This window comes from Pantoea endophytica, assembly GCF_002858935.1.
Classification (GTDB): Bacteria; Pseudomonadota; Gammaproteobacteria; order Enterobacterales; family Enterobacteriaceae; genus Pantoea; species Pantoea leporis.
Map to the genome: position 1 here is coordinate 1 of NZ_PJRT01000032.1, position 49,975 is coordinate 49,975.

Below are 49,975 nucleotides of genomic sequence, written 5' to 3' on the forward strand. Positions count from 1 at the left end.
AGACGGGTGCTACGAGGTATGGTGGTACAGCACAAAAGTGGGGGTGATCGACCTGAAGAAAAAGTCGATCACCATGGGTAAAGGATGTTAAAAAGTGTTCACCATGTCCCCGAACACCTGTCTACCATGTCCCCGGACTGTACAGGCGGGAGAGGGAGCTTACTGTGCAAATCTTCGCGTGATCCCCAAACTTCTACATCGCTAAGAACGGTTCCCTCGCCCGCCCGCGGGAGAGGGTTAGGGGGAGGGGACGTCTTATCGTTCAACCCGCTGGAACGCGATCACCCAAACCCACGGGTTCACCTCCCAGCTGGTGGCGCCGTACTGTTTCTGCCACGCTTTGCGGTACGCTTCTTTTGGCGATTCGGAATTCATATTCATGGTGAAAAAGTTATTCAGGAAGTGCGAATCGGTCTGCACGCCTTCCGCCATGATGTCATCTTCACTAATGTCCTGAATCTTCTCGGCTCGCACCGAGGTGATTTGCAGGTCGATGCGGCTGGCCCAGCGCGGCATATGAATCGCGGTTTGCCAGCCAAACTGCTCGGCATTCTGCATATTCTCATCCAGCTGTCCCAATTCATTGCTGTCAGCGCGATATTGGCAGTAAGCCGCATTGCGGAACGGCAGAGGATCGCGTTCGTAATCCGCCAGCATCGCCTCCGGCACGATCGGGCCGCGCCAGGTTTCACGTACCCACAAACCATCGCCCGCCTGACCAAATGGGCAGTGCGAACTGACATCGGTCATCGACATCAATTTATAGCCGTGCAGATGATTGGCGCTGACATCAAATGCGTGTACGCCTTCATGATGATCCTGACCCGGACCAAAGGCTTGAGTTTTCATAATGCGCCGGGTCTGCGTTTGCTGGCCAACCAGCAGGGCGCGTACCCGCTGTTCGGAAAAAAGAATCGGCCGTTCTTTCATTGCATACCTCTTAATGTGTCACAAACCCGGAAACTGCGAAGAATCCCCTAACATCCGTAGATGTGAGAGCTAGCATAATGGGTTTGAATCAGTTTGCTTAATAATTTGTCGACTTAGTATCAGGCTATTCTGGCAATTTTAGATGTAAAAAATGGTTCATAAGCAAAATGTGTGCTGAAAAGGACTTTGCAAGGGCTCAGAAGCCATAAATTTTCCAGATACAGTACGTTATAAAGGCCATTATGGGAACCTTTTCAGATTATGCCGTGTTGATCTGCCTCTAAGAAGCCCCATTTATTAGCATAGATAACTGGAATTTATCCCTAAAGCGAAATTTGTTGATGACGCGAATATATTAAACCTATTGAACAGAGTTATTTAACTAAAACGCACTAAGGAAATACCGAAATCGCAATGGCTGCTGTGCAAGCGGCGTTAACAGCGTTATAACAAGATCGGGATCTCATTTTTACGCCTGGCACCGCCTGGACGGATGTAAAAAAAGTGTCATGACCAGGCCGCTATGATGTCCGCAGGAACGTAGATAACAGCAATAACAGGAGAAGCACGATGTCACTTACTCACTGGCAACAACGCTACGAGAATTGGCTGCAGCTCAACTGGCTGCACGACGACAAAGCCCACGATATCGCGCACCTGCGACGCGTCTGGATGAGTGCTAAGCGCATCATGCAGCACAGTGACGCCGATCCTATGGTCGTGATGACCGCCTGCTATTTTCACGATGTGGTCAACCTGCCGAAAAACCATCCCGAACGTCATTTAGCGTCAACTTATGCCGCGGAAGAGACGCGCCGCATACTGCAGCAAGATTTCCCCGACTTCCCGTTCGAACTGCTGGATGCCGTCGCGCACGCGGTGCAGGCTCACAGCTTTAGTGCGCGTATCGCGCCGCAAACGCTGGAAGCGAAAATCGTGCAGGATGCCGATCGTCTCGAATCATTAGGTGCTATCGGCCTGGCGCGCGTTTTCTACACGGCGGGCGCATTAGGTCGTCCGCTGTTTGATAGCGAAGATCCGTTAGGAAAAGATCGGGAACTGGATGATGTGAAGTGGACCTTGGATCACTTCCAGAAAAAGCTATTGGGTTTACCGCAAACCATGCAAACCGAAGCTGGACGCCTGCTGGCGGAACATAACGCCGATTTTCTCGTCCACTACATGGGCAAACTGTGCGCCGAGCTGCAGGGCAATCTGACCTCCATCGATGAATCGGTGTTAAGAGATTTCAGCCCCATACACTCGTAATATTAAATTTTTATGACAGTCTGTTAACTTTCACCTGCTTCCGCTACGTTGTTGTAAATCAAAAGGGAGTATGAAAAATGACCGAGACCGTTAACTTAACCATCAAAATTGACCCGGCACTGAAAGAGCACATCAAACAGTTAGCCGCCGATAACCAAATCTCCATGAGTCAGGAGATCGTTAATCGCCTGCAGGCCAGTTTAGATGCGGGTGCGCAACCGGCCATTGATAGTCTGGATACTCAGGAAGCGGTGGAAGATCAGCTCTCCGCTGCGGAACTGAAGCAGATTCGTGCGCTGCTGAAGAAAAGTAAGAAGAAGAAATAAGCAGAAAACCCGTCACTGACGGGTTTTTTTATGCCTGCAGATTAAATACGGAACTGCTGCGCGCGCTGAGCCAGGCGGTCCGATAAGGCGCGCAATTGCACTGCCGATTGCACCTGATGGGCGTTAAGCGCTTCGTTCTGCTGCAGCTGTCCGCTCATCTCCACCACTTCCAGCGCAATCTTTTTTACCCGATGACTCTGCGCAGCACTGTTGTGCTGTAGCTCGTTCAACTGCGTCACCACGCCAGACACCGCGCTGCTGATCTGCGCGAACAGCACCTCCAGCGCTTTCACCTTATCGAAGCCAGCATGCACATGTTGCTGCGTATGCTGAATCAATCCGTCAATCTGGCGCGTCGAGGCACCGCTTTGCTGCGAGAGCAAACCCATCTCTTTGGCGACCACCGAGAAGCTGCGGCCGTAAGCGCCGGCATGTGCCGACTCGATCGCGGCATTTAGCGACAACAAACGCGTCTGCATCGACAAGTCATCCAGCATGCCAACAATCCCGGCGATATCATCCGACGCGGTGACAATTTGCTGCATCTGGGTTTCCATCTTATCGACTTCCAGTGCGCAGTTACGCATCAACGCATCGGCAGATTGCGCTTCCTGCGTCGCCTGCTGCGAGAACTGGGCACCAATCTCCACCTCTTCAGAAACGCGATCTAAGCGCTGCGACAGATGATGGAAGCTGGCATTTTGCTGCTGGTGTTGCTGCATCACTTTCTCATTGTACTGCTGCATATCTTCTGCGCCGGCGGCCACGCTGACCGCCACCGTGTTGATGTCGCGCACAATCTGCTGCAAGCCGCGCCGCATGGTCTCGATTGACTGGAACAGCTGGCGCGTTTCCAGCGACTGACGACGCGGAAGGTTTTGCGCATCGACCAGATCACCGGTGGCGATCTGTTCCAGCTGCGCATTCGCGCGACGCAGCGGCAACAATACGCCGCGCATCAGCAGGCTGGACGCCAGCACTAACAGCGCCATCAGTATCGCGCTGACCATCAGCGACAGATTGCGGCTCTGCTTCAAGGTGCTGAGGGTGTTTTGATTCACGCTGCTGAGCTGCTGATTGGCCTGCTCGATTTCACTGAACCAGGCATCATTAAACTGCTGCTGAAATGCCTGCATCGGCACCATAAAAAAGGCGTTGATGTCGTTGGCCGCTAATCCTTTCAGCTGCTCCTGCAATCCTGCTGCCAGCATGGCGAAGCCTTGCGCCAGCGGGCTATCCGCATGGGCGTGGTAGGCGGCGAACTGTTGTTGCGCCTGATTCAACGAGTCATCGGCTGCCGCCGCCAGACTTTTCCAGCTATCCACCGAGCCACTTTGTTGATCCTGCATCAGATAAATACCGGCGCGATGGCTGTTATCACTGGCGGTAAGCAGTTCGATGCGCGCTTTATCCAGCAGGGCCAGACGTTCGCGCAGTTGATTAGCCTGCTGCAACGAGGTTTGCGTCTGGTTAACGTGAGTATTCAGTAGCAGCACGCCGGCAAACTGCAGCAAGCAGAACAGCGCAATGAACAGCAAAAACTGGCTACGTAAACTGGTGAGCCACAGCGGAATACGCGGGGAGAACCGCGCGCGTAACCGCAACGGCAGAGTGATAACAGACAGAAGTGACATCACACGCCTCCAAAAAATAAAACAGGAGTATTGGCAGCACGCGTGACAGTTTGGTGACAGCGGGCGCGATTAGGCGGAAAACAGCATAAAGCGCGGCCCTAAATAAAATTGTGGTCCTGAATCGCTACGCCTTTTGCGCGGCGTACTGTTCAATCAGCGGCAATAACAGTTGCGCCACCGCAGCAAATACCGGCACCACCACCGAGTTGCCGAACTGCTTGTAGGCCTGCGTATCGGAAACCGGAATGCGCAGTTTGGCCTCGCCCGGCGCTTCAAAACCCATCAGGCGGGCACATTCGCGCGGGGTTAAACGACGCGGACGGCGCGCCATATTCTCTGCCTGCTGGAAATCTGCTTCGCCTTGCGCGTGATCCCAGCCGCGATCGATGAGGATTTCCGAACCATCTTTGTAGTAGCGCGCCGATAAAGTACGCACGCAAATGTTCAGATTACGCGGATCGTTAAGGCCAAAGCCGAAGCCGTTACCTTTGGCTTTGTGCTTTTTCGCGTATTGATACAGATAGTTCCACAGCGTGGGCGATAGCGTGTATTTTGCTTCCGGCTCGGGTTCCAGCAGGCTGTGTAACGACGGCACCTTTTGCGGATAGAGCGCGGGCAGGGCGCGCAACGAAAAGCCGTTGCTGAGCCCGCTATCACGGCGAATGCCCACCAGCACGATGCGCTCACGATGCTGCGGCAGGAAATGGCGCGCATCGATAATTTTCGCATCCGGCAAACCGTCGTCATTGGCATCGGCCACGTCATAACCGAGTTCATCCAGCGTGGCCATAATGATGGCGAAGGTGCGGCCTTTATCGTGGCTCTTAAGGTTTTTCACGTTCTCCAGCACGAAGAACGGCGGCTTCTTGGCGGCGAGAATGCGCGCCACATCGAAGAACAGCGTGCCTTGCGCTTCGCACTCAAAACCGTGCGCGCGACCCAACGCATTCTTTTTGCTCACGCCCGCCAGCGAGAAGGGCTGGCAAGGAAAACCGGCCAGCAGCACCTGATGATCGGGAATGGTGCGATCGATATGCTGATAAATTGCCTGCTCATCGCTGATGCCCGCGGGCTGCGTTACCAGACGAATATCACTGTTGAAGTGGTGCAACTGTGGATCGCTATACAGATTGGCTTTATAGGTGCGCACCGCTTCTTTATTCCATTCGCTGGTGAACACGCATTGACCGCTAATCTGCTCGAAGCCACGGCGAATGCCGCCGATACCGGCAAACAGATCGACAAACTGGAATTTGGCGTCGTCATAGTGCGCCGGACGCTGCGGCAGCAAGGCCTGCAGGCTGGCCACTTCGCGGCTGGAGAGCGCCGGCGCGGCACTTTTACCGGCGCGGATGCGATTCAAACGCGGCACGCTCCAGTCGCGGCCACCGGCTTCAGTTAAGGTGATAACCACATCGCGTGCGGCATAGATATCGAGCACCTGCAGTAACAGCGACGTCGCGTCATCCTGATCGGCGGTTAACGGGGAGGGCGAGACGGGGTCGATAGCGAGCATGCGTTTTTCCTTAACAGTGAAGCGGCTATGCTAACACTCATCACGCAACGAGGAAATTGGCGTGCGGTGTGCTTTCGCTTTTGGCTTAAACCGCTAAAGTTGTAGAAGCGCTAATACAAGGAGACGCCATGGCAGACGTTCACTCGCAAGCCATTCGCAGCAAAAACATGCGCGCGATTCGCAATCAGGATACCGCGATTGAACAGCGTATTGCGTTGATTCTCAAAGATCGCGGCTTCACCTATCGCGTACAGGATAAAGCGCTACCGGGCCGCCCGGATTTTGTCCTGCCCGCCGAGAAAGCGATCATCTTTGTTCATGGCTGCTTCTGGCATCGTCATCACTGCTACTTATTCAAAATGCCGGCCACGCGTACCGAATTCTGGAGTGGCAAAATTAACAGTAACGTTGAGCGCGACCGGCGTTACGTGGAACAACTGCGCGAAGGAGGTTGGAAAGTACTGATTGTTTGGGAGTGCGCGCTGCGCGGCAAACTGCAGCTGCAGGACAGCGCGCTGATTGAACGTTTAGAAGAGTGGCTGCTGGCCGCAACCGACAGCAGCGAAATCGACCATCAGGGCTTGCATCACTATCGCGTTGAATAGTGCGAGATTGTTGCTTTTAGCCGCTATAACAGTTTAGATCTCCCTTTTCTCTGGGACGCGGAATTGAGCCATGAGCAGCATCAAACTTACCGTTAAGCGCCTGTATCAACTCCGCGATGAGCGGATGGTGACAACCCAAGCCACGGCGCGCATTTATCTTGGCGACCGGCTGGTAGCCACCGAAGAGATCAGCGGCATGACGGAAAGTCCGGTGAGCAAGTATTTGCACGCCGGGGATCTGACGGGGCCGTTACGCGTCGAATGGGACTGTGCGGGCATCGCCGATATGTCAGTGACGGCGATTGAGCGTTGCCCCTGTTGTCAGGATCACGAACCGGAATAATAAGGAATACCACTTTGGCAGGAACCAGTTTACTCACCCTTCTGGATGATATTGCAACACTGCTCGACGATATCTCGGTCATGGGCAAAGTTGCGGCAAAGAAGACCGCAGGCGTATTGGGTGACGATCTGTCGCTGAATGCGCAGCAGGTTAGCGGTGTCAAAGCCAACCGTGAATTGCCCGTTGTATGGAGCGTTGCAAAAGGCTCCTTTCTTAATAAATTCATTCTGGTGCCGCTGGCGTTATTGATCTCGGCGTTTGCGCCCTGGTTGATTACGCCGCTGCTGATGATTGGCGGTGCCTATCTCTGCTACGAAGGCGTGGAGAAAGTGCTGCATAGCCTCAATCACGATAAGGCCGAGCAGAGTCCGGAGGCGCGTCAGCAGCGTCTCGACAAACTGGCGCAGCAGGATCCGCGGGCGTTTGAAAAGGACAAAGTAAAAGGCGCAGTGCGTACTGACTTTATCCTCTCGGCGGAGATTGTCGCCATCACGCTGGGCATCGTCTCAGAGGCGCCGCTGCTGAATCAGGTGCTGATTCTCGCCGGTGTCGCCATTCTGGTGACCATTGGCGTGTACGGCATCGTGGCGATGATTGTTAAAATTGACGATTTGGGCTTTTGGTTAAAAGAGAAATCTTCCACGGTCGCGCAGGCCATTGGCGGCGTATTGCTGGCCTTTGCCCCCTGGTTGATGAAAGCCTTAACGTTAGTCGGCACGCTGGCGATGTTTTTGGTTGGTGGCGGCATTGTGGTGCACGGCATCACGCCGCTGCATCACGCCATTACGGAATACAGCGCCGGATTCAACGGTTTGGTCTCGGCACTGCTGAGCAACGGCGCCAATCTGGTGATCGGCTTTATCATTGGGTCGATCGTGCTGTTGGGCGTAAATCTGATTGCTAAGCTGCGCGGCTAGCAGTTATAAAGCGCTGTAAATTTTTAATCACGGTCAGGAGAACGATGATGAACGACGATATGTTTGAATTTGATATCGATGCACAGCTGGAACAGGCTGAAGCCAAAGCGGCAGAAAAAGCCAACGAAGTGCCTGCGGATATCAGCGACGAAGCGGATTGCGAAGGCTGCAAAATCTAATTTTCCTGTCCAGGACGTGCTATCAAAGCCGACAATAAATTTTGTCGGCTTTTTTTATTTACAGAGTTTTTAACTGCTTATTCTGATTTAGTAGCAGTAATAGATTAATCGTATAGGAAAAAATCGGTCACAGCTGCTATACCTAAATTCGGTCATTTAACGATGAAAGAGGGAGGTGCGGTATGATCTTTGCAATCAGTGACGAAGTTCAGCACAAACAGGGCGGACCCACCATGGTGGTCACCGGCTATGCCAGCGGAATGGTAGAGTGTCGTTGGTATGATGGTTACAGCGTGCGACGTGAGGCGTTTCGCAGTGATGAACTCAGTCACGTATCGAGCGCGCAACAGCTGGCCAGTTAAACACATTCGGGACGATGCCCGTCGTCCCGAATGTGGTTCAACCCTGCATTACACCTTGCCGTCGTTATCCTCTTCCACCGCCTGATAAATACGCTGCAGAATATCCGGAAAAGCAGATTGCACGCGACTCCAGCTGGGAATAAAGGGTTTCTCATTTGGACGCTCAATAAAGGCTTGTCCGGCATCGAGAATCGCCTGAGTGAACATCTCTACCGCCGCTTCCTCAATGTGCTGATCAAACTTGAGGCCGTTCATGGTGGCTTCGTGGTTGTAGATCTCCATCATGTCCAGCGCATTACGGTAGTAAGTGGCTTTCAACACCCGGAACGAATCGCTGGTGAGCGGCACGCCCATGGTGGCCAGCTTACGCAGCAGCGACTGCACGATGTCATTGCTCATGCGTTTCAATCCGCCGGTACCATCATCTTCGGCCAGCGGCTGATGCTTGTGGTCGTAGTTATCGGCGATCTCAACCTGGCAGGTCTGACGCGTGGTGTAGTTACGATAAATCTCCGACAGCACGCCAATCTCTAATCCCCAATCGCCGGGAATCTTGATGCCGTTGAGCACATGCGTGCGCATGGCAAACTCGCCAGAGAGCGGATAGCGGAAGCTGGTGAGGTAATCGAGATATTCCGAGTGACCGTAGACTTTCTGCAAGGAGCGCAGCAGCGGACCGACCAGCAAACGCCCAACGCGGCCATTCAGCTTGCCGTCGGCGACGCGCGCATAAAAACCTTTGCAGAACTCATATTGAAACGACGGATTGGCCAGCGGATAGAGTAAACGCGCCAGCATGCCGCGTTCATAGGTGACGATATCGCAGTCGTGCAGCGCCACGCACTGAGTGCGGTCGGAAGCCAGCGTGTAGCCAGTACAGAACCACACATTGCGCCCTTTGCCGGGTTGGCTCGGCGATAAACCCTCTTTATCCAGTTCGGCATCCAGCGCTTTCAGGCGCGGCCCGTCATTCCATAAAATGCGATGGCGCTGCGGCAGGCGGGAGAAGAACTCACGCGCAAACAGAAACTGGTCGCGATCGGCGCGGTCGAGGCCAATCACAATCTCCTCCAGGTAAGGTACCTTCGCCAGTTCGTTAACGATATTATCCAGCGCCGGGCCTTCCAGTTCCGAGAACAGCGACGGCAATATCAGCCCCATTTTGCGTTTGCGTGAGAAGCGCACCATCTCTTTTTCCAGCGATTCGACGCTGCGGTGGGTGAGATTATGGAAATTAGTAATGACACCATTCTGGTAAAAATCACTCATCGTCTCATCCTTTTGGTTAAAGGCCGTTACTCATGCGGCGCAAGAAAATAGTCCAGACCTTCACGCCAGCCCTGCGGACCGACGTGCGCGGTGTGGTAAACGTTCTCAGTATCGGTGCGTTGCAACTCCACCGGCGTTTTACTGAAGCCTTTTATCACCACGGCATAATCAACGCGCTCCAGCATCGGCACATCGTTAGGACCATCGCCCAAGCCGATTGTGGTGCGCGCTTCTCCTTCCTGCGCGGCGAGATGCTGCTGAATGTCCGCCAGCGCGATACCTTTGCCGGTGCCGGCGGGCATCACATGCCAGAAACGCCCGCCCTGGGTTAACGCCAGATTGTGTTCTGCCAGCGCCGCGCGGAATTCCGGTAAACGCTGTTCGTCATCGCGCCACAACACCACTTCCGACGCTTCGCGCAGGCGGCTTTGGCTGGCTTCGGCAAGGGTTAAACCGGTAAAACGTGCGACTTCGGCATCACTAAATTCATGAAAGCCGTTGAAGCGAAATCGTGCCTGCAACGCCTGCAGCGTCTGGCACAGCGCATGATAGCTGGCGCTGGTTTCGATCGGCGGTGTATGTTCACCGCCCAATACCACGCGCGCACCGTTTTCAGCAATAAAAGGGGCACCGACAATGCCTAACTTCTTTTGTAGTGGAATAATCTCGGCCGCCGTTTTGCTGGAACAAATCACCAGCGGGATCTGATGTTGTTGCAGACGCGCCAGCCATTCACTGGCCGCATCCCAGTTATAGTCATGATGATCCAGCAATGAGCCATCGAGATCGGTAATGATCATCAGGGAAGAGTTAAGACTCAGCATCATCACACTCCTTACGCCAGTGGCATCTGTAAAGCGAAGAGTAATCAGTATAATAGCGGAATCGCGATCACACTTTTTCCCGCGACCCGGCCAGCGACATCCAGGATAATTCTTAAATGGCAAACGTGGCGGAAGGCGCGATGCACATTTCGTGCACAGCTGAAACCAGCAGTGACGCGGCGCGTAGGACGATTCACATGAATGCTTATACAAAATTGTTCGATTTACATGCAGGGATGAGTCTTGTCTTAATCAGACTAAGGCGTAATCTGACAGGGTGTTAAGAATTCCCTGGTGTAACGAACTTACTGATTTACTTTACCCGGCCATCCCGCCGGGTATTTTTTTGAAATCGATTTCAGCGGTTCACTTCGCTGCTGGCGAAGTCGCGAATGTCGAGTTCGAAGGCTTCCGCTAGCTCAGAGTAAGAGTCATAGGCTGCGCCATTTACCGTAACGCGATGCGCGTCTTCGGCTTCCATAAACTCTTTTACCTCGCCCGACGTTCTCTTCTGAATCGCTTCCAGCAACGCATCAACATCGACATTCACTTCGCGCTGAAATCTCTCGCTGTACTCTTTTGCAGTGGTCATGGCGGCCTCCCGGAGGCAATCGGATCTACACCAGTATAGTCGTTGGTGAAAAGAGGGCGCGGAGGGCAAATGGCAGGCAAAAAAAAGCCCGCGCTGCGCGGGCAAAAATCCTTGTTACTTTTAGGTTGACTGCGCCTTTGGGGTTGGTGCAGTACCAAGAAGTGTACGAGCAGGCTGCGTCAAAAGTCTCTCTGCGAAACGTTAAGAAAGCGAAAAAGCGCATCTTGACAGAGTTTTACCTGCCTTTAAGTGCACAGTGCGTAACAGCGACTATGCTTAGCGATTGATTGTTAAGTGATATCAGGGAGTGAATATGGACTTTTTACGTATTGTCATCGCCATTTTGGTTCCGCCACTGGGCGTATTCTTGCAAGTCGGTTTTGGTGGGGCTTTCTGGCTCAATATTCTGCTGACGTTGTGCGGCTACATTCCAGGCATCGTGCATGCGGTGTGGGTTATCGCCCGACGCTGATCGCGATCAGGCAGTGTTGATTATCTTCCGTTAAACTGTGTCGCAGGACAATTTGTGGAGAGTAATCAATGAAGGTGAACGATCGCGTTACGGTTAAAACTGACGGCGGCCCGCGCCGTGTGGGTACGGTGCTGGCAGTGGAAGCATTCAATGAAGGCATCATGTATCTGGTGGCGTTAGAAGATTACCCGCTGGGGATTTGGTTCTTTAATGAAAGCGATCATGCTGAAGGGGTTTTTGTGGAGCCGTATGAAGAGGCTTGATTGATTTTCCCTCACCTTAACCCTCTCCCGCAAGCGGGAGAGGGGAAAGATCGGCGCACCATCCACTCCTTTGCTCATGTGTGGGAGAGGGCCGGGTGAGGGACGACGCGCACTACCTCAAATCAAAACGTCTCCCAGTTATCATTCCCTGACGTCGCCAATGCAGGACGCGGTGCCAGATTTGGCGTACGCAACGCAGACTGCGCCGCTTTAGCCACGTGCGCCACCGGCGCGCCATTCAAACGGAACACCGCCACCGCCTGCGTCAATCTGCCGGCCTGATCTTCCAGCGAAGCCGCTGCTGAAGAGGCTTCCTCAACCAGCGAGGCGTTCTGCTGCGTCACGTTATCCATCTCGGTCACCGCCAGGCTCACCTGCTGGATGCCACGGCTCTGCTCATCCGACGCGGCGGCAATCTCAGCCATAATGTCCGTCACGCGCCGCACCGCTTCAACAATCTCGCCCATGGTATTACCGGCTTCGCCGACCTGGCGTGAACCGTTGGTGATCAACCCCACCGATTCAGCAATCAGCGTTTCAATCTCTTTCGCCGCCTGCGCACTGCGTTGCGCCAGGTTACGCACTTCGCTGGCCACCACGGCAAAGCCACGGCCTTGCTCACCGGCACGCGCCGCTTCCACCGCAGCATTCAGCGCCAGAATGTTGGTCTGGAAGGCGATGCTGTTGATGACGTTGGTGATCTCGGCAATCTTTTTCGAGCTGCCAGAAATATTGTTCATGGTTTGCACCACGCCGCTCACCAGATCGCCACCGCTGCGCGCTTTGCCTGAGGCATCGGCGGCCAGCTGGCTGGCGTGATGGGCGTTCTCGGCGTTCTGTTTCACCGTGGCGGTGAGCTGCTCCATGCTGGCGGCGGTTTGCTCCAGCGCGGAGGCCTGCTCTTCAGTACGTGATGAGAGATCGGTGTTACCGGCGGAAATCTCGCTGGAACCCTGATAAATCGCTACCGCGCCTTCTCGCACCGTACCAACGGTACGCACCAGCGAGGCCTGCATCAGCTGCAGGTTATGCAGCAAGCTACCAATCTCGCTGCGGCCATAGGCTTGTTCCGGCGCGGTGAGATCGCCTTGCGCGATACGCTCGATGCGATCAACGGACTGACGTAGCGGGGTGATCACCACGCGACGCAGGAACACGAAGGTCAGCAGCACCAGCAGCAAGGCGGCAGCAAACGCCACCGCCATAGCAATAAAGCCAATGCGTGATTGATGCGCGGCTTCGGCATTAATCGCTTCGGCGCGGTCGGTACGGATTTTAATCGCCTTCAGCAGCACGGCATTATAGGCATCATCCAGTTTGCGCGTGACGTCAGTTTCCTGCGCCACAATGCCTTCGAAGCTGCCCTGTTTAGCCGATTCAATCATCGGCTTGAGACCTTTATCAATATAAGCATTGAAGCTGGCGGTCAGCGGTTCATCGAGGGCAATATCCGCCGGCGTTTTCGCCTTGCGATCCATATAGAGTTTAAAACCTTCGCGCGCTTGTTTAATACGCGTCTCGGTGCGCGCTAAATCGGCACGATAACCATCCATTTCACCAATACGCGCGGCGGCACCGGATTGCAGCACATTGAGTCGCGCAGTACGCAGATGGTTAGAACTGTTAGAGATGCCCATACGAATTTGAATTTCTTCGGTGGCATCGTTTAGGGAATTATTACTCTGAATCAAAAAGTAGCTGGCGAGTCCAATGCACAGGGCAAAAAGCAGCAGAATGCCACCAAAGATCATACTGAACAAAGGCATCAGGCGCAGGTTCTGCCAGATGCTGAGCTTATATTGCTCATCAATCGATGCTGTTTTCATATCCTTGCTCTCATGTAGGTAGGTGTTATGAGAATAAGCATCGGCAGGCAGGGGGAAAGGATTAGGCAGGAAAGTGGGATCAAACTCTCAAAACGTGAAAAGGGCCAATCAGATGATTAGCCCTTTTATTCACTATAGGTAATTATCGCACGTTAACATAAATCCCTGAGGTGACATTATCAGTCAAACGGACGACATGATAAATAACCTGCTTATTATGGGTTTTAATTTTACGTTTAATATTACCTTTATGTGACGATACGGTTTTGGCTTTAATTTGCATGTTCTCAGATATCTGAATGGTGTCATGACCTGACATCCACATTTTCAGCATATTTGATTCAGTCTGGCTTAATGTCAGTGGATGCACGTCGAGCCCGGCAGAAATACGCGGCGAAGCGTTGAGTTTCTTTTGCAAATAGGTGCCTAATAACGAATCCAACGTCGAAGTTTTTATCGATTTTGATGTAATAATCAGGTTCTTACGAACGTAGAGGTATTCCTCAAAATGGATATTCGAGATCGCCATGAAAATAAAGAATAAGGTATCAGGATGCTGCATGATAATAGCACGAATACGATCGCTGGAATCAGATTCGTGAATAAAGCACTCTTCGTTGATAAACACAACGCCCGGCTTAATTTGCTCGCATCTTTGTTGCAATTGGTCGATATCCGAGACAGGAGTAATATTTTTCTTTTTAACTCCTTTCGCAGACATATAGTCAGACAAACCCAGGCGTGTGTAATTACATGAATCCATAATAATCGTTGGCATTATAGCGACCCTCACCAATTTGTTATCCGTTTAAATCAACGATGAATACGCGTTTGCGGTACGAGAGAAATTTCCAAAGACACTTTTTTATTCTGCTCAGCAGATTGGCGATAGTTGTCCATGCGCCATCATGACTCTTCCCTGAACCGTGCTGCGAAGTTTTTTTTATAGTACATCCACGTCACTCTCATCTCAGCCATAGTGGGAATGGCTAAGGATTAGCATTAAGTGTTTTATTCGCTCTGTTTTGAGAGCCCTGTCACTATCGCGCAGATCACAGACAAATCTGATAGGACAAATCTTAAAAACATTTGTGTGGCGAAAGTATGACGCTTCAGCGAGCGTTGACAATGCCGGAAAAAAGGGATTTAGACAAGAAAAATCGCTGTGAAATTTTTTTTGTTTAAAAACAGCCCTTTGAGCATTTAATCAACCGATTCAGCAGGTTTAACCCCTTAGGAATCGTCTGACTAAAATACGCGAAGCGCGGTTTAATAAGAATAATTTTCACCAAAAATGCGCACTTATCAGAATTTCCTCAGTTGATTTCTGAGAAATATGGTTCAGAAAATGCACTAACAGATTTTGAATGCTTAACTATTACTTAAGGGCGTCTACAGAATAGTTAATCAACGGGCGCGGGAAAGTTCTGACACAAACTGGGCGAGTAAATCAAAGACTTCGCTAAACAGATGTTCGCAGAAGGGAGCAAGCAGCGGCATCATCAACCCTACGCTGAGGATGCCCACCGTTAAGGTAATCGGGAAACCAACCGCGAAAATGGAGAGCTGTGGTGAAACACGGTTTAACAAACCTAGTGCCATGTTTAGCGTGAGGAGCAGAACTATTAAGGGCAGCGCTAACATCATGCCATTAAGGAAAATTAATCCCGCGGATTTCACCAACGCCATAAAAGCATTGGCGTTGAGCGGCTGATCGCTGATTGGCAACGTATGAAAACTGTCCACCAGCAGTGAAATCAGCCACAGATGTCCGTTGAAGGTAAGAAACAGCAGCATGGCCAGCATATCGAGAAAACGAGCCAGCACCGGCATGTTCAGGCGGCTGCCCGGATCGAAGAAGGTGGCGAAGGACAATCCCATCTGCAAACCAATCACTTCCCCCGCCATGCGCACCGCCGCAAAGGCGAACTGCATGGTCAGGCCGATGCTCACGCCAATCAGCAGCTGTTGCAGTAGCAACCAAAATCCCGCGGGTGTAAACAGGGTCGCCTCCACCGGCGGTAGCACCGGCAGGATGATCCAGGTGGTCAATACCGCGAGGCCAATCTTGACGCGTTTGGGAATCGATTTTTCGCTCAGCACCGGCGCGCTGGCAAACAGCGCCAGCAAACGCACCATCGGCCAGAAGAATTGTGCGACCCAATGGATCAGCTGGCTGCTGTCGAGGTTAATCATTAGCCAATAATGTACGGCAGATTGCTAAACAGCGTGCGAATGTAATCCAGCATCAGATTAAGCATCCACGGACCAGCGATTACCGCCGTAGCGGCGACGGCCAGAATCTTGGGGATAAAGGAGAGCGTTTGTTCGTTAATCTGGGTCGCGGCTTGCAGCACGCTGATGATCAACCCGCTGATCAACGCCACCAGCAACATCGGCGCGGCCATCAGCAGGGCGACACGCATTGCTTCCTGGCCCATAACCATCACTGATTCAGGTGTCATGCTGCACTCCTCGAGAAAGAAAGGTGAGGGCGAACGCCACTCAAGAGTAGAAACTTTGCGCCAGTGAACCCACCAGCAGCTGCCAGCCATCCACCAGCACGAACAGCATCAGCTTGAACGGCAGGGAAATGGTCGCCGGCGGCACCATCATCATCCCCAGCGCCATCAGTACGCTGGCGACCACCAGATCGATGATCAGGAACGGGATAAACACGGTGAAACCAATCTGGAAGGCGGTTTTCAGTTCGCTGGTGACATACGCCGGCAGCAGAATACGCATCGGAACCGCTTCCGGACCCTGAATCGGTGCGGTGTTAGCCAGACGGGCAAACAGCGCTAAATCGGCTTCGCGCGTTTGACGCAGCATAAATTCACGCAGCGGCTGAGCACCTTTATCAATCGCGTCCGCCATACTGATTTTGTCCTGGCTGAACGGCAGATAGGCGTCGGAGTAAATCTTGTCGAAGGTCGGCGCCATGATAAAGAAGGTCAGAAACAGCGCCAGGCCGAGCAGTACCTGGTTTGGCGGCGCCGACGGCGTGCCGAGGGCGTTACGCAGCAAACCAAACACAATAATGATGCGCGTGAAGCTGGTCATCATCAGCAGCACCGCCGGAATAAAGGTCAGCGAGGTGATGAACACCAGCGTCTGTACCGGCAGCGACCAGCTCTGGCCACCATTCGCCAGCGGCTGGCTGATTAAGCCTGGCAGCTGCGCATGCGCAACCGGTGCCAGCAACAGCAGCGGCAAGAGAGGAAGTAATCGACGCATCATTGTGGTTTTCCGGGACGTTTAACCAGGTTCTGGAACAGCTGACGAAAATCCTGTGGCGCAGCGCTGTGATTTGCCCGTTCTTCCGGCGGCAGCGGCGGTAACGAATGCAGATGGGTGATCTGCTGGGCGGTCACGCCCAACACCAGACGCGCATCGGCAGTATCGACAATGACCACACGCTCACGCTGGCCAACCTGCACCGTCGCGCTGACTTTCAGCGCCTGGCCGGTCACCGTTTTCGGTGCAAAGCCAAGGCGTTTGGCCAGCCAGCCGCAGCCGAGAATCAGCAGAACAATTACTGCCAGCACGCTGCTGACCTGGCCAATCACCGAACCGGTTGAGACCACCGGCTGGCTGGGTACCGGTTGTTCGGCTTGCGTGTGTTTTAACATGCTTAACGGCTCAGACGACGCATACGTTCAGACGGGGTAATGATGTCGGTGATGCGCACGCCATATTTGTCGTTCACCACCACCACTTCACCCTGCGCGATCAGATAACCGTTGATCAGAATATCCAGCGGTTCCCCGGCCAGCCCATCCAGCGCCACCACCGAACCCTGCGTCAAGCGCAGCAGCTCTTTAATGGTCATTTTGGTGCGACCCAGTTCCACGGTCAGTTTGACCGGGATATCCATGATCAGATCGATATCCTGCAGCGAGCCGCTGATGCCAGGATTTTCCAGCGATTTGAACACATTTTCAGTTGGATCTGGCGCGCTGGTGGTGGTTTGTTCGTTCATAGCTGCAGCCCACAGATCGTCCGCGGAGATGTCGTCGTCGGACGGTTTCTTGCTGTCACTCATCGGGCTGTTCCTCGTTCAGCGAATTCAAAATCGGGTTAATCAAATGTTCTACACGCAGCGCGTACTGGCCATTGATGGTGCCGTATTGGCTGGTCAGCACCGGCACGCTATCGACGTGAGCGATGATGCGGTCCGGCTTCTCAATGGGCAGGACGTCACCGGGTTTCAGCTGCAAAATACGTGACAGGCGCAGCGATGTTTCGGCGAAATGGGCAATCAGCTCCAGCTCCGAGTGCTGCACCTGTTTCACCAGATTGTCGCGCCAGTGATTATCTTCCCGGCGTGAGTTTTCCAGTGGGGGATTGACCAGCAGCTCGCGCAGCGGCTCAATCATCGAAAACGGAATACAGATATTGAATTCACCGACCAGGTTTCCAATCTCCACCTGGAACGGCGTGTTCACCACGATGTCATTCGGTGAAGTGGTGATGTTGGTGAACTTCACCTGCATCTCGGAACGCACATACTCCACTTCCAGCGGATAAATCGCTTTCCACGCGTCGCTGTAGCCATCCAGCGCCAATTTCAACATGCGGCGAATCACACGCTGTTCGGTATGGGTAAATTCACGTCCTTCAACTTTGGTCGGGAAACGACCGTCGCCGCCAAACAGGTTATCGACAGCAATAAAAACCAGGCTCGGTGAAAACACCACCAGCGCCGTGCCGCGCAGCGGCTTCAGGTGGATCAGGTTCAGGTTGGTTGGCACCGGCAGGTTGCGGGCGAACTCGTGGTACGGCTGAATCTTGATCGCACCCACACTAATATCGGGGCTACGGCGCAGCAGGTTAAACAGCGCCATACGGAAATGACGGGCAAAGCGCTCGTTGATGATCTCCAGCGCCTGCAGACGCTCACGTACGACGCGGCGCTGAGTATTGGGATCATAGGGACGGATATCGCCATCGGTCCCTTTGGAACTGTTCTCTACTTCCGCACTGTCACTGTCGCCATTAAGCAGCGCGTCAATCTCAGCCTGGGAGAGAATGCTATCGCCCATTAAATCACCTCAAAATGAAGGCGGTAAACAGCACGTCATTGACAACCTGAGCCGGTTGACCTTTTACCAGCGGCGGCGCCAGCACCTGTTTGATCTGCTCAACCAGGGCCTGTTTGCCTTGCTCTGTTGCCAGAGCCGTCGCGCTTTGACGCGAAAGCAGTAACAGCAGACGGCTGCGCACTTCCGGCAGGTAATCGTTCAATCGACGACGGGTATCCTCATCGGGCAGACGCAGGGTGAAACCCACGTACAGCACACGGTCGGGATCGTTGTCAGGATTGACCAGGTTTACTGTAAACGTATCCATTGCAAAAAATACGGGAGCAGCCGGTGGCTCGACTTTCGCCGCGTCCGGTTGGCTGCCTTCGTGTTTATTCATCATTCGCCAGACTGCATAGCCTGCCACGCTGCAAGCGGCCAGCGTTACAATCAGTAACACCGGTAGTAGTAGTGAACGTTTGCGGCCTTTAGCTTTCGCGTTATCAGACATCTTGCAGTTACTTCCTGTGAATTATGGGTAAGCCTCTCGGCTGACCTGGACAGATTATCCCGCGTCTTAAGTCAAACAATGGGAAGAAAAGACGCGGGTTTTACGCTTACCTTCAGCGTTTAGCGGCTATCAGGCAAAGATATCGACAGCGCCGTTACCGGCCGCGCGCGCTTGAAGGGCTGCCGGGACGGCAATAGGCGTTATCTCGTTGTCACTGTCCTGGGAGAGGGTAAAGCTGCCGTGCTGTCCGTCACGACGTCCTTCCTGCTGGCCCTGATAACTCTGGCCCTGTGCGAAGGCGTCGCTGCTGACGTTACTCTGTCCCAGGTTTATTCCGCTCTCCGCCAATGCGCTACGCAGCTGAGGAAGAGCCGCTTCCAGCGCGGCCCTCACTTGGCTGTGGCTGGAAACCATATTTAACTGTGCCTGATCCTTATCAAGGGTCAGGCTGATCTGGATAGCGCCCAGATCCTGCGGATGTAGACGCAACTCGGCGTTCTGCTGCCCGTTGCGGCTAAACATCACAATCTGCTGACTCAGCGCCTGCTGCCACTCGCTGCTGCCGAGCTGCGCATTCAGCATGGGCGTCGACGGCGTGGTGCTGGTCGAAGCGGTGCTGCTTACCAACGAGCTGGTGGCGCTGAGCGGTGCGCTGGTGAATGGCGTCACCGGGTCATCACTGCTCTGCGCGGCGGCGCGCGCTTCCGGCTTACTCAGCGCATTCAGCACCTGCTTAAAACTCTCATCCAGCGTCAACCCGCTGCTGTTACTGGCGGTGGTGCTGACGCTGCTGCTCTGCGTGCTGCTGGCCGTTTGCGTTAAGAGCGTTACAGCATCGCTGGATTTCTTCTGTGCGCCATCCGGCTGCGCGTGCTCTTCTTTTACTGCACCGTCCAGCGAACCCCTTAACAGTGCGGCATTAAGCGAAGCGCGAGTGTCGGTTTTCCCTTCGCCTGCGCTGCTACTTACGCTGGTTGGGCTGGTGCGGTTCTCTACCGCCACCGGCAACATGGCGAATAACGCCTGCACATTCTGTAAGTCGCTGGCAGTTAACGAACTTGCCTCACTCTTGTCTTTATCATCGGCTGATTTCAGCGTGGCTTTAGTGTTTTCCGGCAGTAAAAGTGCGTTTAACGCATCGGGTTTCTCCAGCGCCTGTAATAACGCGCTTAGCGAAGCCTTACTGACGTCTTTTTCATCAACTTCTGCTGTCAGATCAGTCGATTGCGTGTTAACAGCTTGTTGCTTTACCAGCGTCAGCAAGCGGTTGCCGAGCTCAGTAATAAATCCCTGCGGCAGCGACTCCGCGCCCTGTAAAACATCTGATGAAACTGAAGTGTCAGCGTCTCCCAAAACCGAGGTTTGCGTAGCAACTGTTGGCAGCGTAATCATTCGCCTTTCCTCAATGCGGCCCGTTGGGCAAATTCATCCATCCGTTTCTGATCGAGACGGTTTTCTTGTCGTAATGCGTTTTCCTCAGCGCGCGTAATCAGCGTTTGATAAGCATTGAGCCGCTTATGCTTTTCACGCCAGTTGCTCAGCGCGCTGTCGAGGCGTTGATTCCACAGGGAAAGCTGTTGGCGATGCTGTTCGATGGCTTTTTCCAGCGTCTGAATAAACTGGTGATAATTGGTCCAGCGCGTGCTGGCGATGCCGCCGGACATATCCTGATTGAGCTTGTTGCGATACTCATCCTGATAATCCAGCAGCATGCTGAGTTGTTCGTCGGCCTGCTGCACACCCCGGCGCATATCGCCAAGGTGAATCACCGCACTCTCCAGTTCCTGCTCCGCCATATCGCGTAGCTTGTTGATCGCACTGGCCGTTTTCATCACTTAACCTCGTTTGGCGTTAACCGAACATCGCCTGCAGATGCAAACAGGCATCGTCGTAGTCGCTGCGTTCGAAAATGCCCTGATGCAGGAAGGCTTCCATCTCCGGATAGAGCTTGATGGCGCGGTCCAGCATCGGATCGCTGCCTGCGGCATACGCACCCACACTCACCAGATCGCGGTTACGCTGGAAGCTGGAGAGCAACTGTTTAAACTGACGCACGCGCGCGTAGTGCGTCTCATCAATTAATGAGGTCATGGCGCGGCTGATTGACGCTTCGATATCAATCGCCGGATAGTGACCGGCTTCCGCCAGACGGCGCGACAGCACGATGTGGCCGTCGAGAATGGCACGCGCCGAGTCGGCAATCGGGTCTTGCTGATCGTCGCCTTCGGTCAACACGGTATAAAAGGCGGTGATTGAACCGCCGCCGTGCGTACCGTTACCGGCGCGTTCCACCAGCGCGGGCAATTTGGCGAACACCGAAGGCGGATAACCTTTGGTCGCCGGCGGCTCACCGATGGCCAGTGCGATTTCACGTTGCGCCATGGCATAGCGGGTGAGGGAATCCATAATCAGCAGCACGTGCTGGCCGCGATCGCGGAAATCCTCAGCGATACGCGTGGCGTAGGCGGCGCCCTGCATACGCAGCAGCGGCGAGACGTCCGCCGGCGCGGCGATCACCACCGAACGCGCACGGCCTTCGGCACCGAGAATATTTTCAATGAACTCTTTAACTTCACGGCCACGTTCACCAATCAACCCCACCACGATCACGTCGGCTTTGGTGTAGCGCGCCATCATGCCGAGCAGCACGCTTTTACCGACGCCGGAACCGGCGAACAGGCCCATACGTTGACCGCGACCCACGGTGAGCAGGGCATTGATGGCGCGTACGCCGGTATCCAGCACATCCTCAATCGGCGTACGTTGCAGCGGATTGAACGGCGCGGTGATCAGCGGGGCGCGATAGCCGGTTTCCGGCGCGGGCAAACCATCCAGCGGTTTGCCGCTGCCGTCCAGTACGCGACCCAATAACTCCGGGCCCAGCAGCATCTGTTTGCCGCTGTGGCCGCTGTCGCCACTGACGCGCGCATAAACGCGTGCGCCCGGCAAAATACCGTCGACTTCTTCCAGCGGCATCATCAGCAGTTTCTGGCCGTTGAAGCCGACCACTTCACTTTCAACTTCAGTGATCTTGCTGCCATCGGTACGTTCAATAATGCAGGTAGCACCGAGCGGCAGCTGCAGGCCGGTGGCTTCCAGCACTAAGCCGGTGGCGCGCGTCAGGCGACCGTAACGACGCACGGTTTGTACCTGCGAAATGCGTTCTTCGAAGGCGTCGAGCGCGCCGAGCCAGCGTGAAAGGCGTGAGGAGGTCATTACAGTGTCCCCGGAGCGGCCAGGCGGCACAGCTCCTGCCAGCGTGTTGCCACGCTCGCATCAAGGTCGCCATCTTCGGCGCTAAGCTTACAGCCGCCAGGATGCAGCGTGCTGTCGGCCAGCAAGCGCCAGCCGTGCAGATCGAGCGTTGGACCCAGCGTCTGCTCGATGCGTTGCAGATCGTCCGGATGGACGCGCAGCTGCGGTTTGCCGCTGAACATCGGTTCCTGCTGAATCAGCTGCTGGATTTGACGCAGCAGGGCGGTGCCGTCCACCTGCGTGGCCTGGCCAATCACCGTGCGCGCGGCTTCCAGCGCCAGCTGCATCAGACGTGAAGCGATCACGCTGTCGAGCGCTTCGAGCGTGTGATGGAACTCGGTCACCAGCTGCTGCATACGTGCCTGTAGCGGCGCTTGCTGCTGCTGCGCATCGGCTAAGCCTTGCTGGAAACCGGCGTCATAACCGTTCTGTTGCGCTTCGGCAAAACCTTTCTGATAGCCTTCGCTGTAGCCTTGCGTCTGCGCATCTTTGCGCATCTGCTGCTGCATGCGTTCCAGCTGTTGCTGCTGTTCCGCTTCGGCGCTCAGTTCGACATCGATCTCCGGTTCATCTAACTGAGGTTCCGGTTCGGCACCGAACGGGCTGCCTAAATCATCAGGCTGCCAGCGCTGCCACGCGCGGGCGGAAAAGGCATCAGACATAGGTTTCCTCGCCACCACCAATCACCATCTCGCCGGATTCTGCTAAGCGGCGCACCACCAGAAGAATGGCCTTCTGCTCGTTCTCCACCGCCGACATACGTACCGGACCACGGTTGGCCAGATCGTCGCGCAGGATATCGGCCGCACGGGCGGACATATTCTTGAGGAACTTCTCGCGCAGCGGCTGTTCGGCACCTTTCAATGCCACCAGCAACTGTTCGGATTCCACTTCCTGCAACAGACGCTGGATGCTGCGGTCGTCTACTTCCACCAGGTTTTCGAACAGGAACATCTCGTCGATGATCTTCTGTGCCAGCTCGCCATCGAAGTCGCGTACTGCTTCGATAACCGCTTCTTCCTGCTGGGTTTTCATCAGGTTGATAATTTCTGCTGCGGTTCTCACGCCGCCCATCTTCGCGCGCTTGAGGTTGGTGCCGTCGAGCAGGCCATTCAGTACTTCGGTCAACTCCGCCAGCGCCGCCGGCTGGACACCGCCGAAGGTGGCGATACGCAGCATCACATCGTGACGCAGACGCTCGTCGAACAGCGCCAGAATATCCGCCGCCTGGCCACGTTTGAGGTGGACAAGGATGGTGGCGATAATCTGCGGATGCTCGTCGCGAATAAGGTCGGCGGCCGCCTGTGGCTCCATGAAGTTGAGCGTTTCCATACCGCTGGTGGTCTCGTTTTTCTCGAGAATATCTTCCAGCAGGCTTGAAGCTCGCTCCTCGCCCAACGCTTTGATCAGCACCGAACGCAGATAATCGTTGGAGTTGAGGCTCAGCGCCGCAAACTGTTCGGCATCGGCTTCGAACTCGCGCAGCACTTCGGTCAGCTGTTTGTGTGAAACCTGGCGCATGTTGGCCATGGCACCACTCAGGTGCTGAACCTCACGCTGGTTAAGGTGTTTGAACACCTCCGCCGCGCGCTCTTCGCCGATGGTCATCATCAGAATGGCGCTTTTTTCTGTACCGGTCAGACTCATAGTTCTTTACTCATCCATTCGCGGATAACCAGCGCGACGACGCGCGGATCGTTTTCAGACATGTCGCGGATACGCTGGCTCATCACCTCGGCGCTCATGCGGTTAGTAGATTTACGCTCCTGATCCAGCTCGTCTTTGCTGAGCTGAACGTTAAAGGCTTCTTCTTCTTCCATGGCCGCAGAGCGTGCCGCCAGCGCTTCAGCCGCTGCCTTCTCCTGCTCTTTCTTACGCACCAGCTGTGGACGTACCAGCTTGCGATAGAGGATGAAGCCAACCAACGCCACCAGCAGCCAGCGACCGGCAGTCATCAGCTGATCGAAGAACGATTGCTGCTGCCAGAATGGCAGGTCGCCACCGCTTGGCTCGGTCATGTTGAACTGAGAGTTCACCACGTTGACGCTGTCGCCACGGGTTTGTGAATAGCCCATCGCTTCACGGGTTAAATCTTCAATCTGCTTGATCTGCTGCTCGTTAAGCGCCACCGCTTTGCCTTTACCGTCGTCGCGGTAGTTCACCACCACGGCAACCGACAGGCGCTGCACATCGCCGACGTTCAGCTTGGTATGACGAATGGTGCGGTCCAGCTCATAGTTCACCGTGTCGTTGCGCGTTGAGCTGCTCGGGCCAGAAGGCTGTGCGGTGCTGGTGGTGCTGCCGTTATTCTGCGCATTGGCGGTTTGCGCGTTGGCGTTTTGGCCGTTGGCATTATTGTTGTTATTCGTTGGCGGATTGGTCACCGGCGCGGTATTGGCTGGCGCAGGCTGATTCGACAATGCACCTGGCACGCCGCCTGGATACGGGCTGCCATTCTGTTCGGAGTTGCTGGTCTGGCGTGAACGCACCGCGCTATTGTTAGGATTGGCGTTCGGCTGGTATTTCTCGTCGGTCTGCTCGCTGCGGTCGAAGTTGATTTGCGCCGTCACCTGCGCATGCACATTGCCCTGACCGACAATCGGATTGAGGATCGCTTCGATACGCTGCTGGAAGCGCGCTTCCACTTCAGACGCATATTTCAGTTGCGCATCATTCAGGTCGCGACCTTCGCTGTCAGAGCGGGTCAACAGACGACCGGCCTGATCGACAACGGTAACGTTGCCCGGCGGTAAACCGGCCACGCTGCTGGAGACCATATGCTGAATGGCCTGAATCTGGCCTTCATCTAATGCGCGGCCTGGCTGCAGGTTCAGCGTCACCGAGGCGGAAGGGGCTTTCTGCTCACGCACGAACAAGGTCGGTTTCGGCATTGCCAGATGCACGCGTACGCTCTTCACCGGACCGAGCGTTTCGATGGTGCGCGACAGTTCACCTTCCAGCGCACGCTGATAGTTGATCTGCTCGCTGAACTGGCTGATACCGAACTTCTCTTTGTCCATCAGTTCGAAGCCAACGTTTCCGCCTTTCGGTAAGCCTTGTTGTGCCAGACGCAGACGCAGCTCATGCACTTTATCGGCGGGCACCATCAGTGCTCCACCGTTATCGGCGAACTGGTAAGGGATGTTCATTTGCGTCAGCTGCGTGACGATCGCGCCACCATCCTCATCGGAGAGGTTGTTATAAAGCACGCGGTAGTCTGGCGCTTTTGCCCACAGCACCAACGCAAACACCACCGCGATAACCGCAGCAGCAGCGATAATTAAGGGAATACGCGGATTGGCGCGCAGGCGGGCGAGAAGGTCATTGAAGCCTTTCTTAGCTGTATCCTGTGTAGCGGCTGCACTCGCATTCATGACCGATTCCTGCCTGACATTATTGATCGGGTGTGGTGTTGTGGTGACAAAACGTACTCCCTGAAGACTTCTCCCCTAAAATCGGGAGAGGAGAAAAATTAAATTCCACTTAATGGCAGGCATTATTTGTTGAAAGCCGCGACATCGATGGGTGGATAAGCCGGGTTTTTTGCGGTCATTTAGCGCCTTTGTCCTATTGACAGTGTGTTAACTTTCTCATCGTGAAAATTTAATCACTTCTTCATTAGGGGTCAGGCAATGTCAATTCAGGCGATTGAGGGTGTGCTGCAGCAGCTGCAGATGACGTCTCTGCAGGCCAGCGGTAAACAAGCGGAGTCCACTAATCAGGTCGATTTCAGTGCCACCATGAAAGCAGCACTCGACAAGATCAGCGAAACCCAGACAACGGCTCGCGCTCAGGCACAGGATTTCGAAATGGGTAAACCGGGCATCCAGTTAAATGATGTGATGGTCGATCTGCAAAAATCCTCTATTTCCATGCAGATGGGCGTGCAGGTGCGTAACAAACTGGTGTCGGCGTATACCGATATCATGAGTATGCAAGTGTAGTGGGGTAACTTACTGAAGGGGTTTGAAATTATCCTCCTGATGCTTTGCGGTAGGGCATATGTAGGGCAACGTCAGCAAATTTTGAATTAATCAGGCTGACTTGCTCATCGTTGTTTTCCTGCATCCATGTTCCGTAAACCAGGTAGACCATTTGCGAATTGGCGTGTCCCATTTGTGCGGCTACATAATTTGGGTTTGCGCCAGCAGCTAGAGACCAGCATGCGAATGTGTGCCTGGACTGGTATGCCTTACGATGTCGAACGCCTGCCTTTTTCAGCGCACCTGTCCATGTCTGACGTAGTGACGCAACAGAGTAATAATCTCCCGCTCGGCTGTTGATCGCAAAAAGGCGAGGGTTGAATACGAATGTGCATTCCTCATCTTCTGCTGAATTGTATTCCCGCGTCTCGACCTTGATGATCGATGGACGGTTCATTCTTGTAAGCTCCATCTGGTCGCGCAATATTTCAATTGCGGGATTCACCAGACAGACCTTGCGGTTTGTGCTCGACCTTGTTTTGGGTGGGGTAAATCGATCCTCATTTGTGAGGTTGCGGTTCACCATCAGGTAGCCTTCCTGCAGATCAATATCTTCCCAGGCGAGTGCGCACAATTCACCGTGACGCAGGCCAGTTAAAACGGCCAGACTCCAGAGATTAGCAATTTGACGGTTTCTGCAACACTGAATGACGCGCGGAAATTCCTCTCGGGTTAGTGGATCAGGTTTCTTCCGCTCCTTACGGAGAATGCTAATGTTTGCCATCGGGTTTTTGGTTATGTACCCATTATCCAGTGCGAATTTGAATATTGCATACAGGTCAGACATGCAGCCATTCACCGTGGCAGCCGATCTTCCTTTCTTTATTATGCTATGTTTTCTTCCTTCACATTGGTAACCGGTAAGCAGCTCGTTTCTAAGTTCCAGCAAGTGCTCGCCAGTGATGGTTTTTATCGGTCGATCCTCTCCTAACATTTCAATGGTTACTCGCATGCGCCGCTCATAAGTGCAGTAGGTGCTGTGAGCTATCTCCGTTTGTTTCAGCTTCAGCCATTTTTGGGCAACCTGCTTTATTGTGAACCTTTCATCCTCCCTTACTTCTCCTTTAAATAGCTGTGACTCGGGGAAGCTATCGCGGTAATCGAAAGTGCCTGTCTTGATCTGGTAAACGATGTTTGCCCGAAGCTCTCCTGCCAACTTTCTGTTCTTTGGGGTATCTGGCACGCTCAGCTGCTCCCTGCGCCTGGCTCCCTGCCATGTGAACCAGATGCGCAGGTTGTTGCCATTAGCCTCAACCCCGGTCGGGTATTTAGCCATCTCATTTCCTCGCTGTGAAAGGGAAGCACATTTAAGCAGATTTCTTGCGGGGGATCGCCGGCGGTTGCTTCTCAATCCATTTCTCTATGAGCTTCCAGTCGTAAAAACACATGCTGTTGTCATAGGGGATGCCGTCCGGCGCGACGTGTTTGTATTCTCGCCCCTCCATCCATGACACTTCGCGGGCAGTTTTGATGGTGTTTTTCTTCATGCCGGTTATCGCCATGAGTACAGATTCCGACACCCATTTACTTGGCGCCAGTTGAATAACGTTTTCCATGGATTCTCCAGTGTCGGTATATAGCAACAACTCCACCCAATCAGAGCAAATGTGACCATATAGCCACACTCACTCCTTAGGTGGTTTGCCGAGGATAAAAACGATGATTACTGCAGCGAGAAGGCTGAAATCGATGATGACCTCAGCCGGGGTGATGTCTTCGCAGGTGGTGGTCATGCTGCTGCGTCCGATCGTGCTCCAGGCAGGATCGCTACACCGGGCAGTAGCTCGATATCGTTACGTGGGTTTTCATTCCCCCAGTGATGCCAGCCAGCAGCGTCGCCGCGGCTAAAAAGCTCAATGCGAGGAACGTCACCATAAAGTAACTCAAGCCGGTGTCTCGCCTCCCATGGCTTCGCGCTATGCTCACTAAGCGGGCTGTAAATCACCTGCTTAACTGATGCATTAATCCTTTCAATGCCCGCACCGCGAACAGCGATCAGCATGTCTTCCGAGTTGGCTCTGGTGTAGTTTCCACCGTTCATTCTTGTTTGCGCGTTAAGCAGATTCAGCAGATCAAAAAAGTCCTCGACCTCGCCAGCCGCCAGCGCCTTGTTGATATGCTGCTCAGCCAGTTGGTTCAGCTTCACCCAAGTGAAACCTTTCATCGTCCTGACCTTGAATCCCCACGCCTCTGCTAACTGCACGGCTTCTGCGTTATGGGTCCCGGTGTACCACATCGCCAGAACTGCGTCGTCGGCCGCAATATCCCAGACCGGCAGCCGCTTGATATCCGCGATCGCCATCGTCTGGTAATGGTCGGCTGCTGCGCCGTTGCTGATGGTGTTGCTATACGCCCAGGGCGGATCGCAGTAGATGAGTCTGTATCGATTCACTGTCGCGCTTCCTTTTCAATCTGACGCACGTAATGGACCAGCCAGGCTTTTGGCCGGAACGTATTGGGCGGCAGGCAGATGATGGTTTTGGCGTGCTTATCAAGAAGTGTCGTGATGATACGGTCGTGTTCTGATTTGGGCTTGCCGTCAATGGCGGTTAGTATTTCCGTTCTGCACTTACGCGCTACGGCCCTTAACGCGTTTTCAGTCTGCGGTGTCATGCCACCTTTCTGTGCTGCTGAGCACGCTCAATGCGCTCATAATCATCTTTGCATTCAGGGCAGCAGAAGAAGCCCTTATCCACTTTCTCGCCGCAGTCGCCGTTCTGGCATAGACCTGTGAATGTCATCGTCGGCCTCTGCCGGTTAGCCAGCGCAATTTGCGTGTTGAGCATTTCTAGTTCTGAGGCTTGGTCGAGTTCGTCAGACATGATTTATCTCCAAAATTTGGGCGTAAAAAAACCTGCCGGAGCAGGTTAGATTTTTTGATTGCTTAGTCTGAATATGTATTGGCGGTAATTTCCACCGATATACTGATACTCGCCAGAGAATGTTCCCGGCAAACCTGTATCCTGAACGTCAACGACGCTATCCAGCGGGATGGCTTCTAAGTGAGCTATCTCACCACCCTCTCTCTCAATAACAATAATTGACTCACGCCATTCTGGCTTACCAACATGCCTGCCGTAAGCGTCGGGATAGCTCACACCATTAATGGATATATCAATTTTTTGAAAACTTGCCATCGTTTGCATTCCTTTTGATTGGTCAGAATATTATGACAGGATAAATCATCGACTAACCCATAAGAAACTTTACTGCTATCGGTAGGTGAGCACTCAAGTGGCGCTGTCGATGGGTTTGCGGTAGAGCGGCAGCGTGCACGCAAGGCTTTTGCTTCTTTTGGCAAGTATGTGCGGTTCAAATTGCTCAACGTCCGTGCGATTAACCCAAGCCGCCGGCTCACTAAACGCCTTCCGCAGCGCCAGTAACTCCTTAACTGCATCACGCAATATCTGCGCATCAGCATGACCTAGCGTGTATCCCGCCTTGATATCGTCTGGATTAATCATTCTTCCTCCGGAGCCACTGGTAGTGGCATCCAGTGGGTGATTTTCTCTGCGTCAATATCACCATAATTAGACCACTCAACCCACGGACGCGGCATATATCCCCTGCGGCACTCACAGGTTCCTACCTTCTTTCCGTCTGTCACAATAACTTCAACTTCACTGATATGCTCATCCGATAACTCCAATGGCATCTTATCGCTCACCTTCACCCACTCTGCACCACCTGTGGCACATATAGACTCTATTGGTGCTGTGTGTGGTACATCAATGCGCAACTCTTCAATGCAATCCTGCCAAACATCATGGGCTACTGTTACGCCTGTGCTTCTGTGGTCGTACATCTGCTCGCATAGTGCAACCAGCGCATTGGGCGGCACCTCAGGAAGCTTCAAAGCCGGGCTTGCAGGTTGGGTGAGTGCGGCAAGTGCGATGCGGTAAACATCTTCACCCCAGCCGATGCCTCCGTGTTCTTCGTAGTCTTTCAGCACGCTATTAATGTGCTCGATTAGAGTTTGACCCTCTTTGCTCATGAGTAAGCCTCCACAAGTCCAAGCACGATGAAGATGAAGGCCACGGCTATCGCGAGCATGCATCCTAAGAAACCAAGAAATTGCCACTCGTACGACTCAAGCTTTCTCATGACTTCACCTCGCATCCGGCGGCGCGGATGGCTGAAATAACTTCATCTGCTGTAAACCACGGCTTTCCATCCTCGCAATAAGTCACCGCTCCCAACTCAATCGGCTTCAGCTCTGTCACTGGCGGCACTACGTATAGATGATTAATTCCTTCCGGCAACAACCCCAAGTCCGGTCGCTCATCACCTTCAATTCGCCCTGAGTTAGTCCAATCATCTCCCTCAATTTCAACGAAGAATACCGGCTTAGCCTCAAGGCACGGCAACAGCGCCTTAGCCATAGCGAGCACCATCTCGGAATGGTCTTGCGGATTGGCGATAACGTCTTCGCAATGTGCTTTTAGTTGCTGGTTAGTCATGGTTGGCTCCTTTTATTTTTATTTCCCACAGCACTCTATCGACACCGCCATTACCCACCGGGTCTCGCATATCTTTCAGCGCGACACTTGAGGCGGACCAGCCAGGCCGCGCGGGTATATCTCTGACTTTGACAAATCCAGAGGCTCGTAAAGATGCTCCCGACTCATCCGCCTGCGTGTAAGTAATGCATCGCTCGTAGCCCATAGCTTTTGCAGCTCGCCATACTGCTCCATAGAGCATCGAATTGGCATTGCGTGAGCCATCTGTACAAGTGCGATTTACCTCCAAAGTCAGCCCATTATCAAAGTGGCGAGCGACCGGGCGACCAGCGCAGGCAACGCCAATCAACTCACCATTTTCATTTTTAAGGCCGATGCTGAACTTATGCCCACGGGGTGGTTTATTATGCCGGTGATAATCAAGCACGAACTTTTGAGCTTGTTTAAGGGTGATGGGTGATATGTACATCACACACCTCCTTCGGTGCTGCCGGCGCGTAGTTGGGCGGCGAAATCTTCAGCTCGGCTTTCGACCTGATAGTCGTACCATTCCCGAAGATGAACGCCGCATGCAATTGCACCCTCCGCCCGCACCTCGTTGAGGATGGCGTCAGTGGCTGGGGAAAAGTTGCATGCATCCCTCAAGGCTGGCATGCATTTATCCATGAGTCGTTCCATACTTCCGGTATCTGCTGCCGCCCAATGTTGAACCGCAGATTTTCCTGCATCCCTCAGGTCCACATTCTCTGCCAGCACCGCATCCAGCTTCTGCTGCAGGGCGGCGTAGTCTTCGTAAAAGACATAAACGCCCCTGTCATCGAAGAAAGGCAATCCCTTGTGGTCAATCTCTACACGCTTAACTTCACTCATCACTCTTTCCCCTCATTCGCCAACCGGGTACAGGCCAGCGTCGATTAATCTGGCGCGGCGCTGTGCCGCTACTCTTGTCTTATTGCACCAAAGCGTCCGCGAATGGTGTTCGTAAAGTCGCGCCATTCGTAATCGTCGACTTTCTTCGTCACGATGATTTGTGGCAGCGGTGGGCGCTTCGACATTTCGTAATGCTCACGCCGCTCAATCTCTTTGATGTAGAGCGATTCTTTTCGCTCAGGCGTTAACAGGCGAGGGTGGTCAGCGCCGGCAGCCTGTGCCTGCAAGGCCGCCATCACCCCATCCAGCACTTCCTGCTTACGGCGCTTTATCTCTTCGTCAGCTGCATCCAGGCGTGACAAATGCGCCGGTTGTACCGGTGAATGGTTCATGATGGAGGCCTTATTGGTGGGTTAAATCAGAAGGGAATATCCGGATCAAACTGATTGGATGCGGTAGATTGCCCACGAGCTTGCGGCTGATTCGATGGCGCTCCGTTTCCCGCTTGTTTCGGTGGCAGGTCGATGTCACGAACCAGAATTGTGGGGATAGACGCCTTGCTGCCGTCATCGCGATCCCACTCTTCAAGAACAAACTCACCGCTTACCGTAACCTTCGCGCCCTTGGTGATGCTCTGAGTTAATTTCTCGGCCATCGCGCCGAACATTTTGCACTGCAGCCAGGAGGTTTTCTCTTTGTCGCCAAAGCCAGATTTGGCCGGCAGAGAGAAGGTGGCGATGTGCTTGCCATTCGGGGTGACGCGCAAAACGGCATCCTTGCCGACGTTGCCGGATATTGTGATCACATTGATTGGCATTATGCTGCTGCTCCTTCCAATTCTGATTTCCTGATGTCATAAACTTCTTTCGCCTTTTTCTGCTCTGGCGTGCCATCAAGCATTTGCCATGCTTCACCAAACGCCTGTTTCAAATCTTCCAGCGTTGACTTCTTCATGGCGGCCTCAGTGAACGCAGCCAGCGCTGCATCCGGCGCAGGCTTGGCTTTTTGTTGTGGCGCCACATGATGGACTTCTGCATCAGGATCAACTGCGGTTTCTTCCGTAGGAATACAGAAAGCCTGAAACGCTGCGTACTTGTAGGCGATCGACATAGCCTTGTTGGTCGCCTTGTCGCCGCTATCCATGGCTTCACCGTATGTCGTCACGGTATGAATGCTGCCGTCTTCAGTGGCAACGAAATCGAACTCAGCCTTCACCACAACGTAAAACAGGACGCCGCCTTTCTGTGTGGTTCGCTCAGTTACGGTGCGCTCTGTAATTCGGGGCAAGATTACCAGCCCGTGCTTTGCCAGCATTGGCGCCAGAGCGTTGTAAACCTGATCGATGCCGCGAAACTGGAAGTTCTGCTGCACGTTCTTGCGGTCCTTGCTAATGCCTTTCTCAGCCATTTCCTTGGCTACAGCGCTAATCGCCTTATAGACGCTCATTCATGCCTCCCATCATTTCAAACTGGCGTTCCGTGCGGTGATCGGCAATCGCATCCTTTGCGGCTTGCTCGTATGTCAAATGGTCGGACAGGTCGCCAAGCGCACCCTGCATGAATTCAATAAACGCTGCATCGTCTTCGCTCATGCCGCTGCCTTAGTATGAAGGGTGACAATGTGACGGCGCGTTGTGGCTGCCATCATCTGTAAGTGCGCTGCTGACTCACGATCACCAGTGCTGCGGCTCTCTTTAGCCAGCAAAAGGTAATGGCGGTGCCATGAGATAAGCGCGATACGTGACTGAGGGAATTTCATTTGATAGCTCTCCGTAACAGATTCATCGCCACCGCCCACTTGGCAGGGCTGCTATACAGGACGGCTTCACGCGAAAGCTCCTGAGCCTTTCTGAAATGACGTGTTCTCATAGCGGGTTACCTGGTTGATTCAGTGTGTCGATAAGAGAGCGCCATCCCGAGCGGAGGCGGCGAACGAGGCGGTCAAGTTGTGATTCGTTGTGTTGGGTGAAACCCACGACGGGTCCACCCACGATGGCGTAGTTCATCATGGGTTCCTGAAAATTTAGGTTGGTTGGTGTTGGAAAAAAGAAGCCCAGCATTGCGCCGGGCGTAAGGATGTAACGTTCTATTTGTTGCTCAAGGGCTCGACTCTTAAGCGTTGGTGACTAGCACCTTCATGGCCTGTAATCACAAGCCATTGCGCTGCTAGTCTGTGGGTAATTTGGGGTATGGCATCCAATGCGTGATGCCACTATGGAGGTACCTTTTTGTGTATAACTGTTCGCCATTCACGCTCAGACCATTTGTTACATCACCAAAGTAATCTTGGACATGCACGCAATCGTAACCGCCAACCGGGAATCCATACTGGTCACCACCAGTTGCCGAATACACCAGGCACAAATCATCGATTAACTCGGGAAGTTGCTCACTACATTTAATCCACTCCATCTCTATCTCCTGTCAGTTGTTACTGGCCACATCGTTGCGACCACTCTAAATTCATCTAAAATAATCCCTCTGCATCACTTTCCAGATGAGGTGCTTTATGAAGAAAAGTGAACTACCAACCAAAATCTGCACCGTGTGTGGGCGGCCTTTCACATGGCGTAAAAAGTGGGAGAAGTGCTGGGATGAAGTGCGTAAGTGCTCGGAGCGATGCCGGAGGCAGTGAGCGTTGTCAGTTGTTACTGGCCCAATGCCTTTTTATCCAGCAAGCCGATGTCATAAAATTCCTTTGCCTCAACATGATCGACAAGGCGACCATTTACCGTGTTAGCAGCAGCACTAAACGCGCTACCCGGCTGAAACCAGCCCGTCTCTTTTTCTCTCTCGGTGAGCTCTCTGGTATCTAAACTGCTAATTTCAGATGCCTCACAAGCCGGGCAATGATACGGCCCGCACTGAACCATCCCAATACCCACATCACAGTGGTCAGCCACGCAGTGCTCATAACTGCAATAGGGGCATATTGCTTCGTCGGGGTTCCATATACTTCCGTTACTAGTGCTGAATTTGTGCTTCCCTATGCCAGTGCTCATACGCCCCCTCCAGCTATCATCGCCAACCCCATCAGCAACACAGTCACTACCCAGCAGATAATGCAATCTTGTGTGCTCATGGTTTTGGCCTTTGTGTAGGTAAAAAGAAACCCGCTCGGGGGGGGCTATTTATCTTTGTGAAGGCTCAGCGCCGACACGCGGGGCCAGTAATACTTAGGCTTTGCGCGTGAGCTGGGTTTTGGTCCAACGCACACTACATAGCTCTCTTCTTTGCGAGGCGCGCCGCCACCGCTCAGTGTCGGAAATTTTGAAGAAGATATTGGCTTTCCTGCCGGTATAACCTCCACAACATTGCCTATCTTCTTTGTGAATCCGCCATTAGCCTGGCTGGTCCATGAAACTTCATCGCCTAACTTAAATGCCATACTCACCTCTTATCAGTTCTGCTGATTCCACACCCTAGAAGTTGTCGCGGTATAATTCACGAAGTGCTTCGACCAGCTTCGATTCATCGATTGCCATCGCATCTTCATCGCCATCTTCAATCCAAACCTGTCCGTCACCGAAGTTACTGATGGTGAAGTCGCCGATTGTCACAGCGTCAGCTTTGCCGGTCTCGGATGATGGGTTGCACTCTGTTTTGCAAAATCTCATGTTTAATCCTCAGTTTTAGTTGTGCTGCGTCCACTCTGTTTAGTGAACAGGTGGCGTAAAAAAAGGCCGCCTAAGCGACCTATGCGTTTGTGATGTAATTGCGCGCGCCCGTTTTACCCGACCGCAGGACATATTCTTCGTACAGCGGGTTAGTGGTTGCGACAACCCGACTCGTCAGCGGCTTGAGTAGCTCGTACATAACGCTAGCAAAGGTCGCACGATCATTGCTTCCAAGCGTCATGTGCTGAATCGCCAGGCGGCTATGATTCGTGAAGTAAGCGACAATCTCCTCATGGATAACTGCCCTCACTTCTGATTCCGACATTGCCGCGGTTACTTTCTCTTTCACGCCGATGACGACATATGGCGCCACTTGTTTAAACTGGTTGAGAATGGCTTCCATCATTACCTCGCCGTCACGTTGTCTTTAGATTTCCGATAGCCAGCTGCGAACTGAGCCACATCCGGCAAACAAACCCCTCCACCTTTCTGCTTATCAAGCAGACTAGGGGAGGAGGTGGCGCTAACCGAGGCCAATTGCCGTGTCGCATACCAGCATTAACTGGCAGTCAGGATTGATTTCATTGAGTCTGGAAACGGTTTCTTCTGCCGCCTCTTCGTCCTCTGCTGCGATATTGAAAGCGAACAAAAGCACCTCATTCTGAAAAACCGCCACTTCAAACATTCTATTTACCTCGCCGTCAGTACTTCAGCCGTTTTGCGATGGCCTGCGTTATAAATTGCAACCTGCGGGATGCACATCCCACTCTCGATTTCGCTTCCCAGATACTTCGCCGCACCCGCCAGAATCTGCTTGTGATACTCCGTATCGGTGTCGACTGCCTTCACTACACGATCTGCCGGCTTGCGGTTCAGCGTGAGGATAGGGCGGCACGCTGGTGATGCTTTCACGCCAACCAACAGGGGGTTGGCTTGCTTCCATGCCGATTGCTTCTCAGCACGAGCTGCACGGCGTTTTTCTTGTGCATTCATGGTCATTCTCCTGTCAGTTAGCTTTGGTGTTGTGGTGGCATCCTGGACCAGCTATCGCTGAGACCTGCACGAAGTAGCTACCCACCACAACCCAAAGCTTGCTGCTTTGAATGTTTGCGCTTTTTCAGCGCTATCTGTTAAGGAGCAGGGACTGCATCTCTTGTCCCGTTGTTGCTTCAGCGTCCTGCTGTGTGACTAAAGATACAGATAAAACTGTATTATCGTCAACAGGTAAAACTGTATTATTTGTGAATTCAGAGGTATCAAACTGTATTTGAAGGGAAATAAATTTGTATTGGGCGAAAAAAAACCGCCTTTCGGCGGCTTGTTTGCAATATGAGTGGTTAACGTTTGCGGCGGTAGATGCGATGCTCAACCATTGTGCCGATAATCTTGATTGCGTGATCGGAACTAGCCATGGTTGGGTAGTCGTTGTTCAGTGGAACCAGCTCGAAGTGTTGCTTACCTTCAGAGAAGAACGTGGGGCGATACTTTTTGAAAGTGGCCTCATGTTCACCATTCTTAGCCACAACGAATTCACCTGGTGCTGGCTCTATCTCCGGGTCAACGACAATAACATCCCCGGCCTTAAAATCAGGCTCCATCGAGTCACCAACGATCTTTAGAGCGAAGGTATACTGTGACCAATCCATGTCGGTCAGGACGTATTCAAAGCTGCCGTCCATTGCCTCTATTGCTGGTTTAGTGGCGAGTGCCCCAGCCTGCACATAGTTAATCAAGGGAATCCTCCTTGTATTCACCTCGCTAACTGGCACGAAGGTGCCTCCATTCATAAGCCAAGCTGGCTCACATTTCAGGGCATCAGCCATACCAACAATATTGCGAGGTTTGAGGGTCTTTCCATCCTCAATACTAGCCCATGATTGTTGCGTGATGCCCGCTTTTTCTGCCACATCGGTCTGAGTGAGACCGAGCTCTAATCTTCTCTGCTTAACCCGATCTGCAAGGCTCATATGTTCCTCTCCATTTACACACAAGCTTCACAGTTAAAGCTGTAATTGACAAACAGAACTAACTGTTAGAGAATACAGATAAAACTGTGGAGGTGAGTTTATGGATACTATTTCTCAACGCCTCAAACAGAAGCGCATGGAGTTAAATCTTACTCAGGCGCAGTTAGCTGAGAAAGCTGGCATGAAGCAGCAATCGTTACAGCGAATTGAAGATGGTACGACCCAACGTCCACGCTTCCTGTTTGAACTGGCCTTAGCGCTCAAGTGTGATCCGCTCTGGTTGATGTACGGCAACAAAGGTGGCAGTAAGGCCGCCTAATCTTTCCCGCTCTTAAACATCCCCGCCCTGAAAAAGGGCAGTAATCAAACAAACGATTCAATGACGTGACTGCACTCCGCAATGTCACGCAATTACTTATTCAACAAAGGAATATTACGCAATGGAACAAGCAACTCAAAGCAAGAACGCGCGCCGAATCGAGTCGGCACTACTGAATAAGCTGGCATCAATCAGCCAGAAAACCTTCGCTGAAAGGCTGGGTATTGCCGAGTACCAGGTAAGCCGCATGAAGAAAAATTTCTTCCGGCAGATGAGCATGGCAATCGACATTCTGGAATACGGGATTGTTGATGATGACGCGGCGCAGCTGGCTAAAGCAGTGGCGAAAGAAGTGGCCCTGATTCTGGGCAAAGAAAAAGCGCCGAATGCTGGAACATTCGACGCCTGATGCGAAATGACTGGATCAAATCACAGGGGTAATTATGCCAAAGAAACCTAAACCTGACCAGGTAAATAAATTAAGCGCCGGCGACCTGTTCGAGACGGTTTATCCGTTTCGAATGGTGACCAACGAATATGAAAACTGGGAAAGAAAAGTCGTCACTGAAGAGAAATGGATCGGCGGGTGCCACAAGTTCTATGAGCCATCCGATTGCGGTTACGGAGAGACAACCTTCTACCGTGCAGACGGTGAGGGCAAGCGTGTTTTAGAAGTTCTTTCCGTGGCTGACATGCCCGGCAATTGGCAGAGAAGGGTCATCTATTGCTGCCACCTCATTCAGCCAGACGGCGTTACCAGGAAGGGCAGAAAAGCCCACACGGTAACAGAAGGGCGCTTCGTAGAAATGACGAAGGGTTATTTCGCTGAATACGAAGTGGAGTCAATTGATGGTTAATTACAAAAGCTTTGGCGGGGTGAGCTATGAGTAACCTTGCCCATGACAACGTTTCACCAATCAGGCCTGATTTGCAGGTCGTGGAGCGCCGTGTGGTCGATACCGATAATGGTTATACCAGAATCGCTAACGAGCTACTGGAGGCTATCGCAAGCGCCGATTTAACAGCGCGTCAGTTGAAGATCATGATGGCTTACATTCGTAAAACATACGGCTTCAACAAGAAAACAGATCGCATTGCTGATGAGCAGATCGCCCAACTTACCGGGCTGTCCAGGCAGAACGTCAACAAGGCAAAAAAAGAGCTGCTTTCAATGAATTGCCTGTTAATGGAAGGGAGTCAAATCGGGGTTAACAAAGAGGTTTCAGCGTGGCAATTCAGTAAGTGTCTCCAAGTTAGCAACCTTGTCTCTAATCTGGAGACAAAAAAAGTCTCTAAGTTAGAGACAGTTCAAGTCTCTAAACCAGAGACACACAAAAGACATTCTTTAAATACAAAAGACAATACCCCTAAATCCCCAGAGGGGAGTCGTTCGAATTCCGAAGAAAACAAACCCCAGCCTGTCAGCAAATATCACTTCGACCGTGACCGAATCAAAGACACATGGAATCGCAAAGCCGAACACTTTGGCTTGCCAAAAATCATGAGCGTCAGCGTTACCACGGAGAAGGGACTCAAGCGCCTGTACGACTCGCACCTGAAGCATTGCAAAGAGACCGGCCGCCCTGTTCAGCAAATAGACACATTCATCAACGGTTACATCGAGTACGGCTACGTGCCGTCTGCTTACGCCTGCGGTGATAATCCGGCCGGTAAGAAGTACGGCATTGAAACAGCTCTGCGTCAGGAGAGAATCGACAAAATCATCAGCCAGGAGGCCTGAAATGGACAGTTTAGACTTCGAAGAGCAGTTGATCGGCGCAATGCTCATCAAGGGCGATCACGTTGACTGCCGCGACATCGCCAGCAAATTGCCGGTGGAGTCGTTCGCTAATCACCACCTGCGCAGCATGTATCAGGCGATCGTCACTCTGCTGGACAAGGCCGAGCCAATCGACCCATTCACCGTGCGCGATTCGATTCACGAAAGCAGCCGTGATTACGTGCTCAGCATTGCCTCACAGTGCCGTACCGCCGCAAACATCAAAGCCTGGGCTAAACGTGTTCGCCAATGCTGGATGCTCCGCAAGGGCGTTGAAGAGCTGACCAAAGCATCACAGCTGCTGGCCAGCGCCAACACTCAGAACATCAACGAGAGCATTGCATCAGCAACCGGCATCCTGTCCCGGCTTCAGTTCGAGACCAACGATAAGCTGCCGCGCCGCATCGGCGAGATGATCCCCGATTACTTCAACGTTCTGGAAGAGCGCATGAAGGGCACTGATTCTGGCCTGTACCTGCAGACCGGCATAGAGGCGCTGGATAACGAATATGGCGGCTTTGACCGTACCGACCTGATCGTCATCGCTGGCCGTCCCGGCATGGGTAAGACTGAGCTGGCCATCAACATCTCCAACTCAATCGGCCGGCAGAAGGGCAAAGGGTTGCTGATCTCGATGGAAATGTCAGAGACGCAGGTGGTAGAGCGCCACATTGCCGATCGCGGCGGCATCTCAATCGGCACGCTGCGTAACCCGCTAGGCATGAGCCAGGAGGATTACACCAGGCTGACCGGCGCAACCGGAACGCTGATGGACGAAACAAACTTCGTGCTGGTTGGCTCGTTCACCATCGATGAAATCATCTCTCAGGCCGAACGCATGAACATGGACGGCGGACTTAGCTTCCTGGCCATCGACTACCTCGGTCTTATTCCAATGCCGAAAGCCGAACGCGCTGACCTGGCCATCGGTGAAATCACCCGCAAGCTCAAGCAGTTCTGCCTGCGCAACAAAGTGCCGGTCATCCTGCTTGCTCAGCTCAACCGTAACGTTGACGGCCGTGCTGATAAGCGACCAAACATGGGCGACCTCGCTGGTTCCAGTTCCATTGAGAAAGACGCTGATGTAATCGTGTTCCCGTACAGGGACGAGATTTACAACGAGAACAGCGACCTCAAAGGTCTGGCTGAAATCATCATCGGCAAGTACCGCTCTGGCCAGCCCAAGACGTTCTACATGGGCTGGAAGAATGGCCACTTCGTCAACGTCGATCAGCAGACGGCCGCGCAGCAGTATTCGGACAACAAAAACAAAGAGCAGCCCGCCAACGACTGGCGCTACGGAGGCAGCAATGAGTAATCGAAGCAAAGAAGACCAGCTCGCCATGGAGCGCGCTAAAGGAATGCTTTACCGCATAGCCGCCGAATTGACGCTGGTCACAGCCGAAAACGAAGAGGAGCAGCTGCGACTGGATAGCGCCAGAAGAATGGCTGCTGACAATGCCTTACGCCTTGAAGACCACCTGAGGGGGTTCTGATGATTCTCGATGACGAAGATGTATTAACCATTGCCTCGTACTTTTACGCGGACAACCCGCAGGCTCAAAGCATCACGATTGAGCTGCATAAGCTCGAAGAGCTGCACATGCGTAGCGCTGCATCGCACGTTCATCTCGCACTGCTGTTTGCATCCGGCAAGCTTTTCTCTGGCAAGAGGACTGCGTCATGACACAGGTAATTCACGGACTGCCTCGCGAGGAATTATTGCAGGAGGTTTTCAGAAACTCATCGGTATCAGAAGCGGTGAAGAAAATCGTCACTCAAGCCAGAGCAGAGCGCGATTCCCGTTCCGAAAAAGGCGGCAAGAGCAAAACTAAGGGGGGATTTTGAAAATGGCATTTGTATCTATGTTGAGCATGACCAAAAAACAAAAGTACGGGCGTAACCTGAAAGCGTTTGTGCGGTTCAGGATGACGAAGGTTGGAGCAGCGGGGTCATTTAGCAAAGAAACGAACCTTCGTGGAAAGAGGGTGGATATCCAAATCGACGAAGAGACGGGACGCATCCGATGCAAAGAAGACGAAAACGGAAACCGGGTTGGCAACATTAACGGTCAATTTGGATTCTCGAAAGCATTGGTCAAAGTTGTTGGAGTGGACCGAATTTATCTGGAGCCTTCTGATGATGGGTGGTGGTACGGCAGCTATGAAGATCAAGGAGTCACCGATGAACAAACTAACCGCTGACAAGTGCAGGGAAATAATCGGAGTTTTAAGGTTCCACCAAAGCAAGTTAGGGGAGCTTTCAATTCAGGATGAATACAAGCTTCAGGCTATGGAGATAGCACTGGAAAAGCTGGAAAAGCAAGAGTGTGGTAACGCTGAAAACAACATCATCACTACGCCTCCGCACATTCTTGAGAAGAAATGGGCAGAGCATTTCGGATTAAACGCTGAGACACCAACGGACACCTACCGGCAGATTGAAAATGATGGGAGGGAAGGATGAAGATTCCATTACCAGGGCGACACGGCGGTTGGTGGCTTTGCTTTTGCTTAATTCCGAAAAGCGTAGCGTGCTGGGGCTATGACAAATTCTGGAACGACCAGCCATATTACTCGTTCACTTTGCACCGCTTCAGCATTCAATGGTGGTGGCGATGATTGATTTCGTAACGCTGATGCTAGTAATCGCACCTCTGGGTTTAGCTCAGCTTCACAGCGAAGGAAAGCTAAACATCCGTGGCTTACTGATTGAGCCGCTAATGACGATTGTGAATATGTTTCGGAGGGATAAGCGCAAATGAACCAGTTCACCAACCATCAAACCAGCGGCGATGATTGCCGTGAATTCATCCTTCCGCATTCGTTCATGAATCGTGAACACATCCGTAGCGTGAACAACTAACCAGCCGGGAGTAGCCCATGAGCAACGTAATCCCACTCCGTCCTAAGCATCAACCCATCAAAGACTCTCACTCAGCGGTGCTAACAGTTCTGCAGATGATTCGCGAAGGCGGTCACAGCAAGCAGAGCATCGAGCTGCTGCTGAGCGCTGTAGCCGACAACCTCTATGACTACGTGGAGACAATCGAAGGGAGGTAAAAATGCAGGATTTCGTATTGCACGAGTCCAATAAAAAACAGTTCTGGCAAATCCTTCAACAAATTATCCCTACCGGCAAACGCTGGCGAATAAAAATCACTGAGTACCGCGAAAAGCGATCACTCCCGCAAAACAGCCTCATGTGGAAATGGAACAACGAAGTCGCCGACCAGCTAACAGCTACCGGTGCGTCGAGTTTCGTTGACGAAGAGGTGCACGAGTGGCTCAAGGATATGTTTTGCCCTGCCAAGCCAGTGACCATTGCAGGACTAACCAGATACATCAAATCAACCCGACTACTCGATACCGGTGAAATGCATCACTACCTCTCAGAAATAGACCGCTGGGCTCACCAGAAGGGCCTGCGATTGACTATCCCCGGAGACAGTGAGTATCAGGTGATGAAGGATAAACAGAATGGGTAAACCGTATAGCAAGGAAGAAATCAGCAAGGTCAGGAAGCTATCTAAAACCAAAACAGCAGCACAGGTAGGAGAGATGCTAGGGCGCAGCGTAATAAGCATTCAACAAATAGCCTTTAAGCACAAAATCGGTTTTGGAGAAAAATGTCAGCGGCGTTACACCGCTAAGGATCTAAGCAACATCCTTCGTTGTAAAGCGGAAGGCATGACGTACCGGCAAGTTGCAGAGGCGACGGGCGTTAATTACTACAGCTGCATGTATCTGCACCGGAGGTATGGATGAAGCGAACATGGTTCACCCACCCGGAACCGCTCGACACCACCACCGCAAACGAACTTATTCAGCGCTACACCTCCCGGCAGATTCAAACCAAAAAGACGCTCGCATTCGATCCGAAGTTCTGGCTCGTTTCCGCGCTGCTGCCTGAATACCGCCACGAACCTAAACCAAGCAAGCAATATCAGAACTCAATATGGAGCCAGTGATGGATTACAGCAAACTTACGGACTTTGAAATTAACAAGCGTGTGCTGGCGATTAAATCGGGCATGAAACCTCTCAACTACGCGCATAACGCCGACAATCGTTCAGCTGGCATGGTTGATGTGAACAAAAATTATCACTGGTTTGATTTCTGCAACGATTGGGCTTCTGCAGGGCCAATCATTCAGCGGTCAGCAATATCTCTTCAGTCGCCTGAGTCAGCAGGAACGGAAGAGTGGTTTGCTCAGTCCTGGCGATGGAATCAACCAAGCATAGAGTGCTACGACGCCAACCCGCGCCGCGCAGCCATGATTGTCTTCCTGAAGATGCAGGAGAAAACAGATGCCGCGTGAACGCTGCCACCGCTGCCACACCATCCTCACCAGTGAAGATAAACACTGGTACTCAGTCGCATGCGAATCGTGCGAAAAAGACCTCAAGTGGGAGGAGTATGAGCAACACAACCCCATCAAATCAGCCTACTGGCGCTGGCGAGCTATCTGCTTTGGAGTGCGCTGGCTGCGGTTCGGAACTGCTGCCGGATTGGGTATATGCCTGCGACCGCTGCTGCGCCGGTTGGATGCAAGACGACAACTTCAGAATGCACGGAGAGAGCGATGACCAAGTTACGCAATGAAGCCCGCGGCAGAGAATGCCAGGTGAGGTTGATTGGCATCTGCAACGGTAATCCAGAAACAGTCGTATTGGCTCATTACCGCATGCCCGGCATTTGCGGTACCGGAATGAAGCCTGATGACCTCTTCGGAGCTTGGGCATGCTCAGCGTGCCACGACGAAATAGATCGCCGTACGCGCCACTGTGAAGTGACAGAGACACGACTGGCTCACCTTGAGGGCGTTATCAGGACGCAAAGCGCATTACTGCAGGAGGGGAAACTTAAGCGATGAACGAATACAGGCTTACGCTACCGTGGCCGCCCGGAAACAATAACCTCTTCTCAGTGTTCCGCGGTCGAAAGATAAAAAGCAAAAAGGGAAGGGAATACACCTCAGCAGTAACTCAGCAAATTACAGAAGCAAATCAGCAATTCCAACTGGCCGGCAGGCTGAAAGTAAAAGTTCTTGCATATCCACCTACACGCGCCCGGCGTGATCTCGACAACCTTTTCAAAGCCCCCCTCGACTCGCTCACACAAGCAGGTGTTATCGCTGACGACAGCCTGATTGATGACGTTCGCATGGTGCGCTGCGAAGTGGTTAAGGGCGGCAGGTTAGAAATCATCATCACTGAATTGGAGCAGGCCGCATGACCGACTACCTCAGACAGAAGTGGCTCCGGCTACGCATCATGAAGATGCGCGGCATGTATGAGATCAACTATCGAATTATCCGGAACTCAGCAAAATTTATGGGAGGGCACCATGCCAGTACGCGAGCTTAATCTCAGCAAAGATCAACATGACTGGCTGAATGGCTGGTTAGAACTGTGGGGAGCGTGGGTGTATTCAGGAAGACTGGAAAAGCGCATGACCAGCGTCATAGCGCAATACATGGCTACTGTTGAACCACAATCCTATCCATATCGGCCAATGTGCAACGATGATGACGGACTCTTGATTTCTCAGGTCGTGGACTCCGTCATGTGCATCGATAAAAAAGCTCTTGGCATCCTGCTCAGTTACTACGCGCACGGCTCTTCCAAGCGTGCGATCGCATCTTACTATCACAAGTGCGCAAGTCCTCGCAAAATGTCGGGTCGCGGTGGTGAAAGCTATCGCATACCATCGATGATTACTTGCCGGCGAGAAGTGGACGAAATACTCAATGCGAGTTTGTATCTTCTCTATACTCCGTTGCTAAATGCATTCAACGATCGTAAACGTGTAGTGAAAATTAGAAAAGTCGCATAGTAGGGGTTGACTCCATTGAGCCAATGAGCCACAATTTGGATGTAAGCTGCCGTAAGTGTTCTTAAATGAGCCAGCAGCGACAATTTCCATCACAGTGAGATAGTTAAAGAGCCTCGTAGCCTCACCAGCTAGCGGGGCTTTTTTATTGCCTGCAATATCCGGGTAGGTCGTATAAAGGTCATTACGGTTGGCTGTTAACCAACTTATCGTGGTTCGATTCCACGCCTTCCCGCCAAATTCGTTCGCGTAGCTTAATTGGTTAAAGCACCCGACTCATAATCGGTCGATTGAAGGTTCAAACCCGTCCGCGAACACCAAATTCTGGCAGTCAGCTGGATCGCCCCGCATCTGAAAGGATGATGCGGGAACCAACGCCGCTGATGGGTCATGAGGCTTCCGCGCTGGACGGTTCGAAACTGCGGCATCCAGCAACCAAATCTCAAAATCAGGCACTTTTGCGATTGCCTGAAATTATAGGTCAGCCATAGAGCTGATCACTTCTTTCGCCCATGCCAATCAAATCAAACATCCCTCGTTATCGTGTCTGGCATCGGGCGTCTTTTATTCACAGCAATGGGCCGGAATATCCGGGATCGCCGGAGACGGCTATGGACTTCGAAATTACCAAAGAGTTTTTCATAGGCGCCGGCGGTTCACTTGCTGCGTGCGTAGCTGGAATTCTTGGATTCTCCAGATACTGGGTAAGCGGCAGGGCGGCAAACGCCAATGACCGCTCTCAGATGAACATGCTTCAGTTTTTGACCGATGAGCTTAAGAGCACAAAGGCGGAAAACAAAGAGCTTCGCGATGAGATAGAGCAGCGCGACGAGACTATCCGGAAATACTGGGCGGAGATTGGCGAGACTAAAACCTCTCTCCGGCTCATCCAGGAATCTCAGCGACATCTCGAAGAGCAGAACACTCTTCTCAAAGAACAAATTCACGAACTCACCACATCCAACATCGAGCTGATGAAGCAGGTGGTAGAGCTCAGGGATTCACTGAGGGTTTAACGATGACAGAATTACTGGACGATCGTCCCGTCACCCTGCGCACCGTGCTCATCGTCTCTCTTACCTCGCTGGCTATCTTCCTTGGTGGCATGTCATCAGGGTATTTCCTTGCCCGGTCTGAATACCTTCCAAAGACCGAAGCACGAGACAAGGTGGTGAATGAAATTAAGCAGAAAGTTGACCAGTTGCCTCAGCAGATTAATCGGGACATTCAGGAGGATCAGAAGCGATGAGCCAGATTATTCAGATCCTCAATTTTGAGGAAGGTTTTAAGCCTCGCGCTTATATCGACTCTGAAGGTTACCCGACAATCGGCACCGGCTTTCTGATTGGCCCAAAAGGCTCACCGGTCACCAACTACACGTTCACTCTATCCAAGAATGTATCGGATGTATGGCTGCAGGAACTGGTCGACGTTAAAACAGCAGAGATGCGTGCTAACCCCGCAATCTACGCTGCGCTGAAGCAATGCAATCCTGCACGGTCGGATATGCTGATCAGCATGGCTTACCAGCTTGGCACCAATGGCCTGGCTGGTTTCAAAAACACGCTGTCGATGATTGCAGTGGGCAATTTTACCGGAGCAGCTAACGGGATGATGAATAGCCTGTGGGCCCGCCAGACAAAGAATCGCGTATTGCGTCACGCTGATGTGATGCGCACCGGCAGCTACGACATCTACAAGGGGCTGATATGACATTCCTTGTATGGATACTGATTATCTTCGCCATGATTATCGCGCTGCTGCTGATTCGCAAATACACCAGTCTCGAATTCGTTGCCCATGCCAAATTGTTGTTTAAAGCGTGGAGCGTTTGGCTGGCGTCACTCGGTTCTATGCTTAGCGCGTGGGTGCAATCATTTCCCACAGCTGCGCTTGATGCGTGGTCAAGCCTGCCGCCTGATGTCAAAGATATGCTACCCCATAATTACTTGGGCATGATTGGCGCTTTCATGGTGGCAATGGGCGTAATTGCTCAGTTCATACGCCAGAATAAACTTCTCGCAAGCAAAGAGCGGATGGAGATTAAGTCATGAGCGAAATCCTCTCATTCCTCACCGGCGGCTGGAATTACGTTTTGGCCGCTCTTGCTGTTGTGGCTGCATTACTGACGAGTTACTTCGGAGGTAAGAAAGTTGGCACTGTCCAGACGCAGGCAAAGGCAGATGTGGCTGCTGCTGAAAAAGATAAGAGCCAGGTTGAGGAAGTAGCGAAGAAACAGAGCGAGAACGCGGAGGCCGCCAAGAATGTTCAGTCGATTAATTCCGGCATTAGCGATAGTGCTGCTCGCGACAAGCTGCAGCGGTCGAAGTACAACTCAGCCGACTAACCAGCCAACACAGGTAGTCGATTCATCCTGTAGCGCATTCTCACCCATCATCACCCACGGCGACGACTACAAGGTCATGGACATCAGAACCGTCCGGGCTATCAACGCTCATAACGACCTGTACGACAAGCTGTGCGGAGACAAGAAATGAATCCACTTAAATGGCTGCTGACGAAAGCAGAGCCTTCAACCAGGGAAAACACCGTGAGCGATATCACCGCATCAGATCCAGTAGCAGCAGAAGCACAAGAAGCAGCACCAGTAGTTGCAGTAAAAACCGGCGTGAAAGATTTCGAAGCAGCCTTCACCTTCGTTGAGCAGGGCGTCAATCAGTTGGGCATCGCCGCTAAAGATGAGCTGAAAGCGCTGGCGCAGAAGTACCTGTAAGGCATTACAAGAGCCATCAACTTTTCCAGGTGGCTCTGATAATGATTTACCCAAGCGAGGAATCGAACATGAGCACTAAATGCATGTCAGTTGGCGGCTACCCGGTAGACGTAGCAACACCTGAAGATGTTGAGGGTGGCGATTACACTTTGCCTCCAGCAACGACCGCTGCTATCGGTGGCGTGAAGAAAATGGCAACGCAGGCTGATTCAACCGCAACCGATGTTGCTGGCCTGGTGGCTGACTTCAACGCGCTGCTTGCTAAGGCACGAACTGCAGGATTGATTTGATATGAATGGCCTGACTCAGAAGCAAGAAAAGTTCTGTCAGGCATACATCGAAACGGGTAATGCTTCAGAGGCTTATCGGACGGCGTATGCTGCTGACAAGATGAAACCGGAAGCAGTGCACGTAAAGGCGTCGGAGCTTCTCTCCAGCGGTAAGGTATCGGTAAGGGTTGCAGAATTGAAGGCTGACGTTAGAGCTCGTCATGATGTGACTGTCGACTCCCTCATACGTGAACTGGAAGAGGCCAGGCAAGCAGCGTTAACTGCTGAAACTCCTCAGTCTTCAGCTGCTGTAGCGGCGACGATGGGCAAGGCCAAGCTTACCGGACTCGACAAGCAGGTGGTTGAACTGCATGGCGCCATTGGCATCAACCTGAACAAATCCCTCAGTGAGCTATTCGACGATGACGGCAATTAATCCCATATTCAGACCTTTTGTTAAGCCTGCCCGCTACAAAGTAGCAAAGGTGGTCGCGGGTCAGGGAAAAGCTGGACGATCGCACGCTTACTGGTAGAGATAGCCAGGCGGGGCGCTTATCGCTTTCTCTGCGCCCGCGAATTGCAGAACAGTATCAGCGACTCAGTTATTCGTCTGCTCGACGACACAATCAACCGTGAAGGATATCAGGCTGAGTTCGAAGTTCAGCGTGCCAGTATTCGCCACCTGTTCACCGGTAGCGAGTTCATGTTCTACGGCATCAAGAACAACCCGACAAAAATTAAATCGCTTGAGGGTATCGATATCTGCTGGATGGAAGAGGCAGAAGCGGTATCAAAAGAGTCGTGGGACATCCTGATCCCCACCATTCGTAAGCCCGGATCTGAAATATGGGTCAGCTACAACCCGAAAAACATTCTGGACGACACGCATCAGCGCTTTGTAATCGCTCCGCCTGATGACATCTGCCTGCTCACAGTGAACTACAGCGAGAATCCATGGTTCCCTGACGTTCTGCGGCTGGAGATGGAGGAATGCAAGCGTAAAGACTACGACCTCTATCTGCACATCTGGGAAGGCGAGCCGGTCGCTGACAGCGATATGGCAATCATCAAGCCATCGTGGATTGCTGCTGCGGTTGATGCGCACAAGCTGCTTGGGTTCGACATTGCCGGAGAAAAGCGAGTTGGATTCGACGTAGCTGATGAGGGTGAAGACAGCAATGCCCTGACGCTTCGTCATGGTTCAGTGGCTGTAGATGTGCAGGAATGGGATAAGGGTGATGTTATCGAATCATCCAACCGCGTAAACCTCTATGCCGAGCAGCAGCATGCTGATGAAATCATTTATGACTCCATCGGTGTCGGCGCTGGCGTAAAAGCGCAATTGGGCAGAATAGCCAAAGTGAACATACAGGGCTTCAATGCCGGCGGCGCTGTCCTGCATCCTGAATCTGAATACATGGCTGGCAAGAAGAACAAAGACATGTTTGCGAACATCAAAGCGCAGGCATGGTGGCATGTACGCGATCGCTTCTACAAAACATGGCGCAGCGTCGAGGCCCGTAAAGCCGACCCGAATTGCACGCTCGAGTACAAACCTGACGAGCTGATAAGCCTCTCATCTTCCATTCCGAAACTTGAATACCTCAAGGCTGAGTTGTCACGCCCATGGGTTGACTACGACGGCAACGGAAAGGTGAAGGTTGAGAGCAAAAAGGACATGAAGAAGCGCGGAATACCGTCACCAAACATGGCTGACTCGCTGATTATGGCGTACGCACCACTTATCAGGAAGCCCATGGTCATCGACCCACGCCAACTCGGGAGAATTTAAGTGTGGCCTTTTAAGAAAAAAGAGATCGCCGCGCCTGAGCCGGTGAAGCCGCCTGAAAAGCCGGTGATGAAGATTAAGCCCGAAGAAGTTGCCAGCGTCACAGCAAAGCCTGCCAGAGAGTTTAAGCCGTACAAACCACCTAAAGGCGTCATCCCCGCAAACATCGAGACTGCTGTTCTTGCAATGGACTCCACCGACTACGTTGCGATGAATGATGCCTACGCGATGGGTATG

Annotated in this window: 84 protein-coding genes and 2 tRNA genes (1 of these 86 cut by a window edge); 42 read left to right on the forward strand and 44 right to left on the reverse strand. The window is 52.7% G+C overall.

Features of this window, described 5'->3' with window-relative positions:
- Nucleotides 1-255: 255 nt before the first annotated feature.
- Complete coding sequence (locus PZBJ_RS19955) at nt 256-930, reverse strand: ASCH domain-containing protein (RefSeq protein ID WP_101763938.1); 675 nt, start codon at nt 928-930, stop codon at nt 256-258.
- Between the two features lie 570 nt (nt 931-1,500).
- On the opposite strand from PZBJ_RS19955, the gene PZBJ_RS19960 reads away from it, so the two are divergent.
- Both PZBJ_RS19960 and PZBJ_RS19965 read left to right on the forward strand, forming a co-directional pair.
- Nucleotides 1,501-2,199, forward strand: a complete 699-nt coding sequence (locus tag PZBJ_RS19960; protein ID WP_101763939.1) for a phosphohydrolase — start codon at nt 1,501-1,503, stop codon at nt 2,197-2,199.
- Nucleotides 2,200-2,276: 77 nt separating this feature from the next.
- A complete protein-coding gene (locus PZBJ_RS19965) occupies nt 2,277-2,525 on the forward strand; it encodes a hypothetical protein (protein WP_008105442.1) in 249 nt (82 codons plus the stop codon).
- A gap of 41 nt (nt 2,526-2,566) precedes the next feature.
- On the opposite strand, the gene PZBJ_RS19970 is transcribed toward PZBJ_RS19965, so the two are convergent.
- Nucleotides 2,567-4,159, reverse strand: a complete 1,593-nt coding sequence (locus PZBJ_RS19970; RefSeq protein WP_101763940.1) for a methyl-accepting chemotaxis protein — start codon at nt 4,157-4,159, stop codon at nt 2,567-2,569.
- Between the two features lie 124 nt (nt 4,160-4,283).
- Nucleotides 4,284-5,675, reverse strand: a complete 1,392-nt coding sequence (gene dcm / locus PZBJ_RS19975) for a DNA (cytosine-5-)-methyltransferase (protein ID WP_101763941.1) — start codon at nt 5,673-5,675, stop codon at nt 4,284-4,286.
- Between the two features lie 128 nt (nt 5,676-5,803).
- On the opposite strand from dcm, the gene PZBJ_RS19980 reads away from it, so the two are divergent.
- The 5 genes from PZBJ_RS19980 (at nt 5,804) to PZBJ_RS19995 (ending at nt 8,081) form a co-directional block, all read left to right on the forward strand.
- Nucleotides 5,804-6,280, forward strand: a complete 477-nt coding sequence (locus tag PZBJ_RS19980) for a very short patch repair endonuclease (protein ID WP_101763942.1) — start codon at nt 5,804-5,806, stop codon at nt 6,278-6,280.
- A 70-nt stretch (nt 6,281-6,350) separates the two neighbouring features.
- Entirely contained in the window at nt 6,351-6,623 is a 273-nt protein-coding gene (locus PZBJ_RS19985; protein ID WP_008105433.1) for a hypothetical protein, read from the forward strand.
- Nucleotides 6,624-6,637: 14 nt separating this feature from the next.
- The gene (locus tag PZBJ_RS19990) at nt 6,638-7,540 is read left to right on the forward strand and encodes a DUF808 domain-containing protein (protein WP_101763943.1); all 903 of its coding nucleotides are present in this window, start codon (nt 6,638-6,640) and stop codon (nt 7,538-7,540) included.
- Nucleotides 7,541-7,584: 44 nt separating this feature from the next.
- Nucleotides 7,585-7,719 (forward strand): hypothetical protein, encoded by a 135-nt coding sequence (locus tag PZBJ_RS24470; RefSeq protein WP_255253243.1) that lies wholly within the window; start codon nt 7,585-7,587, stop codon nt 7,717-7,719.
- A gap of 182 nt (nt 7,720-7,901) precedes the next feature.
- Complete coding sequence (locus tag PZBJ_RS19995; protein ID WP_101763944.1) at nt 7,902-8,081, forward strand: YodC family protein; 180 nt, start codon at nt 7,902-7,904, stop codon at nt 8,079-8,081.
- Nucleotides 8,082-8,129: 48 nt separating this feature from the next.
- Here PZBJ_RS19995 and PZBJ_RS20000 read toward each other — a convergent pair whose 3' ends face one another.
- From PZBJ_RS20000 to yodD, 3 genes are all read right to left on the reverse strand, one after another.
- Complete coding sequence (locus PZBJ_RS20000) at nt 8,130-9,350, reverse strand: glycosyltransferase family protein (RefSeq protein WP_101763945.1); 1,221 nt, start codon at nt 9,348-9,350, stop codon at nt 8,130-8,132.
- Between the two features lie 26 nt (nt 9,351-9,376).
- Nucleotides 9,377-10,174, reverse strand: a complete 798-nt coding sequence (locus PZBJ_RS20005; RefSeq protein WP_101764065.1) for a mannosyl-3-phosphoglycerate phosphatase-related protein — start codon at nt 10,172-10,174, stop codon at nt 9,377-9,379.
- A 358-nt stretch (nt 10,175-10,532) separates the two neighbouring features.
- Nucleotides 10,533-10,766, reverse strand: coding sequence for a YodD family peroxide/acid resistance protein (gene yodD, locus PZBJ_RS20010; RefSeq protein ID WP_101763946.1), 234 nt, complete (start codon nt 10,764-10,766; stop codon nt 10,533-10,535).
- A gap of 313 nt (nt 10,767-11,079) precedes the next feature.
- Here yodD and PZBJ_RS20015 point away from each other — a divergent pair, with 313 nt between their 5' ends.
- Both PZBJ_RS20015 and dsrB read left to right on the forward strand, forming a co-directional pair.
- Nucleotides 11,080-11,238 carry a YqaE/Pmp3 family membrane protein gene (locus tag PZBJ_RS20015; RefSeq protein WP_007891469.1) on the forward strand — a complete coding sequence of 53 codons (159 nt, stop codon included), beginning with the start codon at nt 11,080-11,082 and terminating at the stop codon, nt 11,236-11,238.
- 68 nt (nt 11,239-11,306) lie between these two features.
- Nucleotides 11,307-11,501, forward strand: a complete 195-nt coding sequence (gene dsrB, locus PZBJ_RS20020; RefSeq protein ID WP_101763947.1) for a protein DsrB — start codon at nt 11,307-11,309, stop codon at nt 11,499-11,501.
- A gap of 122 nt (nt 11,502-11,623) precedes the next feature.
- Here the strand turns inward: dsrB and PZBJ_RS20025 are convergent, their stop codons facing one another.
- The 15 genes from PZBJ_RS20025 to fliF form a co-directional block, all read right to left on the reverse strand.
- Nucleotides 11,624-13,327 (reverse strand): methyl-accepting chemotaxis protein, encoded by a 1,704-nt coding sequence (locus PZBJ_RS20025; RefSeq protein ID WP_101763948.1) that lies wholly within the window; start codon nt 13,325-13,327, stop codon nt 11,624-11,626.
- A gap of 142 nt (nt 13,328-13,469) precedes the next feature.
- Entirely contained in the window at nt 13,470-14,105 is a 636-nt protein-coding gene (gene rcsA / locus PZBJ_RS20030) for a transcriptional regulator RcsA (RefSeq protein ID WP_008105413.1), read from the reverse strand.
- Between the two features lie 629 nt (nt 14,106-14,734).
- Nucleotides 14,735-15,523, reverse strand: coding sequence for a flagellar biosynthetic protein FliR (gene fliR, locus PZBJ_RS20035; RefSeq protein WP_101763949.1), 789 nt, complete (start codon nt 15,521-15,523; stop codon nt 14,735-14,737).
- The gene (fliQ, locus tag PZBJ_RS20040) at nt 15,523-15,792 is read right to left on the reverse strand and encodes a flagellar biosynthesis protein FliQ (RefSeq protein ID WP_008105408.1); all 270 of its coding nucleotides are present in this window, start codon (nt 15,790-15,792) and stop codon (nt 15,523-15,525) included. Before fliQ ends, fliR begins: the two co-directional genes overlap by 1 nt.
- Before the next feature lie 40 nt (nt 15,793-15,832).
- Nucleotides 15,833-16,564, reverse strand: a complete 732-nt coding sequence (gene fliP / locus PZBJ_RS20045) for a flagellar type III secretion system pore protein FliP (RefSeq protein WP_061723562.1) — start codon at nt 16,562-16,564, stop codon at nt 15,833-15,835.
- The gene (gene fliO / locus PZBJ_RS20050; protein ID WP_101763950.1) at nt 16,564-16,959 is read right to left on the reverse strand and encodes a flagellar biosynthetic protein FliO; all 396 of its coding nucleotides are present in this window, start codon (nt 16,957-16,959) and stop codon (nt 16,564-16,566) included. Before fliO ends, fliP begins: the two co-directional genes overlap by 1 nt.
- Nucleotides 16,960-16,961: 2 nt before the next feature.
- On the reverse strand, nt 16,962-17,372 hold the full coding sequence (gene fliN / locus PZBJ_RS20055; protein WP_008105402.1) for a flagellar motor switch protein FliN: 411 nt from the start codon (nt 17,370-17,372) through the stop codon (nt 16,962-16,964).
- The gene (fliM, locus tag PZBJ_RS20060; protein WP_064739115.1) at nt 17,365-18,372 is read right to left on the reverse strand and encodes a flagellar motor switch protein FliM; all 1,008 of its coding nucleotides are present in this window, start codon (nt 18,370-18,372) and stop codon (nt 17,365-17,367) included. The genes fliN and fliM overlap by 8 nt, the downstream gene beginning before the upstream one ends.
- 4 nt (nt 18,373-18,376) lie before the next feature.
- The gene (fliL, locus tag PZBJ_RS20065) at nt 18,377-18,862 is read right to left on the reverse strand and encodes a flagellar basal body-associated protein FliL (protein ID WP_101763951.1); all 486 of its coding nucleotides are present in this window, start codon (nt 18,860-18,862) and stop codon (nt 18,377-18,379) included.
- A 129-nt stretch (nt 18,863-18,991) separates the two neighbouring features.
- On the reverse strand, nt 18,992-20,254 hold the full coding sequence (locus PZBJ_RS20070) for a flagellar hook-length control protein FliK (RefSeq protein WP_101763952.1): 1,263 nt from the start codon (nt 20,252-20,254) through the stop codon (nt 18,992-18,994).
- A complete protein-coding gene (gene fliJ / locus PZBJ_RS20075) occupies nt 20,251-20,694 on the reverse strand; it encodes a flagellar export protein FliJ (RefSeq protein ID WP_101763953.1) in 444 nt (147 codons plus the stop codon). Before fliJ ends, PZBJ_RS20070 begins: the two co-directional genes overlap by 4 nt.
- A 19-nt stretch (nt 20,695-20,713) precedes the next feature.
- A complete protein-coding gene (gene fliI / locus PZBJ_RS20080) occupies nt 20,714-22,078 on the reverse strand; it encodes a flagellar protein export ATPase FliI (RefSeq protein WP_008105395.1) in 1,365 nt (454 codons plus the stop codon).
- Nucleotides 22,078-22,779, reverse strand: a complete 702-nt coding sequence (gene fliH / locus PZBJ_RS20085; protein WP_101763954.1) for a flagellar assembly protein FliH — start codon at nt 22,777-22,779, stop codon at nt 22,078-22,080. Before fliH ends, fliI begins: the two co-directional genes overlap by 1 nt.
- The gene (gene fliG / locus PZBJ_RS20090; protein ID WP_101763955.1) at nt 22,772-23,764 is read right to left on the reverse strand and encodes a flagellar motor switch protein FliG; all 993 of its coding nucleotides are present in this window, start codon (nt 23,762-23,764) and stop codon (nt 22,772-22,774) included. The genes fliH and fliG overlap by 8 nt, the downstream gene beginning before the upstream one ends.
- On the reverse strand, nt 23,761-25,491 hold the full coding sequence (gene fliF / locus PZBJ_RS20095) for a flagellar basal-body MS-ring/collar protein FliF (protein WP_101763956.1): 1,731 nt from the start codon (nt 25,489-25,491) through the stop codon (nt 23,761-23,763). The genes fliG and fliF overlap by 4 nt, the downstream gene beginning before the upstream one ends.
- A gap of 258 nt (nt 25,492-25,749) precedes the next feature.
- On the opposite strand from fliF, the gene fliE reads away from it, so the two are divergent.
- The gene (gene fliE / locus PZBJ_RS20100) at nt 25,750-26,061 is read left to right on the forward strand and encodes a flagellar hook-basal body complex protein FliE (RefSeq protein ID WP_008105389.1); all 312 of its coding nucleotides are present in this window, start codon (nt 25,750-25,752) and stop codon (nt 26,059-26,061) included.
- Nucleotides 26,062-26,089: 28 nt separating this feature from the next.
- Here fliE and PZBJ_RS20105 read toward each other — a convergent pair whose 3' ends face one another.
- The 17 genes from PZBJ_RS20105 to PZBJ_RS20180 all read right to left on the reverse strand — a co-directional run bounded on the left by PZBJ_RS20105 (nt 26,090) and on the right by PZBJ_RS20180 (nt 33,841).
- Nucleotides 26,090-27,376: a site-specific integrase gene (locus PZBJ_RS20105; protein ID WP_101763957.1), complete on the reverse strand. Its 1,287-nt coding sequence runs from the start codon at nt 27,374-27,376 to the stop codon at nt 26,090-26,092.
- Between the two features lie 31 nt (nt 27,377-27,407).
- Nucleotides 27,408-27,656: an excisionase family protein gene (gene xisR, locus PZBJ_RS20110; protein WP_101763958.1), complete on the reverse strand. Its 249-nt coding sequence runs from the start codon at nt 27,654-27,656 to the stop codon at nt 27,408-27,410.
- 173 nt (nt 27,657-27,829) lie between these two features.
- On the reverse strand, nt 27,830-28,492 hold the full coding sequence (locus PZBJ_RS20115; protein ID WP_101763959.1) for an MT-A70 family methyltransferase: 663 nt from the start codon (nt 28,490-28,492) through the stop codon (nt 27,830-27,832).
- Nucleotides 28,489-28,713 carry a hypothetical protein gene (locus tag PZBJ_RS20120; protein WP_101763960.1) on the reverse strand — a complete coding sequence of 75 codons (225 nt, stop codon included), beginning with the start codon at nt 28,711-28,713 and terminating at the stop codon, nt 28,489-28,491. Before PZBJ_RS20120 ends, PZBJ_RS20115 begins: the two co-directional genes overlap by 4 nt.
- Entirely contained in the window at nt 28,710-28,922 is a 213-nt protein-coding gene (locus PZBJ_RS20125) for a hypothetical protein (RefSeq protein WP_101763961.1), read from the reverse strand. The genes PZBJ_RS20120 and PZBJ_RS20125 overlap by 4 nt, the downstream gene beginning before the upstream one ends.
- A 45-nt stretch (nt 28,923-28,967) precedes the next feature.
- Nucleotides 28,968-29,237 (reverse strand): hypothetical protein, encoded by a 270-nt coding sequence (locus PZBJ_RS20130; RefSeq protein WP_101763962.1) that lies wholly within the window; start codon nt 29,235-29,237, stop codon nt 28,968-28,970.
- A gap of 93 nt (nt 29,238-29,330) precedes the next feature.
- Nucleotides 29,331-29,564, reverse strand: a complete 234-nt coding sequence (locus PZBJ_RS20135; protein WP_101763963.1) for a hypothetical protein — start codon at nt 29,562-29,564, stop codon at nt 29,331-29,333.
- The gene (locus tag PZBJ_RS20140) at nt 29,561-30,094 is read right to left on the reverse strand and encodes a DUF551 domain-containing protein (RefSeq protein WP_158238616.1); all 534 of its coding nucleotides are present in this window, start codon (nt 30,092-30,094) and stop codon (nt 29,561-29,563) included. The genes PZBJ_RS20135 and PZBJ_RS20140 overlap by 4 nt, the downstream gene beginning before the upstream one ends.
- 106 nt (nt 30,095-30,200) lie before the next feature.
- Nucleotides 30,201-30,560, reverse strand: coding sequence for a hypothetical protein (locus PZBJ_RS20145; RefSeq protein WP_101763965.1), 360 nt, complete (start codon nt 30,558-30,560; stop codon nt 30,201-30,203).
- Nucleotides 30,553-31,029 carry an XF1762 family protein gene (locus PZBJ_RS20150; RefSeq protein ID WP_101763966.1) on the reverse strand — a complete coding sequence of 159 codons (477 nt, stop codon included), beginning with the start codon at nt 31,027-31,029 and terminating at the stop codon, nt 30,553-30,555. The genes PZBJ_RS20145 and PZBJ_RS20150 overlap by 8 nt, the downstream gene beginning before the upstream one ends.
- Entirely contained in the window at nt 31,029-31,430 is a 402-nt protein-coding gene (locus PZBJ_RS20155) for a hypothetical protein (RefSeq protein ID WP_101763967.1), read from the reverse strand. Before PZBJ_RS20155 ends, PZBJ_RS20150 begins: the two co-directional genes overlap by 1 nt.
- 68 nt (nt 31,431-31,498) lie before the next feature.
- A complete protein-coding gene (locus PZBJ_RS20160) occupies nt 31,499-31,822 on the reverse strand; it encodes a hypothetical protein (RefSeq protein ID WP_101763968.1) in 324 nt (107 codons plus the stop codon).
- A gap of 26 nt (nt 31,823-31,848) precedes the next feature.
- Nucleotides 31,849-32,247 carry a single-stranded DNA-binding protein gene (locus PZBJ_RS20165; protein ID WP_101763969.1) on the reverse strand — a complete coding sequence of 133 codons (399 nt, stop codon included), beginning with the start codon at nt 32,245-32,247 and terminating at the stop codon, nt 31,849-31,851.
- Nucleotides 32,247-32,876, reverse strand: coding sequence for an ERF family protein (locus tag PZBJ_RS20170; RefSeq protein ID WP_101763970.1), 630 nt, complete (start codon nt 32,874-32,876; stop codon nt 32,247-32,249). Before PZBJ_RS20170 ends, PZBJ_RS20165 begins: the two co-directional genes overlap by 1 nt.
- A complete protein-coding gene (locus PZBJ_RS24165) occupies nt 32,863-33,021 on the reverse strand; it encodes a hypothetical protein (RefSeq protein ID WP_158238617.1) in 159 nt (52 codons plus the stop codon). The genes PZBJ_RS20170 and PZBJ_RS24165 overlap by 14 nt, the downstream gene beginning before the upstream one ends.
- A gap of 273 nt (nt 33,022-33,294) precedes the next feature.
- Nucleotides 33,295-33,489 (reverse strand): protease FtsH-inhibitory lysogeny factor CIII, encoded by a 195-nt coding sequence (locus PZBJ_RS20175; protein WP_338064771.1) that lies wholly within the window; start codon nt 33,487-33,489, stop codon nt 33,295-33,297.
- Nucleotides 33,490-33,595: 106 nt separating this feature from the next.
- Nucleotides 33,596-33,841, reverse strand: coding sequence for a DUF551 domain-containing protein (locus PZBJ_RS20180; protein ID WP_101763972.1), 246 nt, complete (start codon nt 33,839-33,841; stop codon nt 33,596-33,598).
- A gap of 97 nt (nt 33,842-33,938) precedes the next feature.
- Here PZBJ_RS20180 and PZBJ_RS20185 point away from each other — a divergent pair, with 97 nt between their 5' ends.
- On the forward strand, nt 33,939-34,064 hold the full coding sequence (locus tag PZBJ_RS20185; protein WP_072930066.1) for a DUF2256 domain-containing protein: 126 nt from the start codon (nt 33,939-33,941) through the stop codon (nt 34,062-34,064).
- A gap of 13 nt (nt 34,065-34,077) precedes the next feature.
- Here PZBJ_RS20185 and PZBJ_RS20190 read toward each other — a convergent pair whose 3' ends face one another.
- The 6 genes from PZBJ_RS20190 to PZBJ_RS20215 all read right to left on the reverse strand — a co-directional run bounded on the left by PZBJ_RS20190 (nt 34,078) and on the right by PZBJ_RS20215 (nt 37,013).
- Nucleotides 34,078-34,431, reverse strand: coding sequence for a hypothetical protein (locus tag PZBJ_RS20190; RefSeq protein WP_101763973.1), 354 nt, complete (start codon nt 34,429-34,431; stop codon nt 34,078-34,080).
- A 420-nt stretch (nt 34,432-34,851) separates the two neighbouring features.
- Nucleotides 34,852-35,046 carry a hypothetical protein gene (locus PZBJ_RS20200; protein ID WP_101763975.1) on the reverse strand — a complete coding sequence of 65 codons (195 nt, stop codon included), beginning with the start codon at nt 35,044-35,046 and terminating at the stop codon, nt 34,852-34,854.
- A gap of 79 nt (nt 35,047-35,125) precedes the next feature.
- A complete protein-coding gene (locus tag PZBJ_RS20205) occupies nt 35,126-35,452 on the reverse strand; it encodes a hypothetical protein (RefSeq protein WP_101763976.1) in 327 nt (108 codons plus the stop codon).
- 117 nt (nt 35,453-35,569) lie between these two features.
- Nucleotides 35,570-35,731, reverse strand: coding sequence for a hypothetical protein (locus tag PZBJ_RS24170; protein ID WP_158238618.1), 162 nt, complete (start codon nt 35,729-35,731; stop codon nt 35,570-35,572).
- Nucleotides 35,732-35,736: 5 nt separating this feature from the next.
- Nucleotides 35,737-36,039, reverse strand: coding sequence for a transcriptional antitermination N peptide (locus PZBJ_RS20210; RefSeq protein ID WP_101763977.1), 303 nt, complete (start codon nt 36,037-36,039; stop codon nt 35,737-35,739).
- Between the two features lie 344 nt (nt 36,040-36,383).
- Nucleotides 36,384-37,013: a LexA family protein gene (locus PZBJ_RS20215; RefSeq protein WP_101763978.1), complete on the reverse strand. Its 630-nt coding sequence runs from the start codon at nt 37,011-37,013 to the stop codon at nt 36,384-36,386.
- Nucleotides 37,014-37,113: 100 nt separating this feature from the next.
- On the opposite strand from PZBJ_RS20215, the gene PZBJ_RS20220 reads away from it, so the two are divergent.
- The 31 genes from PZBJ_RS20220 to PZBJ_RS20365 all read left to right on the forward strand — a co-directional run.
- The gene (locus tag PZBJ_RS20220) at nt 37,114-37,332 is read left to right on the forward strand and encodes a helix-turn-helix domain-containing protein (RefSeq protein WP_101763979.1); all 219 of its coding nucleotides are present in this window, start codon (nt 37,114-37,116) and stop codon (nt 37,330-37,332) included.
- Between the two features lie 121 nt (nt 37,333-37,453).
- Nucleotides 37,454-37,741 carry a CII family transcriptional regulator gene (locus PZBJ_RS20225; protein ID WP_101763980.1) on the forward strand — a complete coding sequence of 96 codons (288 nt, stop codon included), beginning with the start codon at nt 37,454-37,456 and terminating at the stop codon, nt 37,739-37,741.
- Nucleotides 37,742-37,775: 34 nt separating this feature from the next.
- Nucleotides 37,776-38,189, forward strand: coding sequence for a hypothetical protein (locus tag PZBJ_RS20230; RefSeq protein WP_101763981.1), 414 nt, complete (start codon nt 37,776-37,778; stop codon nt 38,187-38,189).
- Nucleotides 38,190-38,215: 26 nt separating this feature from the next.
- Complete coding sequence (locus tag PZBJ_RS20235) at nt 38,216-39,073, forward strand: replication protein (RefSeq protein WP_101763982.1); 858 nt, start codon at nt 38,216-38,218, stop codon at nt 39,071-39,073.
- 1 nt (nt 39,074) lies between these two features.
- The gene (locus PZBJ_RS20240; protein ID WP_101763983.1) at nt 39,075-40,430 is read left to right on the forward strand and encodes a replicative DNA helicase; all 1,356 of its coding nucleotides are present in this window, start codon (nt 39,075-39,077) and stop codon (nt 40,428-40,430) included.
- Nucleotides 40,423-40,608, forward strand: coding sequence for a hypothetical protein (locus PZBJ_RS20245; RefSeq protein ID WP_101763984.1), 186 nt, complete (start codon nt 40,423-40,425; stop codon nt 40,606-40,608). Before PZBJ_RS20240 ends, PZBJ_RS20245 begins: the two co-directional genes overlap by 8 nt.
- On the forward strand, nt 40,608-40,799 hold the full coding sequence (locus tag PZBJ_RS20250; RefSeq protein ID WP_101763985.1) for a hypothetical protein: 192 nt from the start codon (nt 40,608-40,610) through the stop codon (nt 40,797-40,799). Before PZBJ_RS20245 ends, PZBJ_RS20250 begins: the two co-directional genes overlap by 1 nt.
- A complete protein-coding gene (locus tag PZBJ_RS24175; RefSeq protein WP_158238619.1) occupies nt 40,796-40,960 on the forward strand; it encodes a hypothetical protein in 165 nt (54 codons plus the stop codon). The genes PZBJ_RS20250 and PZBJ_RS24175 overlap by 4 nt, the downstream gene beginning before the upstream one ends.
- Nucleotides 40,961-40,962: 2 nt before the next feature.
- Complete coding sequence (locus tag PZBJ_RS20255; protein WP_101763986.1) at nt 40,963-41,316, forward strand: hypothetical protein; 354 nt, start codon at nt 40,963-40,965, stop codon at nt 41,314-41,316.
- Nucleotides 41,297-41,578, forward strand: a complete 282-nt coding sequence (locus PZBJ_RS20260) for a hypothetical protein (RefSeq protein ID WP_101763987.1) — start codon at nt 41,297-41,299, stop codon at nt 41,576-41,578. The genes PZBJ_RS20255 and PZBJ_RS20260 overlap by 20 nt, the downstream gene beginning before the upstream one ends.
- Nucleotides 41,579-41,994: 416 nt before the next feature.
- A complete protein-coding gene (locus PZBJ_RS20265) occupies nt 41,995-42,174 on the forward strand; it encodes a hypothetical protein (protein WP_101763988.1) in 180 nt (59 codons plus the stop codon).
- A gap of 2 nt (nt 42,175-42,176) precedes the next feature.
- On the forward strand, nt 42,177-42,599 hold the full coding sequence (locus PZBJ_RS20270) for a NinB/YbcN family protein (protein WP_101763989.1): 423 nt from the start codon (nt 42,177-42,179) through the stop codon (nt 42,597-42,599).
- Complete coding sequence (locus tag PZBJ_RS20275) at nt 42,592-42,879, forward strand: hypothetical protein (RefSeq protein ID WP_101763990.1); 288 nt, start codon at nt 42,592-42,594, stop codon at nt 42,877-42,879. The genes PZBJ_RS20270 and PZBJ_RS20275 overlap by 8 nt, the downstream gene beginning before the upstream one ends.
- On the forward strand, nt 42,876-43,082 hold the full coding sequence (locus PZBJ_RS20280) for a hypothetical protein (RefSeq protein WP_101763991.1): 207 nt from the start codon (nt 42,876-42,878) through the stop codon (nt 43,080-43,082). Before PZBJ_RS20275 ends, PZBJ_RS20280 begins: the two co-directional genes overlap by 4 nt.
- Nucleotides 43,082-43,432 (forward strand): phage protein NinX family protein, encoded by a 351-nt coding sequence (locus tag PZBJ_RS20285; RefSeq protein WP_158238620.1) that lies wholly within the window; start codon nt 43,082-43,084, stop codon nt 43,430-43,432. Before PZBJ_RS20280 ends, PZBJ_RS20285 begins: the two co-directional genes overlap by 1 nt.
- Before the next feature lie 264 nt (nt 43,433-43,696).
- The gene (locus PZBJ_RS20295) at nt 43,697-43,987 is read left to right on the forward strand and encodes a DUF1364 domain-containing protein (protein ID WP_101763994.1); all 291 of its coding nucleotides are present in this window, start codon (nt 43,697-43,699) and stop codon (nt 43,985-43,987) included.
- Nucleotides 43,984-44,349, forward strand: coding sequence for a RusA family crossover junction endodeoxyribonuclease (locus PZBJ_RS20300; protein ID WP_101763995.1), 366 nt, complete (start codon nt 43,984-43,986; stop codon nt 44,347-44,349). Before PZBJ_RS20295 ends, PZBJ_RS20300 begins: the two co-directional genes overlap by 4 nt.
- 44 nt (nt 44,350-44,393) lie before the next feature.
- A complete protein-coding gene (locus PZBJ_RS24425) occupies nt 44,394-44,480 on the forward strand; it encodes a hypothetical protein (RefSeq protein ID WP_240632928.1) in 87 nt (28 codons plus the stop codon).
- Entirely contained in the window at nt 44,461-44,949 is a 489-nt protein-coding gene (locus PZBJ_RS20305) for an antiterminator Q family protein (protein WP_101763996.1), read from the forward strand. The genes PZBJ_RS24425 and PZBJ_RS20305 overlap by 20 nt, the downstream gene beginning before the upstream one ends.
- Before the next feature lie 160 nt (nt 44,950-45,109).
- Nucleotides 45,110-45,184, forward strand: a tRNA-Asn gene (locus PZBJ_RS20310).
- 5 nt (nt 45,185-45,189) lie between these two features.
- Nucleotides 45,190-45,266, forward strand: a tRNA-Ile gene (locus PZBJ_RS20315).
- Nucleotides 45,267-45,557: 291 nt separating this feature from the next.
- A complete protein-coding gene (locus PZBJ_RS20320) occupies nt 45,558-45,962 on the forward strand; it encodes a hypothetical protein (RefSeq protein ID WP_101763997.1) in 405 nt (134 codons plus the stop codon).
- A 2-nt stretch (nt 45,963-45,964) separates the two neighbouring features.
- On the forward strand, nt 45,965-46,195 hold the full coding sequence (locus PZBJ_RS20325) for a hypothetical protein (protein ID WP_101763998.1): 231 nt from the start codon (nt 45,965-45,967) through the stop codon (nt 46,193-46,195).
- Complete coding sequence (locus PZBJ_RS20330) at nt 46,192-46,659, forward strand: glycoside hydrolase family protein (protein ID WP_101763999.1); 468 nt, start codon at nt 46,192-46,194, stop codon at nt 46,657-46,659. Before PZBJ_RS20325 ends, PZBJ_RS20330 begins: the two co-directional genes overlap by 4 nt.
- Nucleotides 46,656-47,000, forward strand: coding sequence for a DUF7940 domain-containing protein (locus PZBJ_RS20335; protein WP_101764000.1), 345 nt, complete (start codon nt 46,656-46,658; stop codon nt 46,998-47,000). The genes PZBJ_RS20330 and PZBJ_RS20335 overlap by 4 nt, the downstream gene beginning before the upstream one ends.
- Nucleotides 46,997-47,293 carry a hypothetical protein gene (locus PZBJ_RS20340; protein WP_101764001.1) on the forward strand — a complete coding sequence of 99 codons (297 nt, stop codon included), beginning with the start codon at nt 46,997-46,999 and terminating at the stop codon, nt 47,291-47,293. The genes PZBJ_RS20335 and PZBJ_RS20340 overlap by 4 nt, the downstream gene beginning before the upstream one ends.
- A gap of 147 nt (nt 47,294-47,440) precedes the next feature.
- A complete protein-coding gene (locus tag PZBJ_RS20345; RefSeq protein WP_101764002.1) occupies nt 47,441-47,680 on the forward strand; it encodes a hypothetical protein in 240 nt (79 codons plus the stop codon).
- 68 nt (nt 47,681-47,748) lie between these two features.
- The gene (locus PZBJ_RS20350; protein ID WP_101764003.1) at nt 47,749-47,970 is read left to right on the forward strand and encodes a head fiber protein; all 222 of its coding nucleotides are present in this window, start codon (nt 47,749-47,751) and stop codon (nt 47,968-47,970) included.
- Between the two features lies 1 nt (nt 47,971).
- Nucleotides 47,972-48,385 (forward strand): terminase small subunit, encoded by a 414-nt coding sequence (locus PZBJ_RS20355; protein ID WP_101764004.1) that lies wholly within the window; start codon nt 47,972-47,974, stop codon nt 48,383-48,385.
- Between the two features lie 99 nt (nt 48,386-48,484).
- Nucleotides 48,485-49,741, forward strand: a complete 1,257-nt coding sequence (locus tag PZBJ_RS20360) for a PBSX family phage terminase large subunit (protein WP_240632929.1) — start codon at nt 48,485-48,487, stop codon at nt 49,739-49,741.
- Nucleotides 49,742-49,975, forward strand: the start of a protein-coding gene (locus PZBJ_RS20365) for a DUF1073 domain-containing protein (RefSeq protein WP_101764006.1). The gene runs 1,296 nt beyond the window's last position; 234 of the gene's 1,530 nt are visible here — the first part of the coding sequence; the start codon lies at nt 49,742-49,744; its stop codon lies off the right edge, out of view.

Bases quoted from the DNA above. Each gene is read 5' to 3' on its own strand.
- PZBJ_RS19955 (WP_101763938.1), bottom strand. From the start codon at position 930: ATGAAAGAACGGCCGATTCTTTTTTCCGAACAGCGGGTACGCGCCCTG.
- PZBJ_RS19960 (WP_101763939.1), top strand. From the start codon at position 1,501: ATGTCACTTACTCACTGGCAACAACGCTACGAGAATTGGCTGCAGCTC.
- PZBJ_RS19965 (WP_008105442.1), top strand. From the start codon at position 2,277: ATGACCGAGACCGTTAACTTAACCATCAAAATTGACCCGGCACTGAAA.
- PZBJ_RS19970 (WP_101763940.1), bottom strand. From the start codon at position 4,159: ATGTCACTTCTGTCTGTTATCACTCTGCCGTTGCGGTTACGCGCGCGG.
- dcm (WP_101763941.1), bottom strand. From the start codon at position 5,675: ATGCTCGCTATCGACCCCGTCTCGCCCTCCCCGTTAACCGCCGATCAG.
- PZBJ_RS19980 (WP_101763942.1), top strand. From the start codon at position 5,804: ATGGCAGACGTTCACTCGCAAGCCATTCGCAGCAAAAACATGCGCGCG.
- PZBJ_RS19985 (WP_008105433.1), top strand. From the start codon at position 6,351: ATGAGCAGCATCAAACTTACCGTTAAGCGCCTGTATCAACTCCGCGAT.
- PZBJ_RS24470 (WP_255253243.1), top strand. From the start codon at position 7,585: ATGATGAACGACGATATGTTTGAATTTGATATCGATGCACAGCTGGAA.
- PZBJ_RS19995 (WP_101763944.1), top strand. From the start codon at position 7,902: ATGATCTTTGCAATCAGTGACGAAGTTCAGCACAAACAGGGCGGACCC.
- PZBJ_RS20000 (WP_101763945.1), bottom strand. From the start codon at position 9,350: ATGAGTGATTTTTACCAGAATGGTGTCATTACTAATTTCCATAATCTC.
- PZBJ_RS20005 (WP_101764065.1), bottom strand. From the start codon at position 10,174: ATGCTGAGTCTTAACTCTTCCCTGATGATCATTACCGATCTCGATGGC.
- yodD (WP_101763946.1), bottom strand. From the start codon at position 10,766: ATGACCACTGCAAAAGAGTACAGCGAGAGATTTCAGCGCGAAGTGAAT.
- PZBJ_RS20015 (WP_007891469.1), top strand. From the start codon at position 11,080: ATGGACTTTTTACGTATTGTCATCGCCATTTTGGTTCCGCCACTGGGC.
- dsrB (WP_101763947.1), top strand. From the start codon at position 11,307: ATGAAGGTGAACGATCGCGTTACGGTTAAAACTGACGGCGGCCCGCGC.
- PZBJ_RS20025 (WP_101763948.1), bottom strand. From the start codon at position 13,327: ATGAAAACAGCATCGATTGATGAGCAATATAAGCTCAGCATCTGGCAG.
- rcsA (WP_008105413.1), bottom strand. From the start codon at position 14,105: ATGCCAACGATTATTATGGATTCATGTAATTACACACGCCTGGGTTTG.
- fliR (WP_101763949.1), bottom strand. From the start codon at position 15,523: ATGATTAACCTCGACAGCAGCCAGCTGATCCATTGGGTCGCACAATTC.
- fliQ (WP_008105408.1), bottom strand. From the start codon at position 15,792: ATGACACCTGAATCAGTGATGGTTATGGGCCAGGAAGCAATGCGTGTC.
- fliP (WP_061723562.1), bottom strand. From the start codon at position 16,564: ATGCGTCGATTACTTCCTCTCTTGCCGCTGCTGTTGCTGGCACCGGTT.
- fliO (WP_101763950.1), bottom strand. From the start codon at position 16,959: ATGTTAAAACACACGCAAGCCGAACAACCGGTACCCAGCCAGCCGGTG.
- fliN (WP_008105402.1), bottom strand. From the start codon at position 17,372: ATGAGTGACAGCAAGAAACCGTCCGACGACGACATCTCCGCGGACGAT.
- fliM (WP_064739115.1), bottom strand. From the start codon at position 18,372: ATGGGCGATAGCATTCTCTCCCAGGCTGAGATTGACGCGCTGCTTAAT.
- fliL (WP_101763951.1), bottom strand. From the start codon at position 18,862: ATGTCTGATAACGCGAAAGCTAAAGGCCGCAAACGTTCACTACTACTA.
- PZBJ_RS20070 (WP_101763952.1), bottom strand. From the start codon at position 20,254: ATGATTACGCTGCCAACAGTTGCTACGCAAACCTCGGTTTTGGGAGAC.
- fliJ (WP_101763953.1), bottom strand. From the start codon at position 20,694: ATGAAAACGGCCAGTGCGATCAACAAGCTACGCGATATGGCGGAGCAG.
- fliI (WP_008105395.1), bottom strand. From the start codon at position 22,078: ATGACCTCCTCACGCCTTTCACGCTGGCTCGGCGCGCTCGACGCCTTC.
- fliH (WP_101763954.1), bottom strand. From the start codon at position 22,779: ATGTCTGATGCCTTTTCCGCCCGCGCGTGGCAGCGCTGGCAGCCTGAT.
- fliG (WP_101763955.1), bottom strand. From the start codon at position 23,764: ATGAGTCTGACCGGTACAGAAAAAAGCGCCATTCTGATGATGACCATC.
- fliF (WP_101763956.1), bottom strand. From the start codon at position 25,491: ATGAATGCGAGTGCAGCCGCTACACAGGATACAGCTAAGAAAGGCTTC.
- fliE (WP_008105389.1), top strand. From the start codon at position 25,750: ATGTCAATTCAGGCGATTGAGGGTGTGCTGCAGCAGCTGCAGATGACG.
- PZBJ_RS20105 (WP_101763957.1), bottom strand. From the start codon at position 27,376: ATGGCTAAATACCCGACCGGGGTTGAGGCTAATGGCAACAACCTGCGC.
- xisR (WP_101763958.1), bottom strand. From the start codon at position 27,656: ATGGAAAACGTTATTCAACTGGCGCCAAGTAAATGGGTGTCGGAATCT.
- PZBJ_RS20120 (WP_101763960.1), bottom strand. From the start codon at position 28,713: ATGACACCGCAGACTGAAAACGCGTTAAGGGCCGTAGCGCGTAAGTGC.
- PZBJ_RS20125 (WP_101763961.1), bottom strand. From the start codon at position 28,922: ATGTCTGACGAACTCGACCAAGCCTCAGAACTAGAAATGCTCAACACG.
- PZBJ_RS20130 (WP_101763962.1), bottom strand. From the start codon at position 29,237: ATGGCAAGTTTTCAAAAAATTGATATATCCATTAATGGTGTGAGCTAT.
- PZBJ_RS20135 (WP_101763963.1), bottom strand. From the start codon at position 29,564: ATGATTAATCCAGACGATATCAAGGCGGGATACACGCTAGGTCATGCT.
- PZBJ_RS20140 (WP_158238616.1), bottom strand. From the start codon at position 30,094: ATGAGCAAAGAGGGTCAAACTCTAATCGAGCACATTAATAGCGTGCTG.
- PZBJ_RS20145 (WP_101763965.1), bottom strand. From the start codon at position 30,560: ATGACTAACCAGCAACTAAAAGCACATTGCGAAGACGTTATCGCCAAT.
- PZBJ_RS20150 (WP_101763966.1), bottom strand. From the start codon at position 31,029: ATGTACATATCACCCATCACCCTTAAACAAGCTCAAAAGTTCGTGCTT.
- PZBJ_RS20155 (WP_101763967.1), bottom strand. From the start codon at position 31,430: ATGAGTGAAGTTAAGCGTGTAGAGATTGACCACAAGGGATTGCCTTTC.
- PZBJ_RS20160 (WP_101763968.1), bottom strand. From the start codon at position 31,822: ATGAACCATTCACCGGTACAACCGGCGCATTTGTCACGCCTGGATGCA.
- PZBJ_RS20165 (WP_101763969.1), bottom strand. From the start codon at position 32,247: ATGCCAATCAATGTGATCACAATATCCGGCAACGTCGGCAAGGATGCC.
- PZBJ_RS20170 (WP_101763970.1), bottom strand. From the start codon at position 32,876: ATGAGCGTCTATAAGGCGATTAGCGCTGTAGCCAAGGAAATGGCTGAG.
- PZBJ_RS24165 (WP_158238617.1), bottom strand. From the start codon at position 33,021: ATGAGCGAAGACGATGCAGCGTTTATTGAATTCATGCAGGGTGCGCTT.
- PZBJ_RS20175 (WP_338064771.1), bottom strand. From the start codon at position 33,489: ATGCTGGGCTTCTTTTTTCCAACACCAACCAACCTAAATTTTCAGGAA.
- PZBJ_RS20180 (WP_101763972.1), bottom strand. From the start codon at position 33,841: ATGGAGTGGATTAAATGTAGTGAGCAACTTCCCGAGTTAATCGATGAT.
- PZBJ_RS20185 (WP_072930066.1), top strand. From the start codon at position 33,939: ATGAAGAAAAGTGAACTACCAACCAAAATCTGCACCGTGTGTGGGCGG.
- PZBJ_RS20190 (WP_101763973.1), bottom strand. From the start codon at position 34,431: ATGAGCACTGGCATAGGGAAGCACAAATTCAGCACTAGTAACGGAAGT.
- PZBJ_RS20200 (WP_101763975.1), bottom strand. From the start codon at position 35,046: ATGAGATTTTGCAAAACAGAGTGCAACCCATCATCCGAGACCGGCAAA.
- PZBJ_RS20205 (WP_101763976.1), bottom strand. From the start codon at position 35,452: ATGATGGAAGCCATTCTCAACCAGTTTAAACAAGTGGCGCCATATGTC.
- PZBJ_RS24170 (WP_158238618.1), bottom strand. From the start codon at position 35,731: ATGTTTGAAGTGGCGGTTTTTCAGAATGAGGTGCTTTTGTTCGCTTTC.
- PZBJ_RS20210 (WP_101763977.1), bottom strand. From the start codon at position 36,039: ATGAATGCACAAGAAAAACGCCGTGCAGCTCGTGCTGAGAAGCAATCG.
- PZBJ_RS20215 (WP_101763978.1), bottom strand. From the start codon at position 37,013: ATGAGCCTTGCAGATCGGGTTAAGCAGAGAAGATTAGAGCTCGGTCTC.
- PZBJ_RS20220 (WP_101763979.1), top strand. From the start codon at position 37,114: ATGGATACTATTTCTCAACGCCTCAAACAGAAGCGCATGGAGTTAAAT.
- PZBJ_RS20225 (WP_101763980.1), top strand. From the start codon at position 37,454: ATGGAACAAGCAACTCAAAGCAAGAACGCGCGCCGAATCGAGTCGGCA.
- PZBJ_RS20230 (WP_101763981.1), top strand. From the start codon at position 37,776: ATGCCAAAGAAACCTAAACCTGACCAGGTAAATAAATTAAGCGCCGGC.
- PZBJ_RS20235 (WP_101763982.1), top strand. From the start codon at position 38,216: ATGAGTAACCTTGCCCATGACAACGTTTCACCAATCAGGCCTGATTTG.
- PZBJ_RS20240 (WP_101763983.1), top strand. From the start codon at position 39,075: ATGGACAGTTTAGACTTCGAAGAGCAGTTGATCGGCGCAATGCTCATC.
- PZBJ_RS20245 (WP_101763984.1), top strand. From the start codon at position 40,423: ATGAGTAATCGAAGCAAAGAAGACCAGCTCGCCATGGAGCGCGCTAAA.
- PZBJ_RS20250 (WP_101763985.1), top strand. From the start codon at position 40,608: ATGATTCTCGATGACGAAGATGTATTAACCATTGCCTCGTACTTTTAC.
- PZBJ_RS24175 (WP_158238619.1), top strand. From the start codon at position 40,796: ATGACACAGGTAATTCACGGACTGCCTCGCGAGGAATTATTGCAGGAG.
- PZBJ_RS20255 (WP_101763986.1), top strand. From the start codon at position 40,963: ATGGCATTTGTATCTATGTTGAGCATGACCAAAAAACAAAAGTACGGG.
- PZBJ_RS20260 (WP_101763987.1), top strand. From the start codon at position 41,297: ATGAACAAACTAACCGCTGACAAGTGCAGGGAAATAATCGGAGTTTTA.
- PZBJ_RS20265 (WP_101763988.1), top strand. From the start codon at position 41,995: ATGAGCAACGTAATCCCACTCCGTCCTAAGCATCAACCCATCAAAGAC.
- PZBJ_RS20270 (WP_101763989.1), top strand. From the start codon at position 42,177: ATGCAGGATTTCGTATTGCACGAGTCCAATAAAAAACAGTTCTGGCAA.
- PZBJ_RS20275 (WP_101763990.1), top strand. From the start codon at position 42,592: ATGGGTAAACCGTATAGCAAGGAAGAAATCAGCAAGGTCAGGAAGCTA.
- PZBJ_RS20280 (WP_101763991.1), top strand. From the start codon at position 42,876: ATGAAGCGAACATGGTTCACCCACCCGGAACCGCTCGACACCACCACC.
- PZBJ_RS20285 (WP_158238620.1), top strand. From the start codon at position 43,082: ATGGATTACAGCAAACTTACGGACTTTGAAATTAACAAGCGTGTGCTG.
- PZBJ_RS20295 (WP_101763994.1), top strand. From the start codon at position 43,697: ATGACCAAGTTACGCAATGAAGCCCGCGGCAGAGAATGCCAGGTGAGG.
- PZBJ_RS20300 (WP_101763995.1), top strand. From the start codon at position 43,984: ATGAACGAATACAGGCTTACGCTACCGTGGCCGCCCGGAAACAATAAC.
- PZBJ_RS24425 (WP_240632928.1), top strand. From the start codon at position 44,394: ATGCGCGGCATGTATGAGATCAACTATCGAATTATCCGGAACTCAGCA.
- PZBJ_RS20305 (WP_101763996.1), top strand. From the start codon at position 44,461: ATGCCAGTACGCGAGCTTAATCTCAGCAAAGATCAACATGACTGGCTG.
- PZBJ_RS20320 (WP_101763997.1), top strand. From the start codon at position 45,558: ATGGACTTCGAAATTACCAAAGAGTTTTTCATAGGCGCCGGCGGTTCA.
- PZBJ_RS20325 (WP_101763998.1), top strand. From the start codon at position 45,965: ATGACAGAATTACTGGACGATCGTCCCGTCACCCTGCGCACCGTGCTC.
- PZBJ_RS20330 (WP_101763999.1), top strand. From the start codon at position 46,192: ATGAGCCAGATTATTCAGATCCTCAATTTTGAGGAAGGTTTTAAGCCT.
- PZBJ_RS20335 (WP_101764000.1), top strand. From the start codon at position 46,656: ATGACATTCCTTGTATGGATACTGATTATCTTCGCCATGATTATCGCG.
- PZBJ_RS20340 (WP_101764001.1), top strand. From the start codon at position 46,997: ATGAGCGAAATCCTCTCATTCCTCACCGGCGGCTGGAATTACGTTTTG.
- PZBJ_RS20345 (WP_101764002.1), top strand. From the start codon at position 47,441: ATGAATCCACTTAAATGGCTGCTGACGAAAGCAGAGCCTTCAACCAGG.
- PZBJ_RS20350 (WP_101764003.1), top strand. From the start codon at position 47,749: ATGAGCACTAAATGCATGTCAGTTGGCGGCTACCCGGTAGACGTAGCA.
- PZBJ_RS20355 (WP_101764004.1), top strand. From the start codon at position 47,972: ATGAATGGCCTGACTCAGAAGCAAGAAAAGTTCTGTCAGGCATACATC.